Genomic DNA, 57,671 nt, shown 5'->3' with positions numbered 1-57,671 from the left:
CACGATGAATCCCACGCTGATGAGCGTCGCGATCGCGGTGCGCGGGGCTCGCCGAGCGGCAGAGAGCTTCACCCGGCGCGACACCGCCGTCGCGGCGGCAGCCTGACCATGAAACAGCCGAACGAGGAAAGAACAGGAAGACGATGCTCGAAGAACCGCTGATCCAGGCGGCCGGGTTCCGCAACGTGGGGCCGGAGGGTGCCCCCACCGGGTTCCAGTTGCGCGTACGTAGCCCGTATTACCGAGGGCTGTGGGGGAGTCTCATCGAGAAGCCCACGGTCACCGTCGACGGCGAGGAGTTCGCCGGAGACGACATCCGCTGGACATTGCCGACCGGCGAGTACTCGTTTGCGCAGCTGCAGGCATCCACCGACGCGCGCTGGCCGATGGATGAGCCCGCCGTGCTCACCGTGCCACGGCCCGGCGGCCTGGCGCGCGGCATCCACGACGTGACGCTCAAGCTTCGGCTGCGCATGTCGTACATCCCGGTCGAACTGCAGCCCGGGATCTGGACCGCGAACCGCAAGGTGGTGATTGTCAAGTGAGCACGAACGACCTGCCCTTCGGCCTCGGCGTCTCGCTCTACAGCTACACGGAAGACATCGGCGTCACGATGACCGTGGAGGACTGCATGGAGGATGTCGCCGACGTCGGTGCCACCGGGCTGGAGATCCTCGGCGAAGGCCACATCGCCGACTACCCGAACCCGTCGAGCGCGTGGATCGACGCGTGGTTCGCCCGCAACGAGCGGCTCGGGCTCACCCCGACGCTCTACGGTTCCTGGATCGACACCCGGCGGTTTCCGGGTAGGGGGATGACGGTGGCCGAGGGCGCTGCGCAGCTCGAGCTCGACCTGCGGCTCGCCGGTCGTCTCGGGTTCTCGTTCGTGCGTCCGAAGATCGGTGTGATCACCGAGGACCTTCAGGTCGATCCGATCTGGCAGGAGGCCGTCGAGCGCAATCTGGAGCTCGCCGCCGACCTGGGCATCGTGATCTGCCCGGAGATCCACTGGCCGACGGTGATCAAGTCGCCGGTCGTCGAGGAGTACCTGGAGTTCAAGCAGCGCACGGGCACCGACCACTTCGGCCTGCTCATCGACACCGGCGTCTTCGAGCTGCAGCCGTACCCGCGCCGGGGAGGCAGCGCATCCTTCCGCATGGGCGACGGCACGGCACGGCCGCCCGAGGTGCCGTTCGTGCCGGTGAGCGACCTCGCCGAGGTGATGGAGCACACCGTGTACTTCCAGGCGAAGTTCTACGAGGTGGACGAGAAACTCGAGGACCACTACATACCGTGGCGGGACGTCCTGAAGGTGGCACTCGACGCCGGCTACACCGGCTGGTTCTCCAGCGAGTACGAGGGCCACCACGAGCTGTACCGTGCGCCCGATCAGCTGCGCAGGCAGCACGCGCTCATCCGCACCGTCGCCGCCGACCTCGTGAACAGGAGCTGACCATGCCGAACGGACTCATCGACGACGCGAGCCTTCGCGTGCATCCGGAGGGCGCAGCCATCGCGCTCACCATCCCTTGGTACCGCAGCCTCTGGCTCTCGTCAGTCTCCACGATCCGGCTCACGATCGACGGTGCCGACGTGCCGGAGGATGCCCTCGCATTCGAGCTCGACGGCGTAAGGTACGCGCTCGCCGACCTGCCGCAGCAGAGCGATGTGCTCTGGTACCTGCAGTCGCATCCGCTGCTGATCGTGCGCCGCGATCCGCCGATCGCTCGTGGCGAGACGCACGAGGTGGTCATCCACGGCGAGCTTCGCCTGCCATACATGCAGATCGCGCCGGGGAGGGACGGCGGACCGGGCATGTACGTGCCGAACGTCGTGCATCAGGCGCTCACGCTGACGGCGACGGACACGGATGCCGCGCGGCCGGTTCTCGAGACCGGCATCGCCGCACCGCCGCCTGCCACCGACGCCGACCCGTTCCAGCTCGGCCTGACCCTGTACTCCGCGAGCGCCGAGTTCCGGGCCGGCTGGTTCGACTTCGACGGGCTGCTCGACCGCGTAGCGGAGCTCGGCATCGGGCCGGGCATCGAGATCGTTGCCTCCCAGATGGTGCCGACCTACCCGGTCGTCTCCGACGAGTTCGTGCGCACCTGGCGTGCGGCCTTCGACCGGCACGGATTCGACGAGAGCGCGTTCGGCGCGAACCTCGACATGGGCAAACGGCGAGACCGCGACATGACGCCCGACGAGGAGTTCGAGTTCAGCGAACTGATGTTCCAGGGCGCCAAGAAGCTCGGGTTCCCGCTGGTGCGCATCCAGTCCGCCAAGCCGGAGTTGCTGCGCCGTCTGCTCCCGGTCGCGGAGCGCCTCGAGCTGAAGCTGGCGTACGAGATCCACGCGCCGATGGGTCCGAACGCGGACCCGATCCTGAAGGTGCGCGAGACGTACGACGAGCTGGGTTCGCCGTTGCTCGGCTTCGTCGCCGACTTCTCGTCGACAATGCACGCGATGTCGCCGACCCTGCTGCGCGCCGTGCGAAGAAGCGGTCTCGACGATGCCGCGGTCGAACGACTGCAGCAGATCTGGGCCACGGATGCCTCCATGCGCGACCGGCAGGACGAGTTCATCGGTTACCTCCGCAGCCGCGACTTCGACCCCGGCCGGCTCGGATCGTTCGCGCATCTCGCGTTCAACATGCACGGGCACGTTGACCCGCATGAGTGGGCGGACATCATGCCGCAGATCCTGCACGTGCACGCCAAGTTCTACGACATCGACGAGAACGGGCAGGAACCGGCGATCGACTACCCCGAGCTCGTGAAGGTGTTCGTCGAGGGCGGCTACCGCGGATACTGGTCGAGCGAGTGGGAGGGACACGCGTTCGCCGAACTCGGCGAGGTCGACCCGCTCGTGCTGGTGCGCAAGCAGCACGACCTGATCCGCCGCTCGATGCGAGCCCTCGCACCTGTGCGGTGAGCCTCCCGCAGATGAGGACGAGGAGTCATCATGACCGACACCGCACCTGATCTTCGAAGCATGCCGCTTGCGGACGCGCTCCGCTGGCTGCGCGAGCACGGTGAACCCGCCGACCCGCGCCCGGATGTCGACACCGAGTCGCTGCGCCGCAGGTTTCCGCGTCTGGCCCGAGTACGGATGACCGACCTGAAGATCCAGACTCCGACCGGCTCCCAGCCGGTCCGCGTCTATCGCGACGACACCGCGACGCCCACGGGACGCGCGCTCGTCTGGGTGCACGGCGGTGCGTTCATCGGCGGTCACCTGGGCATGCCGGAATCGAACTGGGTCGCTCTCGAACTCGCCGCGCGGGGCATCCCGGTGCTGACCGCGGACTACACGAAGTGCCTAGGCGACGTGCACTTCCCTGTGCCCTCCGACGATGTGCTGGCAGCGTGGCGGTATGCGCGTGAGCACGCGGCGGAGCTGTTCGGTTCAGAGCCGGACGCACTTCTGCTCGGCGGCGCCAGCGCCGGCGGAACGCTGACGGCCGGCGTGACGGCGCGGCTTCGAGATGCGGGCGAGCCGCTGCCCGCGGGCCTCGTGCTGGTGTATCCCGTGCTGCATCCGGGCGGCGCGCTCCCCGAGTGGGTGCCGGGTGCGGACGACCCGCACGCGCAGCTCTCCCTGAACTACGTCGGCTCGCCCGAGGCGCTGACCGACCCGTTGGCATTCCCGGGCCTCGGCTCGGGGCACGGCTACCCTCCGACGCTGATCGTCGTGTGCGAGCGAGACGACCGGCGTCCATCGGGCGAAGCGTTCGCCGACCTGTTGACGCGAGTCGGGGTCGACGTGTCGCTGCGCGTCGAGGCCGGCGCGGGCCATGGTCACCTCAACGAGCCCGCCGATCGCACGGCGCTGCCGACGATCGAGGCGATCGCAGGGTGGGCCGGCGCGCGATGACCGGAAACGCGTCGGTAGTAGACGGACCAGCGAACGAGCAGGCAGGGCATAACCGTTCGTCACTCGAACGGCTTCGGGTCTCCGGGGACCGGCGGCGCTTGGAAACGGCATCCGGTCGACCGTTCTTCTACCTCGCCGACACGGCCTGGACGCTGCCGCAGCGCTTGAAGTGGGACGACGCGCTGTATTACATGCAGCGGCGAAAGGCGCAGGGCTTCACCGTGCTGCAACTCGTCGCGCTCGACCCCGAACGCGACGTCGAGATGCGAAATCCGGTCGGTGATCCGGCGCTGGTCGACGGCGACCTCAGTCATCCGAATGAGGCGTACTTCACGTGGCTGGACCGCATCCTCGACCTGGCCGAGAGCCTCGGCTTCTACGTGCTCCTGCTACCCGTCTGGGCTCAGCTCGTCGTGGGTGACAACTGGGCAGGCGAGACGTTGCCGAAGACCGTGACGGAGGAGAACGCGTACGGCTTCGGCGACTGGATCGGCGCGCGCTACCGCGACCGCTCCAACCTCATCTGGTGCCTGGGCGGCGACCGCCATCCTGTGCACAAGGGAGTCGACTACCGCGGCGTGTGGCGGCGGCTCGCGGAGGGGATCGCGCACGGCGTCACGGGGGAGAACCCGCGCTGGAACACCTCTTCACCGGTATGGGATCGCCTTCTCATCACATATCACACGTGCTTCGAGCAGGAGACCGGTGAGTTCTCCACGATGTCGTACTGGAGTGATGAGGATGCCTGGATCAGCTTCATCGCGCTGCAATCGGGACACGGCCGCAACGTGCCCAGCTACGCGACGGTCCGCCGGGAGCGTGAACGTGAACGCGTGCTCCCGGTGCTGGACGCCGAACCGGCGTACGAGCGCATGCCGATGTCGTGGCCGGGCCCGTCGCCGCTGCACGGTGACTGGATCGTGCGGATGCGCGCGTACTGGGACCTCCTCGCCGGCGCGTTCGGGCACACGTACGGCCACGCATCCGTGTGGTGCATGATCTCGGAGAAGGAGCGCGACGACGTGCTCGGTGCGACCTGGTTCGAGGCGCTCTCGAGCCCCGGGGCGGCCCAGATGTCGATCCTGCGCGACTTCGTCGCGACGATGGACTTCGAACGCTGGGTTCCTGCTCAACACGCACTCACACACGCGTGCGCCGAGGACTGCATCGATCATCACCGCCAAGCGGCCGTGGACCGCGACGGCGAGTTCGTGATCGTCTATCTCACCGACGGCGGAACCGAGGAGATCGATCTCGGCGAGCTCGCCCATGGTGCGTACCTGGGCGCATGGTTCGACCCGCGCACGGGCGCCGTCGCGGGGGAGACGTTCGAGGTCGCGCTCACCCCGTCGCGTCAGGTCTTCACGGCGCCGTCATCAGGGCTGGAGTGCGACTGGGTCCTCGTGGTGACCTCGCGGGTCGACCAGTTGGCGCGGCTCGATCGAATCTGCAACGTGCCCGGAAAGGCGCAGGCTTAAGCTCTGCCGTTGGCACATCGCAGGCGTGTCCGCGACGTTCGTAGCCACCCCGACGGCGAAGCAGCGCGAGGTACGAGGAAGGCAGCCGACATCAGCGGGCAGGAACGCGAGGGTTCGTCGTCATCGCGTTGACATGGCTACCTGATCATCAACTAAGCTACACGAGTAGATTTCGTCAGCGCAGGCACGAAGGAGTGACCAGGATGAAGACCACGAGAGATAAGTACGTTGTGATGGGCGCGGATTTCGCCGGCTTTCGACTGAAGGAACTCGTCAAGGAGCATCTGGAAGCGCGGGGCTGGGCAGTTGAGGACGTCACCCCGGTGAAGGACGAAGCACCGATGTATCACCGCGTGGGATTTCTGGTCGGCTCGAAGATCTCCGAGCGAGAGTATGAAAAGGCGCTCTTGTTCTGCGGCACCGGCATGGGCATCCACATCGGTGCGAGCAAGTGTCCGCACGTGCACGCCGCCGTCGCGGAGAGTCTTCCCGCAGCCCGCCGCGCAGCGACCGGCAACGGAGCCAATGTGCTCGCCATCGGCGCGTTCTTCACGGGGCCTGCGCTCGCGCGAGGGATGGCCGATGCCTTCCTCGAAAGCTCGATGGGCGACGGTTACGAGGACTGGGAAGGATTCTTGGAGTATCACCAGATCGGCTTTGAGGAGTGCGACACGTTCGACTATGAGGCATACAAGGCGAACGGCTACCGAGTCGCGAACGCGCGTGAAGTCGAGCTCGGCGCTCAGCCGCTCGGTCTGGCCTTTTAGCTGCATCCATGCCCGCGTCGATGACGCCAACCTGGACCATGAGGAGAAACGGCTTCTTTGCCGCCGAACGTGGCCACTGACTTTCGTATTGAAGAAGGGATGAAACGTGTCGAACAACACCGTCGAGCTTCTACTCGGACGCTCCAACCGGTTGGGTGCCGACGCGCGCGTGACCAACTACGGCGGCGGCAACACCTCTTCGAAAGGAACTGTCGAAGACCCGGCGTCGGGCAAGCCCGTCGATGTGGTCTGGGTCAAGGGATCAGGCGGTGACCTGGCGACTCTCACAGCCGAGGGCCTGTGTGTTCTCCGTCTCGATCGGTTCCGTGAACTCGAGGCCGTGTACCGCGGCGTCGAGCACGAGGACGACATGGTCGCCAAGTTCCCGTACGTAGCCCACGGCACCGGTGGTGCATCGCCCTCCATCGACACCAGCATGCACGCGCTCATGGACGCGGCGCACGTCGACCATCTCCATCCCGACGCCGGCATCGCGATCGCGACCGCGGCAGATGGTGAGAAGCTCACCGCGAAGATCTTCGGAGGGCGCGTCGCTTGGATCGGCTGGAAGCGACCGGGATTCCAGCTCGGTCTCGACATGCGTCGAATCAAAGAGGAGAACCCCGGCGTGATCGGGGCGATCTTGGGCGGCCACGGCATCACTGCGTGGGGTGACACCAGCGACGAGGCTGAGGCCAACAGCCTGTGGATCATCAACACCGCCGAGGCCTATATCGCTGCTCATGGCAAAGCCGAGCCTTTCGGCACCATGATTCGCGAGTACGCACCCTTGCCAGAGGACGAACGGCATGCACGTGCCGCCGCCTTGATCCCCCACATTCGCGCCCTCGCGTCCTGCGATCAGGCCAAGGTCGGACACTACAACGACAGCATGGAGGTGCTCGACTTTCTCGCTCATGCCGAACACTCGAGGCTCGCGGACTTGGGCACGTCTTGCCCAGACCACTTCCTGCGCACAAAGGTCCGCCCCCTGGTCGTCGATCTCCCGCCCACGGCTCCGCTGGACGATGTGATCGCGTGCCTTCGAGACCTGCACACTGCCTACCGAGAGGGTTACCAGGCCTATTACGATGCGTATGCGACGCCAGACTCCCCAGGGATCCGCGGCGCGGACCCTGCGATCTTCCTCGTTCCCGGCATCGGCATGTTCAGCTGGGGCACTGACAAGCTGACTGCGCGCGTAGCAGGCGAGTACTTCGTGAACGCGATCAACGCCATGCGCGGCGCCGAGGCGCTGTCGACATACTCACCCATTCCCGACTCAGAGAAGTTCGCGGTCGAGTACTGGGCGCTGGAGGAAGCGAAGCTCGCGCGGCGCCCGGAGCCGAAGTCGCTCGCGACCCGCATCGCATTGGTGACCGGTGCTGCATCGGGCATCGGCAAGGCAACAGCAAAGCGGCTCGCGGCGGAGGGCGCGTGCGTGGTCATCGCCGATCTCGATCTCACGAAGGCGCAGGCGGCGGCCGCGGAGATTGGCACCGCGGACGTGGCGATTGGAGTGCGAGCGGACGTGACCAGTGAGTCTGAGGTCCAAGCGGCGGTCGATGCGACTCTTCTCGCGTTCGGGGGTGTTGACCTCGTCGTCAACAACGCGGGGCTCGTGATCGCCCGTTCGCTCTTCGATACAACCGAGGCCGAGTGGGACCTTCAGCACGACGTGATGTCGAAGGGCTCGTTCTTCGTCTCTAAAGCCGCCGCCCGGGCCATGATCGACCAGAAGCTCGGCGGCGATCTCGTCTACATCTCGTCAAAGAACTCCGTGTTCGCGGGTCCAGAGAATCTCGCGTACTCAGCCACAAAGGCAGACCAGGCGCACCAGGTTCGCCTCCTTGCCGCAGAACTCGGACCTCACGGCATCCGTGTCAATGGGATCAATCCGGATGGGGTGGTGCGCACCGGCATGTTTGCCGGCGGATGGGGGGCAAAGCGCGCAGCGGTCTACGGAGTCGCCGAGGACGAGCTCGGCGCCTTCTATGCGCAGCGCACGCTGCTCAAACGCGAGGTCCTTCCCGAGGACGTCGCGAGTGCAGTCTTCGTCCTCGTGGCGGACGGCCTGCGCCTCACGACCGGGCACCATATTCCGGTGGACGCGGGTGTCGCCGCCGCATTCCTGCGGTGATCGTTGACGAGAGCCGACGCAGTCTTTCTATTGGGCGGTGTGGCCGTCCCGAGCGACGTCGTGAGCACCGCACGACGCGCGGAGGATGAGCTCGAACGGCACGACATGATGAACCGCCTCTGCACGCGAATGTGACGTCAGCACGAGATCCACTGCGGTCTCAGCGGTAGCGGAGAGCCGGTGCTGCACGACGGTCAATGGTGGCGTGGTGAACTCGGAATCGGCCGTTCCATCGAATGCCACCACGGCGATGTCTTCCGGGACGCGCAATTGGAGTTCCCAGCAGGCGCGCAGCACCCCGCCCGCCTGAACGCCGGAAAGAGCGAGGATCGCCTCGGGGTGAACCGCTCCGCCAAGAAGGCGCAACGTGGCTCGATAGGCCTGGTCCTTCGTGAATCCGGACCGGGTGACCTCACCGAGTGCTCCCGGGGTCGTCTCGAGCGCTTCGCGCCAACCCGCCTCGCGTTCGAGCGCGAAAACGGCGTCCTCGGGACCGCTCAAACAGGCGATTCGGCGGAGGCCGTGATCGATGAGCAGGTGCTGGGTCGCTGCGAAGGCTCCCTTTCGGTCGTCCATTCCCACAGAATCCGCCCCAGGACGGTTCGATGCTCTGTCGATCAGTACGGTCGGCACATCGAGCCCCGCCGGGTCGAGGAACTCCGCGCGGTCATTGATCGAAGCCAGTATCAAGCCGTCGACATGACGATCGCGAAGCGCGGCGTACTGAACACGCTCCCGCTTCGCATCGTTGCTCGAGCTCGCGAGTATCAATGCGAATCCGCGCCGGAATGCAGCTTCTTCGACAGCTTCAGCGAGCTCGGCGAAGTACGAGTTGTTGACGTCGGGAAGGAGCAGAGCCAACGTCGCAGTCCGGCCCAGCTTCAGCGCACGTGCCACAGGATTGGGACGATATCCCAGCCTCTCAATAGCCGCCTCGACCTTGCGGCGCGTCGCGTCGGCGACGTTGCGGGGTCCGCCGTTGACCACGTAGCTCACGACCGCGGTGCTCACACCGGCGTCGCGTGCCACATCCGTCCGCGTGACGCGCCTGCTGTGCTGTACGGGACTGCTGTCCACCGGACCTCCTCACCGTCGCATCAATCGATGATCAGCCTAGGTGTCGCCGGCATAAGCTACTCGTGTAGACGATGACTGCGGTCGTCAGGCGGCAGTTCCTGTCGATGTCTGATGATGTCCGGGAGGCGGAGGTACCAATGAGCTTTGACGTCATGCTCACCAGCCAGTTGCGCAGTCCAACTCGAGCGGTGGCTGCAGTGGACCTCGGCGCCAGCAGTGGCCGCGTGGTGCTTGGACTCGATTCGGTCGAGGGCGTTTCGCTCGAAATCGTCGCGCGATTCGCTCACGCGCTCGGGAGGAATGCCGCCGGGCAGCTCGTGTGGGACATCGATGGCATTTGGCGGGAGGTGCTGCGCGGCCTCCGAGCCGCGAATGATCGCGCTCGTGCTATGGGACTGGCCGGTATCGAAAGTGTCGGCGTTGACGCGTGGGGACACGATTACGCGGTGATCGACAGTGACGGTCGCCGCACCGGGGATGTCGTGAGTTATCGCGATCCCCGGACGAGAACAGCCGTGACTCGGGTGGAATCGATGATGTCTTCCGAACGATTGTTCCGCGCAACCGGAGCCGGTCGATACAGCTTCAACACGATCTTCCAACTCGCGTCGGATGACCGCATACAGCGCAGGGACGCGCGGGTGCTCTTGGTTGCGGATTACCTGACATTCCTGCTGACAGGCAAACCGGTCACCGAAGTCTCCAATGCTGCAACGACCGGCCTGCTTGACGTCGCTACACGTTCATGGGCTTCAACCGTTTTCGACGCGGTCTCGCTCCGGACCGAGTTGTTCGCGCCACTGACCAGGCCGGGCGATCGGGTCGGCGAGATCAGGGCCGACGTCGCTTCTCTGCTCGGGCTACGTCACAGCGTCGAGGTGGTGGCAGTCGGCTCGCACGACACAGCGTCGGCACTGTCAGTAACGCCCGGCACAACGCCGACCTCGGCCTACGTGTCGGCCGGGACATGGTCGGTGATCGGTGTCAGACCCGACGAGCCGGTGTTCGATTACGACGCCCTCGCCGAGGGGTTCACGAATCAATTGGACGGGGAGCTGGAGGCCTGCTTCCATCGCACTGAACCCGGCGCCTGGCTTGTGAACGAGACACTTCGCTCGCTCCATGGACGATCTGATCCGGATGAGGTGATCACGCTGCACGAGAAGGCGGCCGCGCTGCCGGCGGATCGCGTCGTCTTCGACGTCACGGACTCCAGCCTGCGCGAGCCTGGAGACATGGCGGAACGCATCCGCACCCTGTGCGCCGGTGCGGGGGGCGCACTCGCTGACGATGTCGGACTCATCCGAGCTATCACGGACTCGTTGGCGCATCGCTACGCGGACACGATCCGTCGCGCGCACTCGCTCGCGGGCCTGCCCCCGACAACGAACATCGATGTGTCGGGAGGTGCATCGCGAAACAGACTGCTGTGGGACCGTGTCGGGGAGTTGACCGGAACGACGATCTCACCGGCAGCCGTGGAAGCCACGGCATTCGGCAACGTCCGAACTCAGTTGAGGGCGTCACGAGTGCGGCGCTCGGTTGCGTGAGCGCGTCCAGTTCGGTGCGGAACCCCCAGGGGCCTACCAGATGAGCCGGATTTGATTCGGGATGAGTGTATTCCGCATGTACCCGGATCTCGGGACGCCAATTGCGTCAGGGGATGCCGAGCTCAGCCGAATTCGGGACGATATAGCGCTCGCCGGTGGCTCGAAGCCCACGCGTATCACTCTGAGCATTGGCGGGTATCAACGTTTCGAATGATCGTTACCTGCCATTTCATGAAATGCTTGGAACGGTCGGGTTCCGGCGGTTTGGATCCGCGTCGACGATGAGGTTGGTTCAAAGTCGCAGGCTACGAGAGCGGTCGAGATTGACCGCGCTTCAATTCGTGATTCGTTTCGGTACGGTCACCCGTCGCCCGATAGCGCGAGAAAGGGGTTTCCTATGAGTAAGCCGCTGAAGATTCTGGTGGTCGGAGCGGGAATCGGCGGGTTGAGCTCCGCGATCGCCCTGGCGGAGATAGGAGCGGAGGTCGACGTCATCGAAATTTCGGACGACAACAGCGCTCCCGGTGTTGGATTCGGTCTGAGAAAGAACGGCCTGCGTGCCATCCAGGAGATCGGCCTACTGGACCAGTGTATGGCGATCGGCATCGAAAGCCGCGGGCTGACTTATTACGATGTGCACGGCCGACACCTGTGCGACATGAGCTATGGCGCTCCGGACGACGAGGGTCCAAGCAACCTGATCATGCCGAGGCTCGATTACCTGCGTACGGTAACTGATCGGGCGCGGCATGTCGGCTGCAATATTCGCATGAGTACCACTGTCGCGAACATCGTGGAGAAATCCGATGCGGTGACGGTTACTTTCAACAGTGGCGACGACGCGGACTACGACCTCGTCATCGGGTTCGACGGGATAAACTCGCAGATCCGCAGAGAGTATTTCGGTGCCCAGTACGCCCCCACGCCAGTTGGAGGAGTGGCATGGCGTACTGCTATGCCGCTCGCCCCCGGCATGACAGAAACCATCTTCTGCCAGGGATATGGCGGGAAAGCGAATTTCTCACCACTGGCAGGCGGCATGATGTATTTGGTGCTGACTGTGGCTGAGGAGGGGCGCCCGCGCTATGACCCCGCAGACATGCCGAGGATCATGTACGACCGGGCTCGCGCGGTCATGGGGGACTCTGAGTTCATGTCTGACTCGGTCGAGCACATTCGAGAGTCGACGAGCGTTGCATACACCCCGTTCTCGACGGTGTGGGTACCGTACCCGTGGTTCCGGGGCCGCATCATGATCATGGGGGATGCCGCGCACGCCATGACGCCGTACCTCGGTTCCGGCGCTGCGATGAGCATCGAGGATGGCGTGGTCCTCGCACAGGAACTCGCCAAGGATCAGTCCTTGCTTGATGCGCAGTTGGCATTCATGACTCGGCGCCTCCCGCGGGTCAGAGCTGTACACGATCGTTCGATGGAAGCGATGAAAGAGGAGTTCGATTCGGTTACGCCGGAGACGTACCAGCGTCGAGTCGAATTCCTGATCAACGACGAACCAATTGCGAACGAATACTCAAACCAGCTTCTCGCGCGACCGTACTGAAGCCACAGCTCCCGGCAGATGTGCTTGAGAACAGTGACGATTCGGAATGCGGAAGCAGCCTAGGGTCGCCTACGCGTAATCCGATTTCGGTGGCCGAGTCGACCATGAACCAGGAGAAAAGAATTGCGGGATTTGTCGAACGATCTCGGTCTCCAGAGCGAGCCGAGTACAAATGGCGAGGGAACAGCACCGGTCTCTCGCACACTGGAGATCGACGCAGGCGACATCTCTGAATGGAAGGTGCAAAGGGGCGCCGGCGGAATCCCGTGCTCGGCGCCTACCTACCCGGGCTTCCCTGATATGACACCGCTATGGCGTGAAGCCGGCATGCAGTTGATCCGCTCCTACGACTGGGTGTCTCGACTTGACACCCGGGACAACCCCGAGAGCCTGTTCCCCGACTGGAATGCCGACCCGAGTGACCCGAACAGCTACAATTTCGCGGCAACTGATCATTGGGTGAATGCCGTGCATTCTATTGGTGCTGACGTGTTGTTCAACTTCGCCAGTGCGATCCCTTCCAACAAACTCCCCGCAATGGACGTGGAGAAGTACGGTCGGGTTGTCGAGCATATCGTCCGGCACTACGCTGACGGTTGGGCGAACGGCCCCGAGAAGCCGATACGCATGTACGAGTTCGGCGACCAGCCGGACTTTGGGCCGCTTCACTTTACCGGGACGGCAACCGAATTCTTCAGCATGTACGAGGCGTTCTGCGCGGCCGTCAAGCGAGTAGACCCAGCCCTCATCGTCGGAGGACCTTCGCTTGGCTTCCCGCTTAACGCGGGGACATCGTTCCGCGAGAGTTTTCTTGCATTTGTGCGAGATAACGGCCTGCCTTTGGACTTCTTCTCTTTCCTGTGGTTCGCGGACGCCACGCGCGATCCCATGGATTTCCGGTTTGTGGCTGCGGAGATGCGCCGCCTGCTGAACTCCTATGGCTTCACAAAAACCGAACTGATGCTGTCGTATTGGAATTATCTCGGTATTCCGAACAGCGAGGCTCCGTTGAACGAGAAGGCCGCATTTCAGGCGGTGTCCGAGATCTACTTGCAGGACACGGCAGTTGACTACGCCCTGTTCTTCCGGGCGGACAGTGGTGCGGACCCTCATTACGGATTCACTGACCCGGCAGCAGTTTGTGGCCCGGACGGCTCGCCGGATGCGCGGACCGTGACATTCGGATGGATGGGGCGCGTGTTCTCGGGTCACCGCCTGGCGGTCGATGGGGGGGATGAGGCTGGCTTCGCCTGCGCCGCAAGTATCGACGGCGATCGTATACGTATTCTCATCGCGAACTTCGTGGCGCCGGAGATTGCTCTTGCACCCCGGGAGAGTGATGAATGCAAGTTCCGCGTTCCGCTCGGGGCGGAGCGAATAGAGCTTGGCTTCAGGCTCCCGCCGCAGCGAACGGGGCTGGCATCGCGATGCGTCACATCGGCGCGCGTCCATCTGACAAATCTCCCGTGGGCAGGCCGAGTGGTGTCGATCGCCGAGCAATCGCTCAACCGTGAGCAGCGTGCAGCCTATCGGGAGGGAGTATCGGATTCTGGTTCTATCGATCTGGATGTTCAGATTGACCTGCAATCCGTTGTGCTCATCGAACTCAGCGTTTCGTAGCACGGCGAGAGAGCAAGGCGAAGCACTGGGTGAAGTCGGGCGTGCTTGGCCTCGCGGGCCTCATGCGTGCGCGCCGGCCGCGACCAGCTGCCCGGCCTCCCCGAACAGCGAACGCATCCAGGAGTGCTCGGGGTCGTGCGTGTGCACGGGGTGCCACCATAGCGCGTTCACGATAGGCGTCGGCGAGAATGGCAGCCCGACGGGACGTACCCCGGCAGCGCGCGTGGCCAGTGGCAGGAGCGCGGAATGGATGATGCCTACCCTCCGCGTACCGGTGATGAAGTGCGGAATGGCGAGGAAGCTTTCCACGACGACCTCGACGTTCGGCTCGACGCCCAGCTGCTGTACCTGCCGCTCGGCGGAGGTGAAAGCGGAGCGGGTCTGGTAGTTCATCACCCAGGGCAGCCGGGAGAGATCGTCCATCGTAAGTTCCTCGCCTACCTCGTGGTTGGAGTCGGCGACGATGGCGACCCAGTCGTCCTGCCAGAGGTCCACATAGCGCAGGTCGGTCAGGAAGCCGTGCGGGATGATCATGCCGTCGGTAGCTCGCAGCCGGTTGGGTGCATCCTCCACGACGATCGGGTTGTGCAGCAGGAATCGGAAGTGCACTCCCGGGGCACGCTGGGCAGCCAGTTCGGAGACGACACGTCCGATCGTCGTGAAGGCGTGGTCGGAGCCGTAGATGGAGAACTCCCGGATCGACTCCGCCGGATCCCAGGTCGCCTGGCTCTCGAACACGCGCCGGGCGGCCTCCAGCGCCGTCGTCGTGTGGTCAGCGAGCCGCAACGCGAGAGGCGTCAGCTCATAGGTGTTACCCCGGCGGGCAAGGATCGGGTCGCCGAAGTGGGTGCGCAGGCGGGCCAGCGACGCGCTCAACGCCGGTTGGCTGAGGTGCAGTCGCTCGGCGGCCCGCGTCACGCTGCGCTCGGTGAGCAGGGCGTCGAGCGACACGAGCAGGTTCAGGTCGAGTCGGGAGAGCAGCAGGTGATCGGCCACGTCCTCGTGTCCTTCAGGGTGGGCGGCTGGTCTACAGACTCTATCAACCGGAGTGATGCATGAGCCGGGAAATATAGCCGGCTCGGATGCCGCAATCAGGCTGATTGCGGTGGCTCGACGCGCACCCCGCTCCGGGTTATGTCTGGCATCCAAACTACTTATGTGTGTTTTCAACGCAGCGTTGCGACACTGATGGTACAGCGCGGCTAACCCCTCAGCGGAGCCGCCGACAACGAAGTCAGAAAGGCCCGAAATGACACAGCATCGTCGCTCACGCGGGCGGATGGGCGCAGTGGTCGCCACGCTCGCCGCCGGCGCACTCGTCCTCACCGGCTGCTCCGCCACCGGTTCCTCGGACGCGAAGAAGGAACCACAGACCATCACTATGGCCTTCGGGGCCACGAACGATCAGGACAAGGCGGCGTATACGGCGCTTATCACCGGTTTCGAGAAGGCGAACAAGGGCGTCACTGTCAAGCCCCTGAACCTTCCCACCGAGAGCTACCCGAGCACGCTCGCTACACGAGTCCAGGGCGGCAACGCACCAGACACGTTCTACGCGGAGGGCGGCACCGGTCAGGCGGACTCGATCATTCCGTGGGCGAAATCGGGACTGTTGCTCGGCATCAGCGACAAGTCGGTCATAGACGCACTTCCTTCGTCACAGAAGGAGCTGTGGATGTACAACGGCAAGGCCTACGGAGTCCCGCTGGGCACCCAGGCGTACGGCGTCATCTACAACGACGACCTGGCGAAGTCGATCGGCATCAACCTCGGCGCGTCATCCACCATCCAAGACGTCATCTCGGCGTGCTCCGTCGCACGAGCGCACGGGAAGTCCGTCTATGGGCTCGCAGGCAGCGTGCCGGCAAACAACGCGTTCCTGGCGCTCACGCTCGCTGCTTCCACCGTCTACGGGCCAGACAAGGACTGGGACGCACAGCGGGCCAAGAACAAGGTCACCTTCGCCGGAAGCAAGGGCTGGACGGCAGCTCTCACGGAGATCAAGAAGCTGTACGACTCCGGATGCTTCCAGGACGGTGCCACGAGCGCCGGCTTCGACGCTCTCACGAACGGTTCGTCGTCCGGACAGATCCTCGGCTTCTTCGCACCCAGTGGTGCTGCGAAGGAGATCATGGATGCCGCGGGCGGCCACGTGAAGCTCGTCATCCTGCCGATTCCGGCACCGAGCGGCACCAAGACCTACCTGGCCGTCAGCGCAGACCAAAGTATTGCGGCGAGCGCGAAGACGAAGAGTCCGACCGTGGCGACGAACTTCCTGAAGTACATCCTTTCGACGAAGGGACAGGAGAACTTCGCGAACTCGACGGGCGCCATCCCGGTGGAGCAGGACGCATCCAAGAACCTGCTCCCGCAATATGAGCCGGTCAAGGACCTCATCGCTTCGAACGACGTGCGGGGCTACCCCTCGCTCGACTGGCCGAACGCGAAGATCTACAACGATCTCGGCAGCGGGGTGCAGGGCATCCTCACCGGTCAGATGACCGTGAAGCAGGTTCTTCAGCAGATGGACTCCGACTGGAGCTGACGTGAAGCCGGTGGCCGGTCCGCACGGGCCGGCCACCGATCGCGGATGACGGGAAATGTCGACGATGACACAGATGATGACTCAGACCGAGGCGATCACGACCGGAGGTCGCGGCCGCAGCGCTCGCGGACGTTCACGGCGCGGAGCCCACCACGTCAAGCTCGGCTCGTGGTGGTGGGCGCTGCCTGCCGTGGTGCTGATGGCGTTCGTCATCTACGTGACGACCGTTGCCGGCGGATTCTTCGCCTTCACGAACTGGTCGGGCGTCGGAGCGTTCCAGTTCACGGGCATCCAGAACTTCGTGAAGATCTTCCAGACGCCCGAGCTCATCGGATCCCTCTGGAACACGTTGTTCCTGGCGATCGGCTTCCTGATCTTCACGAACGTCTTCGGACTGCTGTTCGCGCTCGCCCTGAACCGAGGGCTGAAGACCCGCTACCTGCTGCGCACCCTCGTGTTCATGCCGGTGGTGGTGAGCCCGATCGCCGTCTCGTACATCTGGAAGTTCATCTTCGACTACAACGGCCCGCTCAACCAGATCCTTGTCGCGGTAGGCCTGCAGAAGCAGAACTGGCTGGCGAGTCCCACGCTCGCGATCTGGTGCGTGCTGATCGTGATGGTGTGGCAGAACATCGGCTTCATCATGGTGACCTACCTCGCCGGGCTTGCCACGGTGCCGGTGGAGATGGAGGAGGCCGCGGCGATCGACGGAGCGGGCCCGTGGCGGAGGTTCCGATCCGTCGTGCTGCCGCTGATCCAGCCATCCGTCGCCATCGCCACGACACTCACCCTGATCCAGGGCCTACGGGTCTTCGACCAGGTCGTCGCTCTCACGAACGGCGGCCCCGCCGGAGCGACCCAGACGCTCGCGCTGGAGGTCTACCAGCAGGCGTTCACCTACCAGCAGTTCGGGTTCGGTGCGGCGCTGGCGCTCGTGCTCTTCGTGCTCATCCTGATCTTCTCCTTAGCGCAGCAGTGGGCGACCCGCGATCGCTCCGAGAAGGGAGCCTGACCGTGTTCCGCTACACCAAGAAGACCCTCGTGATCGAGATCGTCACGATCCTCGGCACGGCCATCCTGCTGCTCCCGTTCTGGATCCTGCTGATGGGATCGCTGAAGACCCTGCCGGCCATCCTCGCCACGCCCGCGGTCGCGCCGCCGACGCAGCCGACGATCGAGAACTTCATCCAGCTGCTCTCGCCGGCGTCGGCATCCTCGGGCAACATCTGGACCGGACTGGCGTCCAGCGCGGTGATCACCGCGGGCAGCATCATCCTGCTGATCGTGCTGGGGTCGCTCGCCGCGTACGCCATCTCACGGTCGACCAGCCGGTGGAGCCGCCGTGCGTACTACCTGTTCCTGGTGGCGATCGTGCTTCCTACGCAGCTGGGCACCCTGCCGCTGTACATCGGCGCCCGCAATCTCGGCCTGGTCGGCAATCCGTGGGGCATGATCCTCATCTACACCGGCATGCTTCTGCCGCTGTCGGTGTTCCTCTACGCCAACTTCTTCCGCAATCTCGGCCCGGAGTACGAGGAGGCCGCGGTCATCGACGGCGCCAACCGCTACCAGGTCTTCTGGCGCATCGTGTTCCCGCTGATGTCGCCCGCGACCGGCACCGTGGCCATCCTCGCCGGACTCATCGTGTGGAACGACTTCTTCACCGCGTTGATCTTCCTGAACGGCACGCCGTACCAGACGCTGCCGGTCGTGATGTACAGCTACGTGGGCTCACTCGTCTCGCAGTGGAACCTGATCTTCTCGGTCGTCATCATCTCGATGATCCCGATCCTCGCGTTCTACGCGTTCGCGCAGAAGAAGTTCATCCAGGGTTACGCGGGCGGGCTCAAGGGCTGACCCATGACACAATCCACCCGGCCCGCCTCCGACCTCGGGGACGGAACGTTCCTCAACCCCGTGCTGCCCGGCGACCGGCCGGACCCGAGCGTGCTCCGGGTGGGAGACGACTACTACCTGACCTGCTCCTCGTTCGACGCGGCCCCGGGCCTGGCGATCTGGCGCTCGCCCGATCTCGTGAATTGGACGTTCGTCGCCTCTGCGTTGGAGAGGCCGGCGAGCACGGTGTTCGCTCCCGACCTCGTCGAACACGCCGGACGGTACTACATCTACTTCCCCTACGTCCCGAGCAAGTGGTCGGAGACGATCACGGAGCCACAGGTGTGGGTCGTCCACGCCGACCACCCGGAAGGGCCATGGAGCGAACCGGTCTTCACGGGCGTCTCCGGGGCGATCGATCCCGGGCACATTGCGGGTGAGGACGGCGAGCGCTATCTCTTCGTCAACGGCATCCGTCGATGCAGGCTGAGCGCCGACGGGCTGCACGCGGTCAGCGGGCTCGAGCACGTGTACGACGGATGGCGCTACCCCGACGAGTGGATCACCGAGGCGTATGCGCTGGAGGGCCCGAAGCTGTTCCGTCGAGGCGAGTGGTTCTATCTCGTGAGCGCGGTCGGCGGCACGGGAGGTCCGGCGACCGGACACATGGTCATCGTGGCCCGTTCGCGGTCCGTCGACGGGCCGTGGCAGAACGCTCCGGGAAACCCGGTCTCGCGCACGTGGTCGGCCGATGACGCGTGGTGGTCTCGCGGTCACGCGACGATGCTTCAGGCGGCGGACGGCTCCTGGTGGATGCTGTCGCACGGCTACGCGAACGGGTACCGCACGCTGGGCAGGCAGGTGCTGCTCGAACCGATCGAATGGACCGAGGATGGATGGCCGGTCGGGGTCGGGCGCGACCTCGGCGCGCCGCTGCGGATGCCGTGCCGATCGGCCGCCACCGCCGGCACTCCGGTCGGCGTGCCGGCGCCCTCCGATGATTTCGCCGCGCCCGCGTGGGGCGAGCGCTGGGTGTTCGACAATCCCGGCCAGGACGAGACCGGCCGCGCCCGATTCGACGACGGGCTCGTGCTGAGCGGCAAGGGATGCGGTCCGTCGGACTCCTCACCGGTGACGACGTGGGCGATGGACCGGGCGTACCAGGTGGAGGTAGAACTCGAGCTTCGCGGCGACGCGAGCGGGGGGTTGTTGTTGTACTTCAACGACCGCATGTTCTTCGGCATGGGCTGGGACGGCGGATCGATGCAGAGCTACGCCGGCGGCATCCGCACGCACTGGCGGGAACCGGCGGAGCCGGGAACGATCATCCGGTTGCGGCTGACGAACGACCACCACATCGTCACCGGATGGCACTCGGCTCCTGGGCGTGCCGGGCAGCGGCACGAGGTGCGCTACGACACGTCGGGCGCGCACTCGGCGACGATGAACGACCTGAAGAGCCTGCGACCGGCGTTGTTCGCCGCCGGTGACGGCGAGGTCGTGTTCCGTCGCTTCCGGTACGGGGTGCTCACCGAGGAGATCGCCGCATGAGCGTCGACATCGAACAGCTCCTGGCCCGCATGAACTGGCAGCAGAAGCTGTTGCAGTTGCAGATCCTCTGGGTGAAGGATGCCGCCGAGCGTGACGACCTCGTGCGTCGCGGCCTCGGTTCCACGTTCTGGCCGCCGAGCGCCGCAGAGACGAATGCGCTGCAGCGCATCGCGGTCGACGAGACCGAGCTGGGCATCCCGCTCCTGATCGCGCTCGATGTGCTGCACGGACAGTTCACGATCTTCCCGACACCGCTGGCACAGGCCGCGAGCTTCGACGCCGAGGTCGCAGCAGACGACGCCCGGGTGTCCGCGGCGGAGGCTCGGTCGAACGGCGTCACCTGGACGTACTCGCCGATGGTCGACCTCGTGCGCGATCCGCGATGGGGACGCGTCGTGGAGAGCTTCGGCGAGGATGTCTTTCTCGCCTCGAGCTTCACCGCGGCGAAGGTGGCCGCGTACCAGGGCGACGACCTCGCAGCGAGCGATCGTGTCGCATCGTGCCTCAAGCACTTCGTGGCGTACGGCGCCGCGGAGGCCGGTCGCGACTACAACACGACGGATGTCTCCGCGAGGCGCCTGCGGGAGACGTACCTCGAGACGTTCCGGGTGGGGGTCGCATCGGGTGCGGCATCCGTGATGGCGTCGTTCAATTCGCTGAACGGGCATCCGATGCACGCGAACACGGCGCTGCTCACCGGTGTGCTGAAGGAAGAGTGGGGCTTCGACGGTGTCGTCGTCGGCGATGCGGAAGGCGTCGCGCAGCTCGTCGACCACGGGGTCGCGGAAGACGAGCGGGAGGCGATCGCGCTGGCACTGACGGCGGGCGTCGACGTCGTGATGGGCGGTACGCCGCTGGTGGCAGTCGACGGCAGCCCGCTCCTCACCCCGGACGAGGTGCCGGTGGAACGTGTCGACGACGCGGTGCTCCGGGTGCTGAGGCTGAAGCAGCGGCTTGGCCTGTTCGAGAACCCATACGTCGACGAGACGCGAGCCGTCACTGTGGCCACCTCGGAGCATCGCGCCCGCGCACGGGAAGCGGCCGAACGGTGCACGGTGCTGCTGACGAACGGCGGTGCGCTGCCGCTGCCGGTGACAGGGCGCATCCTGCTCGCCGGTCCGTATGCGCGCAGCCTCGATCACCTGGGTGCCTGGGTGCAGCCCTTCGCCACGCCGGCGGGCGAAAGCCTCGTCGATGCGCTGGCCGCCGAACTTCCCGGTGTCGAGTGGGACGTCACCGGCGGAGCGGACTTCTTCGAGACGACGGATGCCGGCATCGCCGACATGGTCGAGCGTGCGGCGGCCGCAGACCTGGTCGTGCTCGCGGTCGGTGAGCCGAGCCGGATCTCGGGCGAGGCCGCATCCCGCGCCGACATCACGCTGCCGACGGCGCAGCGCCGGCTCATCCATGCGCTCGCGGATGCCGGGGCGCGGGTCGTCGTCGTGCTCGCGACAGGTCGCCCCCTCGCGGTCGAGGACTGGGTCGACCGGGTCGACGCGCTGCTGTGTGTCTGGCACCTCGGCGTGGAGGCTCCGGCCGCGATCGCCGCGACACTCTCCGGGCGGGTGAACCCCGGCGGCCGGGTGCCCATGACGTTCCCACGCGCCGTCGGACAGGTGCCGATCTACCACGACCACGAGCGCACCGGTCGCCCGCCGCGCACCGGCGGCGCGCTGCTGCCGGAGACCGCGGCCGAGTTCACCGGGCCGAACAACACCGACGATCACTACACGTCGAAGTTCCTCGACCTGCCGCTCGGTCCGCAGTTCGACTTCGGGCACGGACTCAGCTACACCACCTTCGAGCTCGAAGCATTCGCACTGTCGCACGAGGCGGTGAGCGCAGGCGCGCTCGACGGGCCCGGTGTCGAGGCATCCGTGAGCGTCCGCAACACCGGCGACCGCGACGGAGACGACGTCGTGATGCTGTTCATCACCGACGAGGTCGCCTCGCTCACGCAGCCCGTGCGCAGACTCCGCGGGTTCCGCCGAACCTGTCTCGGTTCAGGAGAGTCGGCTCGGGTCGAGTTCCGCCTCACCGCCGACGACCTGAGCTTCTGGGCCGACGGGGACACGCGCATCCTCGAACCGGGCACGTTCACCATCGCCGTGAGCGACGGCACGTCCCGGCTGTCCACTCGTCTGACGGTGGAGCGGTCATGACTCTGCAACGACTCCGGGAAGCGATGAGCGGCGATGTGCCGAACGCGATCATGCCGCTGTTCTGGCAGAAGGGCGGCCCGGTCGAGGTCGTGCGGGAGGAGATGGAACGCATCGCGGATGCCGGCATCGGCGCGGTCATCCTCGAGGCACGCCCGCATCCCGAGTTCCTCGGTGAAGGCTGGTGGCGCGATGTCGACGCGGTGCTGGAGATCGCGCGCCGGCGCGGCATGAAGGTGTGGTTCTTCGACGACGACACGTTCCCGACCGGGCATGCGGCAGGTGCGATCGAGTCTGCGCCGGCGGAACTCCGCCGTCGCTTCCTCGTCGAACGGCACACGGATGTCGTCGGCCCGGCGCGCGGCGCCTCCCTCATCGTGGACCGCACGCCGTTCTTCGGACCGGCGGCGTCCGTCGATCCCGGCGCGCTGTTGCGCGTGGTCGCCTATCCACGTGCCGAAGACTCGGCCGAGCTGACCGGCGATCCGATCGACCTGACGGATCGGATCGTCGACGGCATGCTCTACTGGGACGTCCCGGACGGCTGGTGGCGCGTGTTCTTCCTCTCCGTCACAACGGACGGCGGAAGCGTGCGACATGCCGACCACATCGACTACCTGAACCCGGCGTCGGTGCGCCTGCTGGTCGACACCGTGTACGAGCGCATCCACGAGCGCTACGCGGGCGACTTCGGCTCCACGATCGCCGGATTCTTCAGCGACGAACCCGGCCTGTACAACGATCCCGACACGTTCGACTTCGGCTCCGCGCCCGGCAAGGCCGTACCGCTGCCGTGGAACGACGAACTTGCGGCTCGCCTGACCGCGACGCTCGGGCCCGACCTGCACGGTGTTCTGCCACTGCTGTGGGCACCGGCAGGCGGAGCGGAGCGCCGGGTGCGCTACGCCTTCATGGATGCCGTCAGCCGGCTCTACTCCGACAGCTTCGGCCGGCAGCTCGGTGACTGGTGCCGTGCCCACGGCGTCGAGCACATCGGGCACGTCATCGAGGACAACGGAGCGCACGCCCGCCTGGGCCCGGGCGCCGGGCACTACTTCCGGGCGATGGCGGGCCAGGACATGGCCGGCGTCGACATCATCGGCGGCCAGGTGGTCCCGGGCTTCTCGCGCGGTCCGTTCGCCAACTTCTCCGGCGCTGCCGGCGGCGAGTTCTTCCACTTCGGACTCGCGAAGCTGGCCTCCTCCGCGGCGCACCTCGATCCGCTCAAGCGCGGCCGTTCGATGTGCGAGACGATCGGCGCCTCCGGTTGGTACGCGGGCCTGCGCCTCTTCACGTGGCTCAGCAACCACCTGCTGGTGCGCGGAGTCACCCACGTCGTGCCGCATGCGTTCTCGCCTGCGCCGTTCCCGGACCCGGACTGCCCGCCGCACTTCTACGCGCACGGGCACAACCCGCAGTACCGGCACCACCGGCTGCTGAGCGACTACACGAACCGCCTGAGCTATCTGCTGAGCGGCGGAACGCATGTGGCACCATTCGCCGTGCTCTATCACGCGGATGCCGAGTGGCTCGGACCAGCGCAACCGTGCGAGCGCCCGCTCCGCCCGCTCATGGAGGCGCAGCTGGATTCCGACATCGTGCCCGCGGACGCGCTCACCGGTGCGCGGGCCGCGGGCACGGGTCTGGCACTGGGCGATGAGGTGTACGACGCTCTCATCGTGCCGGGCAGCGCCTATCTCCCCGAGCAGGTGGCGGCCCAGTTGCTGCGACTCGACGAGGCGGGCGTTCCCGTCGTCTTCGTCGACGAAGTGCCCGAGGTCGCCGGGGGAGAGCCGGCGGCCCTGCGCGACAGGTTCCGCGCGGTGCCGCTCGGCGAGCTGGCTGAAGTGGGCGCATCCCTCACCGCCCGTGCAGTGCGGGTTTCGACGCCGTCGCCGTCGCTGCGCGTGTACCGGCGCGACCTGGGCGCCACGGATGTGGTGATGCTCGTCAACGAGTCCACGCGCGACGCCGTGCGTACCCGGATGACGATTCCACGGTCAGGGGAGGCTGTCGCCTTCGATGCCTTCACGACGACCCTGACGACGGTGCCGAGCACGCCGGCGCCGTCGGGCGAGACCACGGTGCCGAGCCTGTCGTCGCCACCCACGTCAACCCAGGGCACCACCGTCTCCCTCGAGCTGCGCGCCGGGGAGGCCGTCGTGCTGATCGTCGGCAACCCCGATACTTGGCAGGGCCTCCCGGTCACCCCCGCCGCACGCGACGATCGTGTCGCGGTGCTCGCACCGGCCTGGAGCGTCGAGACCGCGACGTCGGAGGAGTACCCGGCCTTCACACCATGGCGCGAGCTCGACGAGCTCACGCCGTTGGATGCGCCGGGCCTGCTGCCGCGTTTCAGCGGCACCGCACGCTATACGGCATCCTTCGCGCAGGAGCACACCGACGGATGCTTCCGCCTCGACCTGGGCGAGGTCGGTGAGATCGCTCAGGTGACGCTCAACGGCACGGACCTCGGCACGCGTATCGCGCCTCCGTACCGGTTCGAGGTGCCGAACGGCGTGCTGCGGCAGCGCAACACCCTCGTCGTGGAGGTGACCAACACTCTGGTGAAGGCGCAGCCCGACTTCTTCTCCGCGTTCGCGCAGCAGGAGCCGTCAGGGCTGCTCGGTCCCGTGAGACTGACGCGCAGGGAGCCCGCATGACCGGCAACCGTGCAGCGTTCGAGCGCTTCTGCGACCTCTTCTACACGCAGAAGCGGGTGGCGGATGCGTTCGCCTACCTCGTCGCCGACGGCTACCGGCAGCACAATCCTGGGATTCCCGATGGGCCGGCGGCTGCGGTCGAGGCGCTCACTCCGAAGTTCGACGGCTCCCCGGATGCGCGGTTCGAGATCCAGCGCATCCTCGTCGACGGTGACACGGCGATGGTGCATGTGAAGGCTTCGCGTCCAGGCGTCCCCGACGCCGCGGTCGCGGACATCTACCGATTCGAGGACGGCCGGATCGTCGAGCACTGGGACGTGCTGCAGCAGGTTCCCGTGCATGCCGCCCACGACCATCCGATGTTCTGAGAAGGAGAGACACGTGTATCAGCTCGCACCCAATATCGAACTGCTCTTCACGGAGGCGGGGGACTACCACGACCGCGTGCGCGCCGCCGCCGCAGCCGGGTTCGACGCCGTCGAGATGTGGGGCCCGACCGGCGTCGACGCCCCTGCCAAACCCAAGGACGTGCCGGCGCTGAAGGCCGCGCTCGAGGAGACCGGCACGGTCCTGACGGCCCAGCTGGCCGAACCGCGCACCCAGTTCATGATCCCGCCGCGGGACCACTCCGAGTTCTACCGCAAGCTCGACGAAGGCGTCGCCATCGCGCATCAGCTCGGATGCCCGCGCATCGTCGTCGGCAGCGGCACCGGGTTCGGCGGCAGCAAACGACAGACCCAGCTCGACGACCTGATCGAGATCTACCGCAAGGCGATGGCCCAGATCGACGGCTCCGGTATCACCCTCGCACTGGAGGCGGTCAACATCCGAGTCGACCACCCGGGATCGCTGCTGGATCGCACCACGGAGGCGGCGTACGTCGCGCGTGGCGTCGACTCGCCGTTCTTCGGCATCCTCTACGACCTCTACCACTCCACCGTCGAGCGTGAGGATGTCGCCGCCGAGCTAGCCAGCGCAGGCGACCTGGTGAAGTATGTGCAGATCGCCGACGCGCCGGGCCGTGGCGAGCCCGGCAGCGGGGCGATCGACTGGCCGGACGCGCTGCGCACTCTTCGGCGGTCGGGGTACGACGGTCCGATCGGCCTGGAGTACTACCCGACGAAGGAGTCCGTGGCATCCACGATGTTCATCCGCGACCTGGCGGCAGCAGCATGAGCAGGCGCTATCCGGATGTCGTCGACGTCGCCATCGTGGGAAGCGGGCCGACCGGTGCCGCCTACGCGCGCATCCTCAGCGAACGAGCACCTCGAGCATCTGTTGCGATGTTCGAGGTGGGGCCAACCGTCTCGGAACCGCCCGGGTCGCACGTGAACAACATCGAGGATGCCGCCGCCCGCGCGGCTGCTCAGCACGCCTCGCAGGGCCCCGCCGTCGACGCCGAGACCGTCGCCTCGCCCGGCGCGGTGAAGGCCGGAAGCAGGATGGCTCGTCCCGGCACGTACGTGCTGGAGAAGGGGTACGCATTCCCGGGCGAGGACGGAATGCCGGTCGCTGCGTTCTCCAGCAACGTCGGCGGTATGGGCGCGCACTGGACCGGCGCCTGCCCGCGGCCCGGCGACAGCGAGCGCATCGGATTCCTCCCCGATCTCGACGAACTGCTCGACGAAGCGGACCGGTTGCTCGGCGTGACCACGCACGCGTTCGACGGTGCGCCCTTCACCGACCTGGTTCGTGAGCGGCTGGCCGCGGCGGTGGATGACGGACGACCGCCCGAGCGTCGGGTACAGCGGATGCCTTTGGCCGTGCACCGGCGCGAGGACGGCAGGCTGGTGTGGTCGGGTTCGGACGTCGTGTTCGGCGACATCACCCGGCAGAACCCGAACTTCGCGCTCCACGATGAATCGCTCGTCACCCGCGTGCTGCTGGAGAACGGCCGCGCCGCAGGCGTGGCGGTACTGGACCGCCGCACCGGTGAAACCCACGACGTGCGAGCGCGTTTCGTCGTGGTCGCCGCCGACGCGCTGCGTACGCCGCAGGTGCTGTGGGCGTCGGGCATCCGTCCCGCCGCACTCGGTCGCATGCTGAACGACCAGTCGCAGGTTGTCTTCGCCTCCCGCATCCGCGATGCGGCAGCGCCGGCCACCCCGAACGGACCCGCCGGCCAGTCCGACGAGCACGATATCGTGGCCGGCACCCTGAGCGAGCAGAGCGGGGTCAGCTGGGTTCCGTATACCGATGCGGAGCCGTTCCACGGCCAGATCATGCAGCTGGACGCCTCGCCCGTTCCGCTGGCCGAGGACGATCCGGCGGTGCCTGGGTCGATCGTCGGCCTAGGACTGTTCACCGCAAAGGACCTGCAGTGGGACGACCGCGTCGAGTTCGCCGGCGACGAGATGGACGCCTACGGGATGCCGGCCATGCGCATCCACTACCGGCTCACCGATCGCGACCACGAGGTGCTCGACCGGGCGCGAACCGAGATCGTGCGCCTCGGGCGGGCGGTGGGGGAGCCACTCGACGAGCATCCGTTCACCATGCCGCTCGGTGCGTCGCTGCACTACCAGGGCACCGTGCGGATGGGCCAGACCGACGACGGGTGCAGCGTCTGCGGCCCGGACAGCGAGGTCTGGTCTGCGTCAGGCGTGTACGTGGCAGGCAACGGTGTGATCCCCACGGCGACAGCGTGCAACCCGACGCTCACCAGTGTGGCCCTTGCCGTGCGCGGCGCTCGCCGCATAGCGGCCGAACTCGAACGGGAGAAGCAATGAATCCCCTGACCACACAGAAGAAGGACGACAACGTGTCAGAACAAGCACCACGCAATTCAAGGAGGTCGCGATGATTCCCGATCGCATCATCGAGCAGGGCACGCTCACCACCGACGGAGCCCGCAGCAGCGTCGAAGTGCGCATTCCGTGGTACCGGGCGCTTCCCGGCTCGTGCATCTCCGAGGTGTCGCTCGCGGTCGACGGCGTTCCGGCGCCGGCGCAGTCGCTGCGCTGGGGGATGAACGGCAAGACGTTCCGCATCGACGAGCTCGCGGACAAGATCGACGAATGGTGGTTTCCGCTGGACTCGGCGGTGGTCTCCGGTGACATCCCCATCCGCGCGGATGCCGGTGAGCACCGGGTGGACGTGGAGCTGAAGCTCTACATCCCGTACATCATCATCGGCGACGACGAGGTGCTGCGCATCGAGGAGCACGACACGAAGACGATGTCCGCACGATCGACGGGGGAGGCGGCAGCATGACCGAGTCAGACACAAAGATGGGCACAGGCGCGACGAAGGGCAGCCCGATCCAGGGAGTCACGCTCTACAGCTTCACCCGAGCGTTCCACGGCCGTGAGTACGACCTCGAACAGCTGATCCGCAAGGTCGCGGCCGACGGATACGGCCCTGGTCTGGAAATCATCGGCTTCTCCAGCTTCCGCGGGTTCCCCACAATCGACGAGGAATACGCCGGCTGGTTCCGGGATCTCGTCGACGAGGTCGGGCTGGTGCCGACGTCACTGGCGATCAACGCCGACATCGGCATCCACCGGGACCGGCTGCTGAACCAGGACGAGCTCATCGAGTACATGCGCCGCCAGATCGAGGCCGCCGCGAAGCTCGGCTTCCCGATCGCGCGTGTGCAGATCTCGATCACTCCGGACTCGATGGAGGCCCTGGCCCCCGTCGCCGAGCGCTACGGTGTGACCCTTGCCCTGGAGGTGCACGCCGACCAGTACGCGTCGCATCCGCGCATCCTGGCGCTGCGCGACCGCTACGAGAAGGTCGGCTCGCCGTACCTCGGCTTCACCGCGGACTGGGGCGCGACGACGGTCGGCTTCGCGCCCTCGCTCGTGGAGGCGTACCGACGCCGAGGCGCGTCGGAGGAACTGCTCGCCAAGGTGGTGGCTCTGTGGGACGAGTTCTACCGGGCCGGCCCGCCTGCCGACCAGGCCGAGCACGGGCAGCGGTTCGGACGGTTCATCGCGCTCGGCGCGGAGAACGGCCGCCCCGACCTCGGTGTCGACTTCGGCATCAACGGCACCGGACTGTTCGGACCTGCGCGCGTGGATGACTGGCTGCAGATCATGCCGTGGATCAAGCACGTGCACGGCAAGTTCTTCGGCATCGACGAGAACGGCGAGGAGCCCTCGGTTCCGGTGCGCGACCTCATCCGTCTGCTGGTCGACAACGGCTACAACGGCGCGATCTCCAGTGAGTACGAGGGCTGGCACTGGAACCACTGGCAGTCGCCGTTCGAGATCATCGCCGGTGAACAGGCCGTGCAGCGATCTGCGGCGCAGGATGCCGGCTCCGCCATGGTGACCGATGCTGCGGATGCCCGCACCCGATTGGCGGCATGGCTGCCACGAACCGAAGGAGTGAACGCATGACCACCGATTCCATCGCAGGCACCGGCATCCGTCTGGGCACCACGCTGTACTCGATGACGAGCGAGTTCGCGGCCGGGCTGTACACACCAGAGACCCTCATCGCAGCCGTCGCGGAGAACGGCATCGGGCCCGGTGTGGAGTTCAACATCGCGCAACTGCTGCGCACGTACCCCGACGTCGACGCCGACTTCGTGAAGCTGTGGTTCGACACGCTCGAGAGGTACGAGCTCGAACCCAGCGCGGTGGGCACGAATCTCGACATGGGGCGGCGCAAGGACCGTGACATGACACCGGACGAGGAGCATGACTTTCTCGCGCGGCAGCTGAAGACCGCCCACGAGCTCGGTTTCAAGCGGGTCGTCATCCGCTCGGCAGGCAAGGAGCTGTTGCGTAGCCTGCTGCCCCTGGCGGAGAAGTACGACCAGCGGCTCGGCTACGAGATCCACGCACCACAGGGACCGAACGACGAGAAGGTGCTCGGCATCCGGGAGATGTACGACGAGCTGGGCAGCGACCGGCTCGGGTTCACTGCGGACTTCTCCTCGACCATGCACAGCCTCTCGCCGACGCTGCTGTCGCAGCTGGCCAAGATGGGCCTGGACGAGCGGCACTTCCCGGTCATGAATGAGATCTGGCACGAGCCGACGCCGATGCACGTGCGCAATCAGAAGTTCGAGGATTATCTGCGCGGCGAGGGCGTCGACCCGGTGCGGTTCGGACCGTTCACGCGCCTCGCGTTCAACATGCATGGGCTCGTGCCGCCGGAGGAGTGGCTCGACATCATGCCGCGGATCTTCCACGTGCACGCCAAGTTCTTCGACATCGATGCCAACGGCGACGAGCCGGCCATGGACATCCCGCGCATCGTGCGTCAGTTCGTGAGCGGCGGATACGAAGGCTACCTCTCCAGCGAGTGGGAGGGCCATGCGTTCTCCGACCTCGGAGAGGCCGACCCGATCGACCTGGTGAAGAAGCAGCACGCGCTGATGCGGCGCGCGATCGAAGAGAGCGTGGTGGCCGTATGACCGGCATCGAGCAGTTGAAGGCCGAGGTGGAACACCTGCGCGAACAGGTCGCTGCGGCGCAGGCGCTGGCACATAGCGCCGTAGATCGCGGACAGATCGAGAACCTGTTCAGCAGGTACATGTATCTGCACAACGCCTTCCAGGACGAGCAGATCATCCCGCTATGGGTGAAGCGGGGCACACCCGGCATTCGTGCCCGCTACACCAATGCCGGACAGTACACGGATTACGACAGCGTGATCCGCTATCACCAAGGTCGCCCTGCCCCGGTCGGCAAGCTGATCCTTCACGCCACCACCACGCCGGTGATCGAGGTCGCCGGCGACGGGGAGACCGCCAAAGGCGTCTGGCTGATGGCAGGCACCGAGTCGGGCCTGACCGATCCGAAGGTCGCCGAGGAGTTCCCCGACATGTATTCGCACGGTGAGGTGCTGGGCAAGAAAGTGTGGGCCCACTGGGTCTGGTGCAAGTACGCGATCGACTTCTTGCGCCAGGACGGCGAGTGGAAGATCTGGAAGTTCCGCTGCTATGAGCTCGCCCGCGCCCCGTTCGACGAGAACTGGGTCAGCTTCGGGCTGAAGAACCAGGGTGCGTTCGACCTCGACCTCATGTACTTCGGCGACGACGGCAAGCCCGTCTTCATGCCGCCGGCCGACGAACCAGTACCGAGCACGAACCACCCGTACAGTCCATCCACCGTTCAGAAACTGGATCCGGTGCCACCGGTTCCGCACGAGACATTCACCGACACCTTCGCGTAAGGAGCGCTCATGGCAACCCACAACTCCCTCTTTCAGGACAAGGATGTCCGGCGCCTGCCCGATGGGATCGCAGTCTCGGTCCAGATTCCCTGGTACCGCAGTCTCTGGCTCTCGGCGGTGGACAACGTCGAGGCGACCGTCGACGGCGTCGCGATCCCCAAGGAGGTGCTGCGCTTCGTGCTGAACGATCGCAGCTACACCGTCGAGGAGCTGCCCGAGCAGTGGGACACGCTCTGGTTCGTCGCGGACCGGCCGGATGTCGTCATCCCGCTCGAGCACGTGCCGGCACCGGGTGACCGGGTCACCGTCGAGATCGTGCTCACCATGCGGCTGCTGTACATGCAGATCATGCCCGGTGTCGACGGCGGTCCGGGTCGTTACGTGACGAACCGGGTGCCCGTGCAACGTGAGCTGGTTCTCGCCTGACGACTGTGTTCACGCTCACTTCCAACCTCGAACTCAACTACCCCGGGATCGACTCGGTGACGGAGCGGATCGACGCCGCTCGGGCCGCGGGTTTCGACGAGATCGAGATCTGGTCCACGTTCGACAAGGACATTCCGGAGCTCAAGGCGGCGCTCGACTCGACGGGCATGCGGCTGGTGTCACTCGTTGCCGAGCCCAGGATGGACACCGCGTGGCCAACCGCCGACCTCGATGCATTCCGCTCCGGCCTGATGCGCTCGGTCGACAACGCGCGGGAACTGAACTGCCCCTTCGTCATCCTCGACCCCGGCCTCGGCTTTCCGGGGGAGAAGAGGCGGAGCCAGCTCGACCGTCTCGTGGATGTCTACGGCGAGGCGGCGACATCGGTCCGTGGCTCGGGGGTGACCCTCGTGATGGAGGCCGTGAACACTCGTGTCGATCACCCGGGCTTGCTCATCGACAGCAACGCGGATGTCTCGGCCATCGTGCGTGCCATCGATGAGCCCTCGCTCCGCATGCTCTACGACGTCTATCACTCCGTCGCTCAGGGCGAGGGCTTCGCGGCGCAGTACGCCGCGGTCGCCGACCTCGTCCGCTACGTCCACATCGCCGACTTCCCTGGCCGAGGACAGCCGGGAACGGGTGACATCGACTGGGCCGTGGTGTTCCATGCACTCGAGGAGGGCGCCTACTCAGGATCCATTTCGCTCGAGTTCGTCCCCTCGACGGACCTGACGACGGCGGTCGCGTACATCCGCTCAGCCATGGGAGAGCACTGAGGCATGGGGTGCACTGGGGTCAGGCGGCCTTGACGCCCTCGATGGTGGGGCGCCCGGTCGCGAACCAGCGCGGGAAAGTGGACTCGAAAAGCTCCTCGATGGCCAGCTCCGCACCTCCTCGGAGGGGCTCGTTCGCATCGTTGACCGACGAGACGACGGCGAGGTCACGGGTGGCGAGGGGGAGTGAAAGCTCGTAGACGCGTTGGCGCACCTCGGCGAGGAAGATCTCGCCCGCGCCGGACATCGCGCCTCCGATCACGATCACGGCCGGGTTGAACATGTTGACCAGCGCCGCAATCGACTCGCCGACGAGCCGTGCGGATCGTTGCACGAGAGAGATGGCGAGCGCATCGCCATCGGTGGCCGCGATCGAGATCGCCTCGGGAGTGATCGGGTCGCCTCGCTTGTGCAGCGTTGCCAGCGCGCCGCTGTTCCCGTCCTCGATCGCCTGCTCTGCGTCGCGCACCATGGCCCAGCCACCGGCTTCGGCCTCCAGGCAACCGACCTTGCCGCATCGGCAGAGCACCTCGGAGTCTCGTACGCGCACGTGCCCGATGTCTCCTGCCGCGCCATTGGAGCCACGATGCAGTCGTCCGCGTGAGAGCAGACCGGCGCCGATTCCGCTGCCGACCTTGCAGTAGATGAGATCGACGGCGTCGTCCCTGCGGTGCACACGCTCGGTGAGAGCGAGCAGATTCACGTCGTTGTCCACCCAGACCGGTGCATCGAACCGCTGCTCGAAGCGACGGCGCACATTGAACCCGTTCCAGCCCGGCATGATCGGCGGCGCCACGAGGGCCCCGGTCTCGAAGTCGACAGGCCCTGGCACGCCGACGGCGACCGCCCAGACCGGGCGGCCATCGCCCGCATCCAGCAGAGTGTCGATCATCTCGATCGCGGCGTCGAGCGTCTCTGCCGGTCCGCGGGCGATCTCCCAGTCGCGATGATCTTGAGCCAGGACTTCGCCATCGAGCGAAGCGAGTCCGACGCGGATGTGCAGCGCCCCGAGCGCGCAGACGACGATGTACGCCTGGTCGGATCGGAACCGCAGGGTGCGTGGGGCGCGACCGCCCGAGGAGGGGCCGAACTCGCCGTCTTCGAGGAATCCCATCTCTATCGCGGCCTCGACCCGCTGGGTGACGACCCCGCGTCCGAGACCCGTGAGGCGCCCGATCTCCGGGCGCGTCGACGCTTCTCCGGTTCGCACCATGTTGACGATCCGAAGCAGGCTCGTCACTTCGTCGGTCTGGGCGCCGAATCGCAATGCTGACTTTCTGGCCACGCTCGATTCTGACACAAGCGCGGACTTCATCGGCATCGTTACGGCGAGACTATGGATGGAACTCGGGTTACTTAGGTCGGTTCCACGCCTATTCGCGACCTTGGTGGTTTTCGCGGCGCGTCGGTCTTCCGCGTGCGGTGGCGGTGGGTCGCCAGGTTCCGTTGGGGTCGATCCATGCGGGTGCTCGGACGTGAGGTGCCCCGTTGACCATCTTGATGGCCCATCCGCCGGTGTCGACGTGGTGATGGTGGTACCAGCAGAGCGCAACCCCGTTGCCGGTCTCCGTGGGACCGCCCTTGGAGTGTTCTTGCACGTGGTGGATTTCGCACCAGCTGCCCGGGATGCGGCACCCGGGGATCACGCACCCACGGTCGCGGGCGGCGATCGCGCGGCGTTGCTGTGGGGTGAAGCACCGTTCGGCTGACCACAACGACACGACCCGCCCATCCCGCATCAGGAGTTTTTGGATGCCGCCGGCGCAGGCGAACTGGGTGACCGCTGCCATCGGGATCGGCTCGTCCACCCCGTCTATCCACCCGGCACCACGCCCCTCCCGGAGGTCGTGTTCGTCCACGGTGACCAGGACCGTGGGGGCGGCACCACCCATCGACGCAACCTCCGCACTGCGGGCGGCCGCGTCGATCAACGACGCGAACGCGTCATGCCGCCTTTGCGGTGACGACCGGTCATCCAGATCCCCGTCACCGGGCTGATCCCCGTGAAGGAACGCTGGTTTCGACTTCGGTGACACCACCGCGGCGAGGGCTTGTTCGAGTTTCCCGGAGATCTCCGGCATCAACTCCATCCGATACCTGACAAGCCCGCCCCGGGTACCCAACCGGGTCAGGGCACGCTGCCGCATCGCCTCCTCCGCATCCGCCTCGACACCGTCCGGGTCGAGGGCGACCTTCCACACGGTGGCCTGCACCCGGGTTTGGTCTGCGGTGAATCCTTCGTGCACGGCGGAGGCGACGAGGTCGGCCTCCGCGGCGGCCCAGTCCACGGGATCGGCACGGTGCTCAATGCTGCTGAGGGTGGAGACGATGATCCGGGCAGCGTCCTCACCGAGGTCCCCGGCAGCGACGGCTTCCGCGACGGCCGGGAACTTCGGCGGCAACAACCCACCAGTAAGAGACCCGCGCACTGTGACGGCTTGCCCGAGCGCAGCACGTCGGGTCGCGGTCGCCTCGGACACCCCGGTGAGCCGTGCGGTCAACTCTGCGGGGGTGCGGCACCCGTTACGTGCGGAGAGTCGTTCCGCGCCGAGACCCTTCGGGGAGCGTTCCAGGATCTCCCCGGCACAGTGCGCACGCAATGCGTCGACCTTCCGACCGACCACCTCCACCGCCCGGGTCGCGGTCAACAACACCTCGTCGCCGAGACCGTGCACGTCCGTCGCGGGCAGCACGTCATCCAGTGCCGCGGTGAGCGCGTCGAACGCATCCGACAGTGCCGCCGTGGAGGCGGCGACCGGTGCGTTCGGGGTGTTCATGCAACCAAGTCAAGCAGCACCCACCGACATTCCGAACTGTCTCCTGACCAGGACATTCACCTGTGGACAACACCACAGAACGAGCACCTGTGGACGGAAAGAATCCGGGGCAAGAGGGCAAGAACCCAGGGCAAGAGCACGGTAGGGCGAGGCCGCCGAAGGAAAGGTGACGCGAGACGACGTTCCGTGCTGCAGTCGAGCGCGGCTATAAACGAACCCGATCCGCGGGATAGACAATATGCGGTTCCCTGATAGCGGCAGCCCGCCGATAGTGGATGCCGAGGGCAACGAATGCGCCCCGTCGGAAAGGGTCAAGGATGATCAAGCTTCTCTCCCACCTCTCGTACGTGACCATCACGACTCCGGATGTCGAGGCATCCGTCGACTTCTATGTGAACCGTGTGGGACTCACCGTCGTCGATCGCGTCGACGGTGCCGTCTACCTGCGCTGCTGGGGTGACTACTACGCTTACTCGGTCGTGGTCATTCCCGGCGACGAGCCGTCGCTCCAAACGATGGCGTGGCGTACCTCCAGTGCCGAGGCGCTCGAAGAGGCCGTACGACGCGTCGAGGCGGCCGGCATCCACGGTGAGTGGGTGGAGCCGCATAAGATCGGCCGCGCCTACCGCTTCACCGGCCCCTGGGGGCACTCGATGACGTTGCACTGGGATGTCACGAGACACGTCGCCGCGCCGGTGGAGGCATCCATCTATCCGGACCGCCCGGAGAAGCGCAGCACCGTCGCAGGAGCTCCCAGGCAACTCGACCATGTGACGATCGCGTGCAGCGACGTCGACGCCTTCGCGCAGTGGTACAACGAGGTGCTCGGCTTCCGCATCATGGCGCGCACCCTGCTCGATGAGGCGCCCCTCTCCGTCTTCTCGGTGCTCACCACGAACGAGAAATCACACGACCTCGGGGTCGTTCTCGACGGTTCCACTCGCGCTGGGCGCGTCAACCATTACGCGTTCTGGGTCGACACGCGTGAGGAGCTGCTGATGGCTGCGGACACGCTCATGGAGCACGATGTGCCGATCGAGTACGGTCCCTCGATCCACGGCATCGGCGAGCAGAACTTCCTCTATTACCGCGAGCCGTCCAGCCTGCGCATCGAGCTGAACACGGGCGGATACCGCAACTACGTCCCCGACTGGCAGCCGAACACCTGGCGTCCGTCGCAGGGATCGAACAACTTCTACCGCAACGGTGCGATGCCGATGTCGATGACCGAGTCGTTCCCACCCGCCGATGGCCCGAGCGCAACGGAAGAGGGCGTGCCCGAGGAGATCAAGGATGCCCTGCTCAATCCGTACGCGAAGCAGGGTCGCGGCTGACGGCATCCGCCATTCGCGCGACGATGAGCAGGAGGACTCCCATGAGTACGGAACGCTTGGACGCTACGTTCGCACTCGCCCGCTATCGAGAGGGCGACCGGGCGAGCCTCGGGCTCGTCGCCGGTGACCGGATCCGCCCCGTCGGACCCGCCGAGCTGGGCGCGCCAGACCTGAACGCATTCCTGACAGCGCCGGACTGGGAGCGGCTGGCGACGCTCGCTGATCGACAGGACGACGACTGGTCGGCCCTGTCGGAGAAGACGCTCACCGCACCGGTCGAGCCACGGCAGGTGCTGCAGACCGGCGCGAACTATCGGCAGCACGTGATCGAGCTGGTCGCGGCAGGACTGACACAGAACACGGAGCGCACCCCCGAGGAATCCCACGAGTTCGCGGCACGGATGATGGACGAGCGGGCAGCGCACGGCGAGCCGTACTTCTTCATCGGGCTGCCGGCATGTGTCGTTGGCGACGACGTGCCGCTCGTGCTTCCCGCGTACAGCGAGGTGCACGACTGGGAGCTCGAGCTCGCTGTCGTGATCGGTTCACCCGCGTTCCGCGTCTCGCGCGAGGAAGCGCTCGAACACGTCGCCGGGTACACCATCTGCAATGACATCACCACCCGCGACCTCGTGTTCCGCAAGGACATGAAGGAGATCGGCACCGACTGGTACCGCGCCAAGAACGCGCCCGGTTTCCTGCCGACCGGGCCGTTCCTCGTTCCGGCTCCGTTCGTCGACGCGTCCGATCTCAACGTGCGACTCGAGCTGAACGGCCAGGTGATGCAGGATGCCTCGACCAGCGACCTGCTCTTCGACATCCCCGCGCTCATCTCGGGCGCGTCGCAGACGATGCCGCTTCTGCCCGGCGACCTGCTGCTCACCGGTAGCCCCGCCGGGAACGGACAACACTGGAAGCGATTCCTGCGCGACGGGGATGTCATGACCGGCAGCATCCAAGGCCTGGGCACGCAGGTGGTGCGCTGTGTCGCCGAAGGAGCACGATGACCGAGCCGAGCGAGGACCCGGGTGACCTGGATCGCGCCGACCCGGAAACCGAGATCGCCACTCGGGCCGCCGCGTACCGCAACTGGGGTCGCTGGGGCGACGACGACCGGATCGGCACCCTGAACTTCATCGATGACGCCAAGCGCGTGCAGGCGGCGGGCCTTGTGAGGTCCGGCCGCGTCGTCTCGCTGGCGCAGTCGTTCGATATGAACGGCCCGCAGAAGGGCTGGCGGCGTCGCACGAACCCGGTGCACACCATGCTCGACACCGGGACGGATGCCGAGCGCGGATCCCAGGGGTTCCCGCACGGCATCGGCGGCGCCGACGACGTGGTCGCCATGCCTCTGCAGTGCTCGACGCAGTGGGATGGGCTCGGCCACATCTTCGACCATGGCTCGGCGTGGAACGGCCGGCGCGCGGGCGACGTCGTCACCAGCGACGGCGACCTGGTCACGGGGATGGAACACGCGGCATCCGTCGTGGTCTCCAGGGGAGTGCTTCTCGACGTCGGCCGCGTTCTCGGGCCCGAAACCGGTGAACTCGCGGACGCATACGCGATCACCGCCGCCGACCTCGACGCCACAGCGGATGCCCACGGCGTCGCGATCGAACGCGGCGACATCGTGCTGGTGCGCACCGGGCAGCTGGCCAGAGTGAGACGCGACGGCTGGGGCGACTACGCGGGAGGCGCCGCGCCGGGACTGTCGCTGACGACCGCGGGGTGGATCCATCGCTCCGAGGTCGCGGCGATCGCCACCGACACCTGGGGATTCGAGGTGCGTCCGAACGAGTTCGACGTGCCAGCGTTCCAGCCGCTGCACCAGGTGAGCATCCCGAACATCGGCCTGACGATCGGTGAGATGTGGGACTTGGAGGAGCTCGCCGATGCGTGCGCTTCCTCAGGGCGCTACGAGTTCCTTCTTTCGGCACCGCCGCTCCCGGTGACGGGCGCCGTCGGCTCGCCGATCAACCCGGTCGCTATCCTGTAGCGCCCGGGCGATACCAGACCCACGAGAACAGAGAGGTTCCGTTCATGACAGCAGTGCAGAAGGTCGCGGTCGCCGGTGCCGGCATCTCCGGCCTGGCGGCCGCGATCCGGCTCGCGAAGGCGGGCGTGCACGTCGACGTGTTCGAGTCCAAGCCCGAGCTCAGCGCGCTCGGCTCCGGCATCACGCTGCAGGGAAACGCGCTCCGGGTCTTCGATGCGCTCGGCGTCTGGGACGAGGTGCGTGCCGCAGGCTACGCGTTCGAGGGGCTCAACCTGCGCGCTCCGGGACCGGACGCGCCGATCGTCGCGCAGCTGCCCGACGTGAAGACCGGCGGCCCGGACTACCCGGCGGGTATGGGCATGTACCGGCCCGACCTGGCACGAATCCTGCTCGCCGCCGCCGAGGATGCGGGTTCCGTGCTGCACTGGGGATCGGAGGTCACCGGAGTTGCGACACCGAATGAGGATGCCGTCGCGGTGCTCGTGAACGGCGAATCCGCCGGCCAGTTCGACCTGCTCATCGGTGCCGACGGCCTGAACTCCGCCGTGCGGCGGCTCATCGGGATCGACACCACTCCGCAGCCGACGGGAATGGGCATCTGGCGCTCGTTCGTCTCACGGCCGGCGGAGGTGGAGCGCAGCGAGCTCTATTACGGCGGGCCGGTGTACATCGCCGGCTACACACCGACCGGCGAGGACACGATGTACGCGTTCCTGGTGGAACGTGCTCAGGACCGCTTCGCGGTCGACGACGAGGATGCCGTGCGCATCATGCTCGAGGAGTCGCTCGCATATCACGGACCGTGGGAGGCGATCCGCAACGACCTGGCCAAGGGGGCGCACGTCAACTACACCTGGTTCACTCAGCACCTCGTCGCCGAACCGTGGAACAGGGGCCGTGCGGTGATCATCGGCGACGCAGCGCACTCCTGCCCTCCGACCATCGCCCAGGGCGCGGCGCAGGGTCTCGAGGACGCGCTTGTGCTCACCGAGCTCCTGCAGGAACGAGAGGCCGTCGACAAGCGGCTCTGGGATGACTTTCACGCCCGACGGGTACCGCGCGCGAAGGCGGTGGTGGAGGCATCCGTGCAGCTGGGCCAGTGGCAGATCAACGGCGATCGGGACGCCGACGCCGGCGGGCTCATCTTCGGCATCGCGCAGAAGATGGCGGAACCGGCATGAGCGGGCAGCGGATGAATGGAGTCACGGATGTGCACGCGCACGTGCTGCTCCCGTCGCTTCAGGCGGAGGTGGAGCGGCGTGACCCGGACGGCGCACGTGAGGCGGCGGCGCTGGAGCTGAAGCGCAACGGTGCGGCGAGCCTGGCGGTGTCAGGTCCGATGGTGGGCGCGCGTATCCCGCGCCTCACCGACGTGAACGTGCGGCTGGAGTCGATGGACGCGCAGGGTGTGGACCGTCAGTGGGTCAGCCCGTCGCCGAGCCATTTCTACCCGTGGGCCGGCGAGCAGCTCGCGGTCTGGGTCGCGGCGGAGGCGAACCGTCTCGTCGCCGAGCACGTCTCGCAGGCATCCGACCGCCTCATCGGACTCGGCCTGGTGCCGTTGCAGCATCCGTCGCGCATCGTCGAGTGCGTGGACGACGCGGTGCTCGGCCGTGGACTCGCCGGCATCGAGCTCTCGTCTTTCGCCGCTGACGTCGAGCTCTCCGACGAGCGGCTCGAGCCGCTCTGGTCGCGAGTGGAGGAGCTGGGGGCCGTCGTCTTCCTGCACCCGTTCGGCTGCAGTCTCGACGCCCGGCTCGATCGCTACTACCTCTCCAACACGGTCGGTCAGCCCGTGGAGAACGCCGTCGCGTTGTCGCACCTGATCTTCTCGGGCGTGCTCGACCGGCATCCTGGACTCAAGATCGTGGCTGCACACGGCGGCGGATACCTGCCCACCTCGATCGGGCGCAGCGACCACGCGTGGCGCAAGCGGCCTGACGCGCACGTGTGCCAGCATGAGCCGTCGAGCTATCTGCGTCGCCTCTGGTTCGACACGGTGGTGCACGATCCGGACGTTCTCCGACACCTCGTGGAGGTCGCCGGGGCGTCGCAGGTGGTGCTGGGCAGCGACTTCCCGTTCGACATGGGGACGGAGGACCCGGTCGGGTTCGTGCGGAGCGCGTCGCTGCCGGCGGAGACCGAGCGGCGCATCCTCGCGAGCAATGCGCCAGAGCTCGTCGGCCTGCCGGTGGGCGCATGAAGATCGCGCGCTGGCAGGATGCCTCGGGTACAGCCGACGAAGGGTTCGTGATCGTTGGGAAGGCGGTGCCGTTCCCCGATGGGCTGACCGTTGCCGATGTGCTCGAACGAGGTCTCGGATTCGCCGTCGAGTTGTACGACAGTGTGGCGGATGCGCGTGGCTCGGACCTCGGATCGGTGCGGCTGCTCGCGCCGCTGAGGCCGGCCGCGATCCGCGACTTCGTCGCGTTCGAGGAGCACGTGGAGGGCGTCAGCGCATCTGTGGACGGCAAGAGCGAGGTCGTGCCGGAGTGGTATCAGGCGCCTACCTTCTACTTCACCAATCCACACACGGTGCTCGGACCAGACCAGCCGGTGACGCCGCCTATGACAGAGCGGCTCGACTTCGAGCTCGAGGTCGCCGCCGTCATCGGCGGGGTAGACGGCTCGGATGGTGCAAACCTCGACGCCGGCGCCGCGGCCCGGCAGATTTTCGGGTACACGATCATGAACGACTGGTCGGCGCGCGACTTGCAGTCCAGGGAGATGAAGGTGCGGCTCGGCCCCGCCAAGGGCAAGGACTTCGCCACGAGCCTGGGGCCGTGGATCGTCACGTCCGACGAGCTCGCGACGTATCTCGATGCTGACGGCTTCCTCGCGGTCCGCGCCGAGGCGTGGGTCAACGGCGAACTCCTCGGTGAGGACCTCGTCTCCAACATGGGGTGGCCGTTCGCCGAGCTCGTCTCGTACGCCTCGCGCAATTCGCGGGTCGTGCCCGGCGATGTTCTTGGCTCCGGAACGGTCGGCAACGGGGGATGCCTCGCCGAGCTCTGGGGGCGCGGCGGCGAACTCCTGCCGCCGCCGCTCCACGAGGGTGACGAGGTGCGCATGGTTGTGGAGGGCATCGGGGAGCTGACGTCGGTGGTCGGGCCGACGGTGCCGGCGCCCGTCGTGCAGCGGGCACGCATCCGTTCCCGCGCTCGTGAACGGGACTTCTAGCGGCTCTGCTGCATTCGAGCCCGATCCCGCGGTTGTCAATCCGCTCCGGCGCGCCTCCGTCTCGCTCTATCGTGTGCAGACCGCGACCGGTCGGCCGCGTTCAGCAGGCGAGGAGTGAGCAATGGACAGCGACGAGGGCATCCACATCGAGCCGGACGACGTCGGGGGAGTGGCGATTCCTGCCGCTGACACCGAGCCGAGGGATCCGGAAGACATCGGTGAGCCCGACCCTGTTCCCGAGGAAGACATCGAGGCCGAGGAGGACGAAGAGCTCGAGGCGGCCGGGTTCGGCATTCCCGAGGAGGCCCAGCCGGAGTCGCAGGGCGAGGACCCGTTCGAGGCCGAACTCGGCGACGAGGGGCAGGGAGACCTCGCACCCGAAGATCTCTGAATGAGGCTGGCCGGAGCCTCATCGCCTACCGTCGTGCCGCCGCGGCGGTCTCGAGATCGCCGACGAAGCGGTCGAACGCCTCGTCGAAGCCGTCCTTCCCGCGCAGCCGGAGCACGGCGGAGGGGTGCGTCGTGACGAACACGGCGGCATCCGGTGCGGCATCCGGCCCCTCGAAGCGCTGCCCGCGAGACCGGGTGATCGGGATCGGGCGGCCCATAACGGCGCGCGCCGCCGTCGCGCCGAGACAGACCACGACCTGAGGGCGCACCACCTCGAACTCGGCCTCCAGCCACGGGTGGCACGCGATGACGTTGCCGACTTCCGGCTTGTCGTGGATGCGCCGCTTACCCGACACGTGGTGTCTGAAGTGCTTGACCGCGTTCGTCAAATATGTGGTCTCCCGATCGATGTCTGCTGCCTCGAGCGCGTCATCCAGCAACTTCCCGGCCGGTCCGACGAAGGGCTCACCGGTCGTGTCCTCGTGGTCGCCGGGCTGCTCGCCGATCAGCATCATGGCGGCGGATGCCCGCCCCTGCGAGAACACGACGTGTCGCGCGTCCCGCCACAGCTCGCATCCACGGCAATCGGGTGCGGCGCGACGCAGAGCCGCGAGCGTGTGTCGCTCGGGCACCCAGCGGTCGGCGCCCGGACGCTCCGGATCGCCGGTCTGCGCGTGCACCGCGGTGTGGGGCATACGGCCACTCCAGCAGGTGTTGCGCCGCTCACGGGAGTGCTTGCGCCGCGCGGGTACTGACGCTAGCGGTGTCAGTTCTCGTCGTCGGGATGCGCCGCGAGGTACCGCTCGATGCGACGGTCCGGGATCAGCCAGATCACGGCGACCGCGACGTACGGCACGAGGCCGAGCCACGGGACGGCGAAGCTCAGCCCGATCCCTACGGCGTACAGCACGGGCGATAGCCAGCCCTTGGTATCGCGCCCGATCGCTTCCCGCAATCGGTCGCCGCCCGGCCGCCGGGCGATGACAGACTGCAGGATGCTGTACGCCACTGCCGCAGCCAGCAGATTGACGCCGTACACCACGGTCGGCGCGGTGGCGACCTCCGTCTTCGTCAGCCAGCCCGTCGTGAACGGGAACAGCGACAGCCAGAAGAGCAGATGCAGGTTGGCCCACAGCACCCTGCCGTCCACCCGTGGCTGCAGCTGGAACAAATGATGGTGGTTGTTCCAGTAGATGCCGATGTAGATGAAGCTCAGCAGGTAGGTGAGGAGCCCCAGGCCGGAGGTGCTGACCAGCGACCAGAACGAGTCCCCGGACGGCGCCGCGAGGCCCAGCACCATCACGGTGATGATGATCGCGAGCACGCCGTCGCTGAACGCTTCCAGTCGTGACGACCTCATCGGATGCCTCCCCGCAGCACGCCGCGCCATAGCGCGCATCGCACCCTCGACGACTCGTTCACCTCGAAAGCCTATTGTCCCTTCCGGGCCCAAGCGGGCGGGGCGACTCCCAGCTCTTCGTTGCCGTATCGTCGGCACCGTGCCCGCCCATGCAGTGGGAGCACACCAGAGGGAAGGGGAACCGATGCGTCTGGCCGACCTGCTCGTCACTCCGCTCGGCTGGATGCTGCGCGGCAAGCGTTCGAAACCGGAGCGCAGCGTGCAGTTCGCGCCCGAGCTCACCGCCCCAGGCATCCTCACGGTGATGTCTCCATCGTTCGAGAACGGCGCACGCATCCCTCGGCGGCACTCCGGCATCGGACAGGGGCCGAACGTCTCCCCGGAGCTCTCGTGGAGCACGCCGCCGGAAGGCACGAAGCAACTGCTGCTCATCCTCGAGGACACGGATGTTCCGTTCGACGCCCCGATCGTCCATCTGATCGCCCTGCTCGAGCCGGGTACCGGCGTCGCAGAGGGCGCGCTCACACCGGGGAATCTCGTAGTGCACTACGTGCCCGCGTTCCGCGGCTGGGTGGCCTACCAGGGACCCCGTCCGCTTCCCGGTCACGGCGTGCACCATTACGGCTTCCACCTCTACGCTCTCGACATCGAGTTGGATGCCCGCGATTTCGCCGGTCTCGCCGACCTGCTTCCCGCGGTGGCAGGCACGTGCTCGCCTCCGGCGTTCTCACTGGGGAACAGCGAGCCTGAACCGCGCCTGACCAAAGCGCGTCGCCACCCCGCACGCGGGGACACCGTGCGTATCGTGGAGCATGACGCCTTCGCACGAGTCGTACCCCCTTTCCCCGAACCTTCCGGCCGGTGCTCCGGCGGCCTCCGAGGCGCCACGGATCAGCACGCTGGGCGAGCTGAAGGCATCCGGCCACGTGCAGAAACCACTGCGGGCGGAGGTGCGAGACAACCTCCTGGCGAAGCTGCGCGCAGGCGAGGATCCGTGGCCGGGCGTGCACGGGTTCGAGAGCACCGTCATCCCGCAGTTGGAGCGTGCGCTCATCGCGGGACACGACATCGTGCTGCTCGGCGAGCGCGGACAGGGCAAGACGCGCGTGCTGCGCACCATCGGCGGACTCCTCGACGAATGGACGCCCGTCATCGCGGGGTCGGAGCTGGGCGAGCATCCGTATCAGCCGATCACCCACGCCTCGATCCGCCGAGCCGCCGAGCTCGGCGACGACCTGCCTGTGGCGTGGCGGCACCGCAGCGAACGGTACGTGGAGAAGCTCGCGACGCCCGACACGTCGGTGGCCGACCTGATCGGAGACGTCGACCCGATGAAGGTCGCGGAGGGACGCTCACTGGGAGACCCCGAGACCATCCATTTCGGGCTGATCCCGCGCAGCCATCGCGGCATCGTCGCGATCAACGAGCTGCCAGATCTGGCCGAGCGCATCCAGGTGTCGATGCTGAACGTGATGGAGGAGCGCGACATCCAGATCCGCGGCTATGTGCTGCGATTGCCGCTGGACGTGCTCGTCGTCGCCAGCGCCAACCCGGAGGATTACACGAACCGGGGCCGCATCATCACGCCGCTGAAGGACCGGTTCGGCGCCGAGATCCGCACCCACTATCCGCGGCAGCTCGAGGCGGAGATCGCCGTGATCCGGCAGGAGGCCGAACTGGTGGCGGATGTTCCCGACCACCTGATCGAGATCCTCGCCAGGTTCACCCGCAACCTGCGGGAATCCAGCTCGATCGACCAGCGCAGCGGCGTCAGCGCCCGGTTCGCGATTGCGGGCGCCGAGACCATAGCGGCCGCGGCGCTGCATCGCTCGACGGCACGCGGGGAGGACGACGCCGTCGCCCGCACGGTCGACCTCACGACGGCCGTCGACGTGCTGGGCGGCAAGATCGAGTTCGAGACGGGGGAGCAGGGCCGGGAGTCCGAGGTGCTTACGCACCTGCTGCGCACCGCCACCGCCGACGCGGTGAGAGCCCATTTCCGCGGCATCGACTTCGGCCCCCTCGTCGCCGCGATCGAGGGCGGGGCCATGGTCGCCACCGGCGAGCGGGTCACTGCTGCCGAGTTCCTCGCCGGGCTGCCGATGCTGGGCGAGTCCCCGGTGTACGACGAGATCGTCGAACGACTGGATGCCCGCACCGACGGCGAGCGGGCCGCCGCCATCGAGCTGGCACTGGAGGGCCTGTATCTGGCGCGCAAGATCGGCAAGGACACCGACGGGAACGAGACGATCTATGGCTGAGCATCCACACGGCGCGCCACGCTCCCCGGTCAGCCGGTTCCACCGCTACGAGGGCGGGGACCCGCTCGCGCCGCCGGTCGACCTCGCCGAAGCGCTCGACGCGATCGGCGAGGACGTCATGGCAGGGTACTCGCCCGAGCGCGCGCTGAGCGAGTTCCTGCGAAGGGGCGGGCGCGACCTGACCGGCCTCGACGACCTGTCGCGCCGGGTGGCCGAACGACGCAGGGACCTGCTGCGGCGGCACAATCTCGGCGGCACGCTGCAAGACATCCAGAAGCTCCTCGATCACGCCGTGCTGGAAGAGCGCAAGCAGCTGGCCCGCGACGTCGACATGGACGACACGGACCGCTCTTTCGCCGAGATGCGGCTGGAGAGCCTGCCGCAGTCGACCTCGGCCGCGGTGAACGAGCTGAGCGACTACGACTGGCGGTCGTCGCAGGCGCGAGCCGATTACCAGAAGATCAAGGACATGCTCGGTCAGGAGCTGCTCGGGCAGCGGTTCTCGGGACTCAAGCAGACGCTGCAGAACGTCACCGACGAGGACCGCGCATCGGTGAACAAGATGCTCACCGACCTCAACCGGCTGCTCGACAAGCACCGGCGGGGCGAGGACACGCCCGAGGACTTCGCCGAGTTCATGGCCGAACACGGGCAGTACTTTCCGGAGAACCCGCAGAACGTCGACGAGCTGATCGATGCGCTTGCCTCGCGTTCGGCGGCGGCACAGCGGATGCTCAACTCGATGACCGAGGAGCAGCGGCAGGAGCTGATGCAGCTCTCCGCCCAGGCGTTCGGGTCGCCCCAGCTCATGGAGCAGCTCGCCGACCTCGATGCGAACCTGCAGGCGCTGCGCCCCGGGGAGGACTGGAGCGGATCGGAACGCTTCGACGGAGACCAGCCGCTCGGGCTTGCGGAGGGCACCCAGGTGCTGTCGGATCTCGCAGACCTGGACGAGCTGTCCGAGCAGCTCTCGCAGGGCTACGACGGCGCGCGCCTCGATGACGTCGACCTCGACAAGCTGGCCAGGCAGCTCGGCGATGACGCGGCGGTCGACGCACGAACGCTGCGCGACCTCGAACAGGCGCTCCGTCGCAGCAACACGTTCCGCCGCGATTCGCATGGCAACCTGCAGCTGACCCCGAAGGCCATGCGGCAGCTCGGCCAGACCCTGCTGCGCGACATCGCGAACCGGATGTCCAAACGCAGGGGAGAGCGCGACGTGCGGCTCGCAGGCGCCGCAGGGGAGACATCCGGAGCCACGAAACCGTGGGAGTTCGGCAGCACGGAGCCGTGGGACATCCCGCGCACCATGCTGAACGGGGTGCTCCGCCGTGCATCCGGCGGTGCGGCGGCCGGCCGTCGCATCGCGCTGGACGACATCGAGGTGGAGGAGACCGAGTCGCGCACACAGGCGACCGTCGCCCTGCTCGTCGACACCTCGTTCTCGATGGCGATGGACGGCCGCTGGGTGCCCATGAAGCGCACCGCGCTTGCGCTGCACACGCTCATCCGCACCCGGTTCCGCGACGACCGGCTCGAACTCATCGGGTTCTCCCGGCACGCGCAGGTGATGGAGATCGAGGAGCTGACCGGGCTCGACGCCATGTGGGACAAGGGCACCAACCTGCACCATGCGCTGCTGCTGGCGAACCGGCATTTCCGCAAGCATCCCGACGCTCAGCCCGTGCTGCTCATCGTCACCGACGGGGAGCCGACCTCGCACCTGGAGGCAGACGGCTCCGTGCGGTTCGCGTACCCGCCGCATCCGATCACCATTGCGCACACCGTGGACGAGTTGGATGTCTCGATGCGGCTGGGTGCACAGATCACGATCTTCCGCCTCGGCTCCGACCCGGGTCTGGCCCGCTTCGTCGACGGACTCGCGCGCCGTGTGGGCGGACGCGTCGTCGCACCCGAGCTGGACGACCTCGGAGTCGCGGTGGTCGACAGTTATCTGGGATCGCGCGGGTCTCGCCGCGGACGCGGCGAGGGCGCCTTCGATGCCGGAGCTGACCTCTTCGGCGGTTCGGGCAACGGGCTGGGCGGCGGGCTCGGCGGTCACGACGGCTACGGCGGCGGATGGTTCGGTGGCCGTGGCTTCTGGGTCGACCAGTAGCCTCACCTCGCTTTCATCTGCCTGAAGTGGTCTGAAGGCGGAGGTCTGTTCGCGACCGCGAGAGAAGGGGCAGAGTTCGCATGCTGGATCCGCTGCACTGGTTGCTGACGCTGCGGATCGACAAGAGTAGTTTTCTGATCCCTCTGGATGTCGTTGTCGCGCTGCTCGGCGTGTATCTGCTGTTGAAGTCGCCGCGACCCAGGCCACTGCTGCGTTCCTTCGGCGCGACGGCCCTGGGAGCGGCGGTAGGTCTTCTGCTGGCGTGGCTGGTCAGCGACGTCTGGAACGTCTTCGGGCTTCCTCTGACCGCAGTCACGCGCATGTGGGTGGCGATCGCCTTCGCCGGTGTGTTCCTCGCGATCGTCAATCTGTGGGGGACCAGGTGGTGGCGAAAGGTGATCGCCGTCGCCATGATCCCCGGTGTTCTTCTGGTCGCGGCAGCTGGCATCAACGTGGACGAGGGGGCGTACCGCGACTTGAACGACGCGCTCGGCATCGTCCCGTACTCGGCTCTGCCCGCATCGGACCTTGCCGCGCACACCGGTGCCATGGACCCGAATCTGGGGAAGGACTGGCGGCCGCCTGCCGGCATGCCGAAGCGCGGCCGCGTCGGGACCGTGAACATTGCGCCGACCGCCTCGCACTTCGACGCGCGGGAGACTGTGGTTTATCTCCCGCCGGCGGCCTTGGTGCCGAATCCGCCTGTGCTTCCGGTGGTGATGCTGTTCAGTGGTCAGCCGGGAACGCCGGCGGATGTGTTCACCTCCGGCCGGGCAGCGGCGACCTACGACGCGTTCGCTGCGAAGCACAAGGGTCTCGCGCCCATCGTGGTGTCCGCCGACCAGCTGGGATCCCCTGGGCAGAACCCGATGTGCGTCGACTCCCCGCTCGGAAACTCCGCCACCTATCTGACCATCGACGTGCCGACCTGGATCCGAACCCATCTGCCCGTGGCCGAAAGCAGCAGGTACTGGGCGGTTGCCGGGTACTCGCAAGGCGGAACCTGCGCCATCCAGTTCGGGGCCGGCCATCCCGAGCTGTTCGGTTCCATCGTCGACGTGCTCGGGGAGCTCGCACCCACCATCGGCTCGAAGACGGTCGCGGAGGGCTTCGGCGGCTCCGCGGCCGCATACCACGCGGCGAAACCCCTGACGCTGCTGGCCAAGCACGCACCGTATCGGGACAGCTTTGCGATCTTCGGATCCGGAGCGCGGGATGTGAAGTACACGCGTTACGCGACAGAGCTGAATGCGGCGGCGCAACGAGCGGGGATGAGGACGGAGCTCGTGATCTCCCGCGGCTCGGGACACGACTGGAACACCGTCCGCTACGTGTGGGCGAGGGCCTTGCCGCAAATCGCAGACCGCATGGGTCTGGCGAACTGACACTCGCCCGTCGCGGCTGATTCCGCGCTCTCGGGGAACTCTCGGGGTATTCACATGTCCGTCGCCGGCTGCTGTGCCGGTTCTTGGTATCGAGCCGCGACGGTGGAAGAAGGGACAGATCGCGAGCTCGAAAGGCATCAGATGATTCTTCACACCGCCATTCCGCTGTTGGATGCCTCGAGCTGGCTGCACGCCTTCGGGCCCTGGGTGCTGCTGGGTATTGCGGTGCTGGTGTTCGTGGAGTCCGGTTTGCTGTTCCCGTTCCTGCCAGGTGACTCACTTCTGATCACCGCCGCAATTCTTGCTCCTCAGCTGGGCATCCAGGCATGGATGGTCGCGCTCGTGGGGATCGTCGCTGCCATCGCCGGCGACCAGGCCGGGTACTGGCTCGGCAAACGCTTCGGCAGGCGACTGTTCAAGCCGGGCGCACGCATCCTGAAACCGCAGCACCTCGAGCGTGCGGAGGAGTTCTTCGGCCGATACGGAGCTCCATCGCTGCTGCTGGGCCGGTTCGTGCCGATCGTGCGCACCTATGTGCCGCTGGCTGCCGGCGTCGCGAGGATGCCGTACCGCAGATTTGTGCTCTGGAACGTTCTCGGCGCCGCATCGTGGTGCATCGTCATGGTGATCCTGGGGTTGCTGCTCGGCGGGATTCCGTTCGTCGTCAGCAACATCGATGTGCTCATGGTGCTGGTCGTGGTGGTCTCCGTTCTGCCGATCGTCGTGACCGCTCTGCTCAGAAGGCTGAAGAGCCGGCGGGAACGCGCCGGGTCGGAACCTGCTCGCACGGAATCCGTGAGCATTCGGCGGTAGGCCGTGTGGATTCCGTAAGGGGTGCGTTCCTGCTCGCACGGCACGAGTTCGATGGTGCCTTGGCCGCACAGCGCGGCCCGCCGTGACCGCGGCGCGACAGGGATCGGAGCATCCTCGTGCTGGACCTCGCCTGCATCCTCGGCATCGCAGCGCTCGGCGTCGTCGTGGCGCTCGTCGCACGGGCGGTGGAGAAGCTGTGACCTTCTTCGTCGTGCTGTCGGCCGTGCTGGCCGCGGCGTCGCTCGTGTACCTCGTGTGCGCCCTCGTGAAGCCGGAGAAGTTCTAGGTGCTCACGTTCTGGTTGTTCCTCGCTCAGCTCGCCACCGTCGCGTTGATGCTGGCTATCTGCTACCGCCCGCTCGGCGACCACATCGCCCGCACGTTCGCCTCGCGCAGTGATCTGAGGATCGAGCGTGGCGTGTACCGCCTGATCGGCGTCGACTCGTCGTTAGAACAGAGCTGGCCCGTCTACCTGCGCAGCGTGCTCGCCTTCTCCATCGTCGGCGTGTTCCTCGTCTACCTGATGCAGCGGCTGCAGGCCTGGCTGCCCTACTCGCTCGGCCTTCCCGCCGTGCCCGAAGGGCTCTCGTTCAACACGGCGATCTCGTTCGTGACCAACACGAACTGGCAGTCGTACTCGCCGGAGGCGACCCTCGGCTACACCGTGCAGATGGCCGGCCTCACCGTGCAGAACTTCGTCTCCGCCGCCGTGGGTCTCGCCGTCGCGATCGCCCTCGTGCGCGGGTTCACGGCGCGCCGGTCGGGCACGATCGGCAACTTCTGGGTCGACCTGATGCGCGGCATCCTGCGCATCCTGCTGCCGCTCTCGGTGATCTTCACGATCATCCTGATCGCCGGCGGAGCGATCGAGAACCTGAATGCGGTGCAGACCGTGCACACGCTGACCGGAGGAACGCAGAGCATCCCCGGCGGTCCCGTCGCCTCCCAGGAGGCGATCAAGCTGCTCGGCAACAACGGCGGTGGATTCTTCAACGCGAACTCGGCGCATCCGTTCGAGAACCCGGCTGCGTGGACCAACCTCGTCGAGGTGTTCCTCATGCTGCTCGTGCCGTTCAGCCTGCCTCGCGCATTCGGCACGATGGTCGGCGACCGGCGGCAGGGCTACGCCATCCTCGCCGCGATGGGCGTGATCTTCGTGGCGTCCGTCTCGCTCTTCACCTGGATCGAGTCGACCACCGGGGGAGCGGCGACCGCCGCGGCGGGCGGCGCGATGGAGGGCAAGGAGCAGCGTTTCGGCATCGTCGGGTCAACTCTTTTCGGCACGACGAGCACTTTGACCTCCACGGGTGCGGTGGATGCCGCGCACGACAGTCTCACCCCGCTCGGCGGGATGATGACGATGATCAACATGATGACGGGCGAGGTCGCCCCCGGCGGCATCGGCGCCGGGCTCTACGGGATGCTCGTCATGGCCATCGTCGCGGTATTCCTCGCCGGCCTCATGGTCGGTCGCACGCCCGAATATCTGGGCAAGAAGATCGGCTCGCGCGAGGTGAAGCTCGCCAGCCTGTACTTTCTGACGACGCCGGCCATCGTGCTGGCAGGCACCGCGCTGAGCTTCGCGATACCAGGAGTGGTGCAAAGTGTCGAGAAGTCCACGATCTTCAACCCGGGACAGCACGGGTTCTCGGAGATCCTCTACGCGTTCACGTCCGCCGGGAACAACAACGGGTCGGCATTCGGCGGAATCGGGGCGAACACGCCATGGATGAATGCAGCGCTCGGCGCTGCGATGTTCCTCGCCAGGTTCATCCCGATCGTGTTCGTGCTGGCGCTGGCCGGCTCGCTCGCCGTCCGGGAGCGCATCCCCTCCACGGCAGGCACGATGCCGACGCACCGGCCTCAGTTCGTCGGTCTGCTCGTCGGAACCATCCTCATCATCACCGCGCTGACCTACTTCCCCGTACTCGCCCTCGGGCCGCTCGCCGAAGGACTGCACTGACACATGAGTGACGAAACGACCATCCTCGAACCCGAGACCGCTGCGCCACGGCATCCTGACGAACGCAAGACGCGCGGCGGCGCATTCAACGCCCGTCAGCTTCTCACCAGCCTTCCGGATGCCCTCCGCAAGCTGAATCCGCGCGAGCTGTGGCACAACCCGGTGATGTTCATCGTGGAGGTGGGCGCCGCGCTGACCACCGTGCTGGCCATCGCGCAACCGTTCCTCGGCCAGCAGATCTCGGGTGGTACGACGACGTCGGTGGCATTCACGTGGTGGATCGCGGTATGGCTCTGGCTGACGGTCGTGTTCGCCACCCTCGCCGAAGCGGTCGCCGAGGGGCGGGGCAAGGCGCAGGCGGCCAGCCTGCGCGCAACTCGCACGACGACCAGTGCGTATCGGGTCGTCGATTACAGCGAGGACGATCCGGGTGCTCTGCATGCCGCGACCGCCCGGGTCGCGTCGGCGGAGCTGAAGCTCGGTGACATCGTCGTCGTGAGTGCCGGTGACCTGATCCCCGGCGACGGCGACATCGTGTGGGGCATCGCCTCGGTCGACGAATCGGCGATCACCGGAGAATCAGCGCCCGTCGTGCGCGAGTCGGGCGGCGATCGGAGCGCGGTCACAGGAGGCACACGTGTGCTGTCCGACCGCGTAGTGGTGCGCATCACCTCCAAGCCTGGCGAGACGTTCGTCGACCGGATGATCCACCTCGTCGAGGGCGCGAGCCGGCAGAAGACGCCGAACGAGATCGCACTCGACATTCTGCTTGCCAGCCTGACCATCGCCTTCCTGGTCGTGGTACTCATCCTGGGACCGGTGGCCGGGTTCGCGCACGCGACACCGGCCGTACCGGTTCTCATCGCGCTCCTCGTCTGCCTCATCCCCACGACCATCGGGGCGCTCCTGTCCGCCATCGGTATCGCCGGCATGGACCGGCTGGTGCAGCGCAACGTGCTCGCCATGTCGGGTCGAGCCGTTGAGGCGGCCGGGGACGTGACCACGCTGCTGCTCGACAAGACCGGAACCATCACGTACGGAAACCGGCAGGCGAGCGAATTCGTCCCGGTCGCAGGCACAGCCGTCGATGATCTCGTGGATGCGGCCGCACTGGCCTCGCTCAGCGACCCGACCCCGGAGGGATCCTCGGTGGTCGCCCTGGCGACATCGGTCGGACGCACACCGCCGGCGTCGGTGGCGGGCGACGTCGTACCGTTCACAGCCCAGACCCGCATGAGCGGGGTCGACCTGACCGACGGACTGCTGATCCGCAAGGGCGCTGTGAGCGCCGTGATCGGCTGGGCGAGGCAGGCGTCTCCCGTCGGCTCCGCCGTGGTCGCCGAGCTCGACCAGGTGGTGGAGCGGATCTCGCAGTCCGGCGGCACACCGCTCGCCGTCGCGACGCGCACCGCAGACGGCACGACGAGCATCCTCGGCGTCATCCACCTCAAAGACGTCGTCAAGACGGGACTGGTCGAGCGGTTCGCCGACATGCGGCGCATGGGCATCCGCACCGTGATGGTGACGGGCGACAACCCGCTCACGGCGAAGGCGATCGCGCACGAAGCGGGTGTCGACGACTTTCTCGCGGAAGCCACGCCCGAGGACAAGCTGGCCCTGATCAGGAGGGAGCAGGAGGGCGGCAAGCTCGTTGCGATGACGGGAGACGGCACGAACGACGCGCCTGCGCTCGCCCAGGCCGATGTCGGCGTGGCCATGAACACCGGAACGTCGGCGGCGAAGGAGGCGGGCAACATGGTCGACCTCGACTCCGACCCGACCAAGCTCATCGACATCGTCTCGATCGGCAAGCAGCTGCTCATCACCCGCGGCGCCCTGACGACGTTCTCGATCGCGAACGACGTGGCGAAGTACTTCGCCATCATCCCGGCCATGTTCGTCGGAGTGTTTCCCGGACTTCAGGTGCTCAACGTCATGCGGTTGCACTCGCCGTCGTCCGCGATCCTCTCGGCCGTGATCTTCAACGCGATCATCATCGTCGCCCTCATACCGCTCGCCCTTCGGGGCGTGCGGTACCGGCCGGCGGCTGCCTCGCAGCTGCTCGGACGGAACCTGCTGGTGTATGGACTGGGTGGCATCGTCGCGCCGTTCATCGGGATCAAACTGATCGACCTGGCTGTCTCGCTCATCCCCGGGTTCTGACGCGGATGCCGATGTCGATACGTGCAACGAATCAACCCGCGTACCAAGGAGAACCGCAATGAGCCCCACCCTTCGCGGCACCGGAAGGCAGTACTGGGTCGCCGTCCGAGCCATGATCGTGCTCACCGTGGCGCTAGGCGTCGTCTACCCCCTCGTCCTGACCGGCGTCGGGCAGCTGACCATGTCGTGGCAGGCGAACGGGTCGCTCGTGCGGGTCGGCGCCGAGACGGTCGGATCGAACCTCATCGGCCAGTCGTTCACAGACGCTAAGGGCCGGGCACTGCCCCAGTGGTTCCAGTCCCGGCCCTCCGCAGCACTCAGCTCCGCGGGCGCGGGCTACGACGGCAACGCGTCGAGCGCCAGCAACCTCGGACCGAACAATCCGGAACTGACCAACGAGATCGAGCAGCGCAGGGCCTCCATCGAGAAGCTGGACGGTGCGGATGCCACGAGCATCCCGCCCGACGCGCTGACGGCATCCGCCTCGGGTCTCGATCCGCACATCAGCCCTGCCTACGCGCTGCTTCAGGTTCCCGCCGTGGCCAAAGCTCGAGGCATCCCGGAATCCGAGGTGGAAGCGCTGGTGAAGTCTAGGATTCAGGGGCGGGATCTCGGTTACCTCGGTCAGCCGACGGTGAACGTGCTGCAGCTCAACCTGGCGCTGTCGAAGATGGATCCGGCGGGGGACAAGGCCTTCAGATGATCGGGTCGGCATGACGACAGGCAGACTGCGTGTGCTGCTCGGTGCGGCGCCGGGCGTCGGCAAGACGTACGCCATGCTCGAGGAGGGCAGGCGCCTTGCGGAGGCCGGCAAAGACGTCGTGGTGGCGGTCGTGGAGACGCACGGCCGCGCGGCGACCGCGGCCATGCTCGAGGGACTCGACGTTGTTCGCCGCCGCAGCGTGGGGTATCGCGGCGTGACGCTCACCGACCTCGACCTTGACGCCGTGCTGGCCAGGCGTCCTGAGGTAGCGCTCGTCGACGAACTCGCCCACACGAACGCCCCCGGGGGCAGGCACGACAAGCGCTGGGAAGACGTGCAGGAGCTTCTGGATGCCGGTATCACCGTCATCTCGACGGTGAACATCCAGCACATCGAGTCGCTGAACGACGTTGTGGAGCAGATCACGGGGATCGGCCAGCAGGAGACGATTCCGGATGCCGTGCTGCGCGCCGCCGATCAGGTCGAGGTGGTCGACCTCGCGCCGCAGGCGCTGCGCGACCGCCTCGCCGAGGGGCTCGTGTATCCGGCGGCGCGGGTGGATGCCGCGCTCTCGAACTACTTCCGGCTCGGCAACCTCACGGCGCTGCGCGAGCTCGCCCTGCTCTGGCTCGCAGACGAGGTGGACAGCGCCCTGCAGACCTACCGCCGCGAGCACGGCATCGAGGGCAAATGGGAGGCGCGCGAGCGGGTCGTCGTCGCGCTCACCGGCGGTCCGGAGGGCGAGACCCTGCTGCGCAGGGGCGCGCGCATCGCGGCGCGTTCGAGCGGTGGCGAACTCCTCGCCGTGCACGTGGTGAGCGACGACGGACTACGGGAGCGGCATCCGCGAGCCCTCGCCGAGCAGCGGGCGCTCGTGGAGAAGCTGGGCGGCGCGTACCACGAGATCGTCGGGTCGGACATCCCGGCAGCTCTCGTCGAGTTCGCGAAAGCGGTCAACGCCACGCAGCTCGTGATCGGGGTCTCCCGGCGGTCGCGGCTGCTCGCGTTCCTCACCGGTCCCGGCATCGGGTCGACGGTGATCAGGGCATCCGGTGACATCGACGTGCACATCGTCTCGCACGCTGCGGCGGGCAGCCGTCAGCTCGTGCTCCCGCGGGCACGCGGCGCGCTCAGCGTGCGGCGACGGGTGTACGGATTCGTGCTCGCGCTGGCCGGAGGCCCGTTGCTGAGCTGGCTCCTCTGGCTGTTCCGCAGCCCGGATGCCCTGGCCAGCGACGTTCTGGCGTTTCAGCTGCTCGTCGTCGTGGTCGCGCTCGTCGGAGGCATCTGGCCGGCACTGTTCGCCGCCGTGCTCTCCGGCCTCACGCTGGACTACCTCTTCGTGGCACCGATCTACACCATCACGATCGCGCAGCCCGTGCACCTGCTCGCGTTGCTGCTCTATGTCGTCGGCGCAGCCCTCGTGAGCTTCGTCGTCGATCAGGCCGCGAGGCGCACGAGGGCGGCACAGCGCTCGGCGGCGGAGTCCGACGTGCTCGCGACGGTCGCCGGCGGCGTCATCCGCGGCGAGGACGCCGTGCATGCCCTCGTGCAACGAGCCCGCGAGGCGTTCGGGCTCAGTCGCGTGCGACTGCTCGACGACGACGGCACGGTTCTTTCGGAGGAGGCGGGGAATTCGGAAGGCACGGAGCCGGAGGAGGCGCTGCCGCACCAGGCCGATTCGACCGAGGTGCACCAGGCGCGCACTGTCGAGCGCGTAGGGGAGCGCGGAACGCTGGAGCTCTACGGAGCGGAACTCACGGCATCCGACCGCCGCGTGCTCTCCGTGATCGTGACGCAGCTGGATGCCGCGCTCGAGCATCGCGAACTCAGCGAGACCGCGAGCGAACTGAAGCCGTTGGCCGAAACGGACCGCGTGCGGTCGGCGCTTCTGGCGGCCGTCGGCCATGATCTGCGCCGGCCGCTCGCCGCAGCGACTGCTGCCGTGACGAGTCTGCGCTCTCCGCAGGTCGAGTTGAGCGCACTCGACAGGGATGCCCTGCTCGAGACCGCGAAGGACAGCCTCGTGAACCTCGACGCGCTCGTCACGAACCTGCTCGACGTCTCACGGGTGCAGGCCGGCGTGCTCGGCGTCTCGTTGCGCAGGGTGGATGTCGAGGACCTGCTGCCGCCTGTGCTCGAGGAGCTTTCGGCGCCACCTGGCAGCGTGGAGCTCGATGTGCCGGAGGGAACGCCTGCGGTGATGGCCGATCCGGTGCTTCTGCAGCGCGTGCTGGTCAACCTGCTGGCCAACGCGCTGCGCTACTCTCCGCACGGGAGCCCGCCGCGGATGAGCGTCAGCGTCTTCGGCGACGAGGTGCAGGTACGCATCGCCGACAGCGGCACCGGTGTGCCCGACGAACGCAAAGACGCCATCTTCCAGCCGTTCCAGCGCGAGGGCGATACAGACAACACGACCGGAATCGGTCTGGGACTCGCGCTCTCCAGAGGCTTCGTCGAGGGAATGGGCGGTACGCTCACGCCCGAAGACACACCGGGCGGCGGGCTCACCATGGTGGTCGCGCTGCCCCTCTTCACGCGCGCCGGGGAGCCGGCTGGCCAGCACTCTGCGGAAGGACCCCGATGAAGATCGTCGTCGCCGACGATGACCGGCAGATCCTCGGTGCGCTGCGCATCATCCTCTCCGCACGCGGATACGACGTGACCGTCGCCGCGGACGGCAAGCAGGCGCTCGACCGGGTGATCGACGACCACCCGGAGCTGGTCATCCTCGACCTCGGCATGCCGGGTCTCGACGGACTGGCCGTGATCGAGGCGATCCGCGGCTGGAGCACCGTGCCGATCCTGGTGATCTCCGGCCGCACCGATTCGGCCGAGAAGGTGGAGGCGCTCGACCGGGGTGCCGACGACTACGTGACGAAGCCGTTCGCGACCGACGAGCTGCTGGCGCGCATCCGTGCTCTGGTGCGACGGATGCCGGCAGCCGACGAGCAGCCTCGCGTGGAGTTCGCCGACGTGCTCGTCGATCTCGCCGGGCGCAGGGTCACCAGGGGCGGCCATCCGGTGCGGCTCACACCAACCGAGTGGCAGATCCTGGCGTTGCTGGTGCGCA

At 66.8% G+C, this 57,671-nt stretch carries 49 protein-coding genes and 1 pseudogene (2 of these 50 only partly in view); 44 read left to right on the top strand and 6 right to left on the bottom strand.

Annotated features, from left to right (window positions below; genetic code table 11):
- From ACYVI5_RS06330 to ACYVI5_RS06295, 8 genes are all read left to right on the top strand, one after another.
- Window positions 1–106, top strand: partial view of a GMC family oxidoreductase gene (locus ACYVI5_RS06330; protein WP_460579448.1) — the 3' end only. 1,493 nt of this gene lie to the left of the window's left edge; 106 of the gene's 1,599 nt are visible here — the last part of the coding sequence; the start codon falls outside the window, past its left edge; it ends in the stop codon at window positions 104–106.
- A 37-nt stretch (window positions 107–143) separates the two neighbouring features.
- Window positions 144–545, top strand: a complete 402-nt coding sequence (locus tag ACYVI5_RS06325) for a C-glycoside deglycosidase beta subunit domain-containing protein (RefSeq protein WP_460579447.1) — start codon at window positions 144–146, stop codon at window positions 543–545.
- On the top strand, window positions 542–1,453 hold the full coding sequence (locus ACYVI5_RS06320; RefSeq protein ID WP_460579446.1) for a sugar phosphate isomerase/epimerase family protein: 912 nt from the start codon (window positions 542–544) through the stop codon (window positions 1,451–1,453). The genes ACYVI5_RS06325 and ACYVI5_RS06320 overlap by 4 nt, the downstream gene beginning before the upstream one ends.
- 2 nt (window positions 1,454–1,455) lie before the next feature.
- Complete coding sequence (locus tag ACYVI5_RS06315; RefSeq protein ID WP_460579445.1) at window positions 1,456–2,934, top strand: C-glycoside deglycosidase beta subunit domain-containing protein; 1,479 nt, start codon at window positions 1,456–1,458, stop codon at window positions 2,932–2,934.
- Window positions 2,935–2,964: 30 nt separating this feature from the next.
- Window positions 2,965–3,876 carry an alpha/beta hydrolase gene (locus ACYVI5_RS06310; RefSeq protein WP_460579444.1) on the top strand — a complete coding sequence of 304 codons (912 nt, stop codon included), beginning with the start codon at window positions 2,965–2,967 and terminating at the stop codon, window positions 3,874–3,876.
- Between the two features lie 98 nt (window positions 3,877–3,974).
- Window positions 3,975–5,354 (top strand): apiosidase-like domain-containing protein, encoded by a 1,380-nt coding sequence (locus ACYVI5_RS06305; protein ID WP_460579443.1) that lies wholly within the window; start codon window positions 3,975–3,977, stop codon window positions 5,352–5,354.
- A gap of 203 nt (window positions 5,355–5,557) precedes the next feature.
- Window positions 5,558–6,121, top strand: a complete 564-nt coding sequence (locus ACYVI5_RS06300; protein WP_460579442.1) for an RpiB/LacA/LacB family sugar-phosphate isomerase — start codon at window positions 5,558–5,560, stop codon at window positions 6,119–6,121.
- Window positions 6,122–6,227: 106 nt separating this feature from the next.
- Window positions 6,228–8,261, top strand: coding sequence for a bifunctional aldolase/short-chain dehydrogenase (locus ACYVI5_RS06295; RefSeq protein ID WP_460579441.1), 2,034 nt, complete (start codon window positions 6,228–6,230; stop codon window positions 8,259–8,261).
- Between the two features lie 27 nt (window positions 8,262–8,288).
- Here the strand turns inward: ACYVI5_RS06295 and ACYVI5_RS06290 are convergent, their stop codons facing one another.
- Window positions 8,289–9,338 (bottom strand): LacI family DNA-binding transcriptional regulator, encoded by a 1,050-nt coding sequence (locus tag ACYVI5_RS06290; protein WP_460579440.1) that lies wholly within the window; start codon window positions 9,336–9,338, stop codon window positions 8,289–8,291.
- A gap of 71 nt (window positions 9,339–9,409) precedes the next feature.
- Between ACYVI5_RS06290 and ACYVI5_RS06285 the strand changes: the two genes are divergently transcribed.
- The 3 genes from ACYVI5_RS06285 to ACYVI5_RS06275 all read left to right on the top strand — a co-directional run bounded on the left by ACYVI5_RS06285 (window position 9,410) and on the right by ACYVI5_RS06275 (window position 14,069).
- A complete protein-coding gene (locus ACYVI5_RS06285; protein ID WP_460579439.1) occupies window positions 9,410–10,888 on the top strand; it encodes a rhamnulokinase in 1,479 nt (492 codons plus the stop codon).
- 397 nt (window positions 10,889–11,285) lie between these two features.
- Window positions 11,286–12,449, top strand: coding sequence for a Rossmann-fold NAD(P)-binding domain-containing protein (locus tag ACYVI5_RS06280; protein ID WP_460579438.1), 1,164 nt, complete (start codon window positions 11,286–11,288; stop codon window positions 12,447–12,449).
- Window positions 12,450–12,776: 327 nt separating this feature from the next.
- Window positions 12,777–14,069 carry a GH39 family glycosyl hydrolase gene (locus tag ACYVI5_RS06275; protein ID WP_460579437.1) on the top strand — a complete coding sequence of 431 codons (1,293 nt, stop codon included), beginning with the start codon at window positions 12,777–12,779 and terminating at the stop codon, window positions 14,067–14,069.
- A 60-nt stretch (window positions 14,070–14,129) separates the two neighbouring features.
- On the opposite strand, the gene ACYVI5_RS06270 is transcribed toward ACYVI5_RS06275, so the two are convergent.
- Window positions 14,130–15,065, bottom strand: coding sequence for a LysR family transcriptional regulator (locus tag ACYVI5_RS06270; RefSeq protein ID WP_460579436.1), 936 nt, complete (start codon window positions 15,063–15,065; stop codon window positions 14,130–14,132).
- Between the two features lie 253 nt (window positions 15,066–15,318).
- Here ACYVI5_RS06270 and ACYVI5_RS06265 point away from each other — a divergent pair, with 253 nt between their 5' ends.
- The 15 genes from ACYVI5_RS06265 (at window position 15,319) to ACYVI5_RS06195 (ending at window position 32,160) form a co-directional block, all read left to right on the top strand.
- Entirely contained in the window at window positions 15,319–16,614 is a 1,296-nt protein-coding gene (locus tag ACYVI5_RS06265; RefSeq protein WP_460579435.1) for an ABC transporter substrate-binding protein, read from the top strand.
- Window positions 16,615–16,687: 73 nt separating this feature from the next.
- Window positions 16,688–17,626, top strand: a complete 939-nt coding sequence (locus ACYVI5_RS06260; RefSeq protein ID WP_460579434.1) for a carbohydrate ABC transporter permease — start codon at window positions 16,688–16,690, stop codon at window positions 17,624–17,626.
- Between the two features lie 2 nt (window positions 17,627–17,628).
- The gene (locus ACYVI5_RS06255; protein ID WP_460579433.1) at window positions 17,629–18,471 is read left to right on the top strand and encodes a carbohydrate ABC transporter permease; all 843 of its coding nucleotides are present in this window, start codon (window positions 17,629–17,631) and stop codon (window positions 18,469–18,471) included.
- Window positions 18,472–18,474: 3 nt separating this feature from the next.
- Window positions 18,475–20,001 (top strand): glycoside hydrolase family protein, encoded by a 1,527-nt coding sequence (locus tag ACYVI5_RS06250; protein ID WP_460579432.1) that lies wholly within the window; start codon window positions 18,475–18,477, stop codon window positions 19,999–20,001.
- Window positions 19,998–22,163, top strand: coding sequence for a glycoside hydrolase family 3 protein (locus ACYVI5_RS06245; protein WP_460579431.1), 2,166 nt, complete (start codon window positions 19,998–20,000; stop codon window positions 22,161–22,163). The genes ACYVI5_RS06250 and ACYVI5_RS06245 overlap by 4 nt, the downstream gene beginning before the upstream one ends.
- Window positions 22,160–24,823 carry a glycosyl hydrolase family 2 protein gene (locus tag ACYVI5_RS06240; protein ID WP_460579430.1) on the top strand — a complete coding sequence of 888 codons (2,664 nt, stop codon included), beginning with the start codon at window positions 22,160–22,162 and terminating at the stop codon, window positions 24,821–24,823. The genes ACYVI5_RS06245 and ACYVI5_RS06240 overlap by 4 nt, the downstream gene beginning before the upstream one ends.
- The gene (locus ACYVI5_RS06235; RefSeq protein ID WP_460579429.1) at window positions 24,820–25,191 is read left to right on the top strand and encodes a nuclear transport factor 2 family protein; all 372 of its coding nucleotides are present in this window, start codon (window positions 24,820–24,822) and stop codon (window positions 25,189–25,191) included. The genes ACYVI5_RS06240 and ACYVI5_RS06235 overlap by 4 nt, the downstream gene beginning before the upstream one ends.
- Before the next feature lie 13 nt (window positions 25,192–25,204).
- On the top strand, window positions 25,205–25,999 hold the full coding sequence (locus tag ACYVI5_RS06230) for a TIM barrel protein (protein ID WP_460579428.1): 795 nt from the start codon (window positions 25,205–25,207) through the stop codon (window positions 25,997–25,999).
- Window positions 25,996–27,552, top strand: coding sequence for a GMC family oxidoreductase (locus tag ACYVI5_RS06225; RefSeq protein ID WP_460579427.1), 1,557 nt, complete (start codon window positions 25,996–25,998; stop codon window positions 27,550–27,552). Before ACYVI5_RS06230 ends, ACYVI5_RS06225 begins: the two co-directional genes overlap by 4 nt.
- Window positions 27,553–27,622: 70 nt before the next feature.
- The gene (locus ACYVI5_RS06220; RefSeq protein WP_460579426.1) at window positions 27,623–28,036 is read left to right on the top strand and encodes a C-glycoside deglycosidase beta subunit domain-containing protein; all 414 of its coding nucleotides are present in this window, start codon (window positions 27,623–27,625) and stop codon (window positions 28,034–28,036) included.
- The gene (locus ACYVI5_RS06215; protein WP_460579425.1) at window positions 28,033–29,169 is read left to right on the top strand and encodes a sugar phosphate isomerase/epimerase family protein; all 1,137 of its coding nucleotides are present in this window, start codon (window positions 28,033–28,035) and stop codon (window positions 29,167–29,169) included. The genes ACYVI5_RS06220 and ACYVI5_RS06215 overlap by 4 nt, the downstream gene beginning before the upstream one ends.
- Window positions 29,166–30,194 (top strand): sugar phosphate isomerase/epimerase family protein, encoded by a 1,029-nt coding sequence (locus ACYVI5_RS06210; protein ID WP_460579424.1) that lies wholly within the window; start codon window positions 29,166–29,168, stop codon window positions 30,192–30,194. Before ACYVI5_RS06215 ends, ACYVI5_RS06210 begins: the two co-directional genes overlap by 4 nt.
- Window positions 30,191–30,955: a nuclear transport factor 2 family protein gene (locus ACYVI5_RS06205; protein WP_460579423.1), complete on the top strand. Its 765-nt coding sequence runs from the start codon at window positions 30,191–30,193 to the stop codon at window positions 30,953–30,955. The genes ACYVI5_RS06210 and ACYVI5_RS06205 overlap by 4 nt, the downstream gene beginning before the upstream one ends.
- Before the next feature lie 9 nt (window positions 30,956–30,964).
- Window positions 30,965–31,381 carry a C-glycoside deglycosidase beta subunit domain-containing protein gene (locus ACYVI5_RS06200; RefSeq protein WP_460579422.1) on the top strand — a complete coding sequence of 139 codons (417 nt, stop codon included), beginning with the start codon at window positions 30,965–30,967 and terminating at the stop codon, window positions 31,379–31,381.
- A gap of 5 nt (window positions 31,382–31,386) precedes the next feature.
- Complete coding sequence (locus tag ACYVI5_RS06195; RefSeq protein WP_460579421.1) at window positions 31,387–32,160, top strand: TIM barrel protein; 774 nt, start codon at window positions 31,387–31,389, stop codon at window positions 32,158–32,160.
- A gap of 19 nt (window positions 32,161–32,179) precedes the next feature.
- On the opposite strand, the gene ACYVI5_RS06190 is transcribed toward ACYVI5_RS06195, so the two are convergent.
- On the bottom strand, window positions 32,180–33,442 hold the full coding sequence (locus ACYVI5_RS06190) for an ROK family protein (protein ID WP_460579420.1): 1,263 nt from the start codon (window positions 33,440–33,442) through the stop codon (window positions 32,180–32,182).
- Window positions 33,443–33,530: 88 nt separating this feature from the next.
- A complete protein-coding gene (locus tag ACYVI5_RS06185) occupies window positions 33,531–34,934 on the bottom strand; it encodes an HNH endonuclease signature motif containing protein (protein WP_460579419.1) in 1,404 nt (467 codons plus the stop codon).
- Between the two features lie 317 nt (window positions 34,935–35,251).
- On the opposite strand from ACYVI5_RS06185, the gene ACYVI5_RS06180 reads away from it, so the two are divergent.
- The 7 genes from ACYVI5_RS06180 (at window position 35,252) to ACYVI5_RS06150 (ending at window position 41,835) form a co-directional block, all read left to right on the top strand.
- Window positions 35,252–36,268, top strand: coding sequence for a VOC family protein (locus tag ACYVI5_RS06180; RefSeq protein ID WP_460579418.1), 1,017 nt, complete (start codon window positions 35,252–35,254; stop codon window positions 36,266–36,268).
- 41 nt (window positions 36,269–36,309) lie between these two features.
- Complete coding sequence (locus tag ACYVI5_RS06175; RefSeq protein WP_460579417.1) at window positions 36,310–37,275, top strand: fumarylacetoacetate hydrolase family protein; 966 nt, start codon at window positions 36,310–36,312, stop codon at window positions 37,273–37,275.
- Window positions 37,272–38,264 carry a cyclase family protein gene (locus ACYVI5_RS06170; protein ID WP_460579416.1) on the top strand — a complete coding sequence of 331 codons (993 nt, stop codon included), beginning with the start codon at window positions 37,272–37,274 and terminating at the stop codon, window positions 38,262–38,264. Before ACYVI5_RS06175 ends, ACYVI5_RS06170 begins: the two co-directional genes overlap by 4 nt.
- Window positions 38,265–38,308: 44 nt before the next feature.
- Window positions 38,309–39,445: a Rossmann-fold NAD(P)-binding domain-containing protein gene (locus tag ACYVI5_RS06165; RefSeq protein WP_460579415.1), complete on the top strand. Its 1,137-nt coding sequence runs from the start codon at window positions 38,309–38,311 to the stop codon at window positions 39,443–39,445.
- Window positions 39,442–40,467 carry an amidohydrolase family protein gene (locus ACYVI5_RS06160; protein ID WP_460579414.1) on the top strand — a complete coding sequence of 342 codons (1,026 nt, stop codon included), beginning with the start codon at window positions 39,442–39,444 and terminating at the stop codon, window positions 40,465–40,467. Before ACYVI5_RS06165 ends, ACYVI5_RS06160 begins: the two co-directional genes overlap by 4 nt.
- On the top strand, window positions 40,464–41,444 hold the full coding sequence (locus ACYVI5_RS06155; protein WP_460579413.1) for a fumarylacetoacetate hydrolase family protein: 981 nt from the start codon (window positions 40,464–40,466) through the stop codon (window positions 41,442–41,444). Before ACYVI5_RS06160 ends, ACYVI5_RS06155 begins: the two co-directional genes overlap by 4 nt.
- A 121-nt stretch (window positions 41,445–41,565) precedes the next feature.
- Window positions 41,566–41,835 carry a hypothetical protein gene (locus tag ACYVI5_RS06150; RefSeq protein ID WP_460579412.1) on the top strand — a complete coding sequence of 90 codons (270 nt, stop codon included), beginning with the start codon at window positions 41,566–41,568 and terminating at the stop codon, window positions 41,833–41,835.
- 25 nt (window positions 41,836–41,860) lie between these two features.
- Here ACYVI5_RS06150 and ACYVI5_RS06145 read toward each other — a convergent pair whose 3' ends face one another.
- Together ACYVI5_RS06145 and ACYVI5_RS06140 are read right to left on the bottom strand one after the other, a co-directional pair.
- Entirely contained in the window at window positions 41,861–42,529 is a 669-nt protein-coding gene (locus tag ACYVI5_RS06145) for a uracil-DNA glycosylase family protein (RefSeq protein WP_460579411.1), read from the bottom strand.
- Window positions 42,530–42,600: 71 nt separating this feature from the next.
- A complete protein-coding gene (locus tag ACYVI5_RS06140; RefSeq protein ID WP_460579410.1) occupies window positions 42,601–43,194 on the bottom strand; it encodes a TMEM175 family protein in 594 nt (197 codons plus the stop codon).
- On the opposite strand from ACYVI5_RS06140, the pseudogene ACYVI5_RS06135 reads away from it, so the two are divergent.
- The 11 genes and pseudogenes from ACYVI5_RS06135 to ACYVI5_RS06085 all read left to right on the top strand — a co-directional run.
- Window positions 43,142–43,846: pseudogene (locus ACYVI5_RS06135) on the top strand (YbhB/YbcL family Raf kinase inhibitor-like protein); the annotation flags it as partial. The gene ACYVI5_RS06140 and the pseudogene ACYVI5_RS06135 sit on opposite strands and share 53 nt — an antisense overlap.
- A gap of 160 nt (window positions 43,847–44,006) precedes the next feature.
- Window positions 44,007–45,455 carry a magnesium chelatase gene (locus ACYVI5_RS06130; RefSeq protein ID WP_460579409.1) on the top strand — a complete coding sequence of 483 codons (1,449 nt, stop codon included), beginning with the start codon at window positions 44,007–44,009 and terminating at the stop codon, window positions 45,453–45,455.
- A complete protein-coding gene (locus ACYVI5_RS06125) occupies window positions 45,448–47,571 on the top strand; it encodes a vWA domain-containing protein (protein WP_460579408.1) in 2,124 nt (707 codons plus the stop codon). Before ACYVI5_RS06130 ends, ACYVI5_RS06125 begins: the two co-directional genes overlap by 8 nt.
- 80 nt (window positions 47,572–47,651) lie before the next feature.
- Window positions 47,652–48,956 (top strand): alpha/beta hydrolase, encoded by a 1,305-nt coding sequence (locus ACYVI5_RS06120; RefSeq protein ID WP_460579407.1) that lies wholly within the window; start codon window positions 47,652–47,654, stop codon window positions 48,954–48,956.
- Between the two features lie 141 nt (window positions 48,957–49,097).
- The gene (locus ACYVI5_RS06115; protein ID WP_460533692.1) at window positions 49,098–49,769 is read left to right on the top strand and encodes a DedA family protein; all 672 of its coding nucleotides are present in this window, start codon (window positions 49,098–49,100) and stop codon (window positions 49,767–49,769) included.
- A gap of 196 nt (window positions 49,770–49,965) precedes the next feature.
- Entirely contained in the window at window positions 49,966–50,055 is a 90-nt protein-coding gene (locus ACYVI5_RS06110) for a potassium-transporting ATPase subunit F (RefSeq protein WP_460579406.1), read from the top strand.
- A gap of 48 nt (window positions 50,056–50,103) precedes the next feature.
- Window positions 50,104–51,732: a potassium-transporting ATPase subunit KdpA gene (gene kdpA / locus ACYVI5_RS06105; RefSeq protein ID WP_460579503.1), complete on the top strand. Its 1,629-nt coding sequence runs from the start codon at window positions 50,104–50,106 to the stop codon at window positions 51,730–51,732.
- Window positions 51,733–51,735: 3 nt separating this feature from the next.
- Entirely contained in the window at window positions 51,736–53,895 is a 2,160-nt protein-coding gene (gene kdpB / locus ACYVI5_RS06100; RefSeq protein ID WP_460579405.1) for a potassium-transporting ATPase subunit KdpB, read from the top strand.
- Window positions 53,896–53,953: 58 nt separating this feature from the next.
- Window positions 53,954–54,598: a potassium-transporting ATPase subunit C gene (kdpC, locus tag ACYVI5_RS06095; protein WP_460579404.1), complete on the top strand. Its 645-nt coding sequence runs from the start codon at window positions 53,954–53,956 to the stop codon at window positions 54,596–54,598.
- Between the two features lie 10 nt (window positions 54,599–54,608).
- Entirely contained in the window at window positions 54,609–57,185 is a 2,577-nt protein-coding gene (locus tag ACYVI5_RS06090; protein ID WP_460579403.1) for an ATP-binding protein, read from the top strand.
- Window positions 57,182–57,671, top strand: the 5' portion of a protein-coding gene (locus ACYVI5_RS06085; RefSeq protein WP_460579402.1) for a response regulator transcription factor KdpE. Its footprint extends 197 nt past the window's final position; the window shows 490 of its 687 coding nt (coding positions 1–490); its start codon is at window positions 57,182–57,184; its stop codon lies beyond the right edge, outside the window. Before ACYVI5_RS06090 ends, ACYVI5_RS06085 begins: the two co-directional genes overlap by 4 nt.

This window comes from Humibacter ginsengisoli (assembly GCF_054780095.1).
Note: the sequence above shows the minus strand (reverse complement) of the source record. Positions and strands in the feature narration are given on the sequence as shown.

Bases quoted from the DNA above. Each gene is read 5' to 3' on its own strand.
- ACYVI5_RS06325 (WP_460579447.1), top strand. From the start codon at position 144: ATGCTCGAAGAACCGCTGATCCAGGCGGCCGGGTTCCGCAACGTGGGG.
- ACYVI5_RS06315 (WP_460579445.1), top strand. From the start codon at position 1,456: ATGCCGAACGGACTCATCGACGACGCGAGCCTTCGCGTGCATCCGGAG.
- ACYVI5_RS06310 (WP_460579444.1), top strand. From the start codon at position 2,965: ATGACCGACACCGCACCTGATCTTCGAAGCATGCCGCTTGCGGACGCG.
- ACYVI5_RS06300 (WP_460579442.1), top strand. From the start codon at position 5,558: ATGAAGACCACGAGAGATAAGTACGTTGTGATGGGCGCGGATTTCGCC.
- ACYVI5_RS06285 (WP_460579439.1), top strand. From the start codon at position 9,410: ATGACTGCGGTCGTCAGGCGGCAGTTCCTGTCGATGTCTGATGATGTC.
- ACYVI5_RS06280 (WP_460579438.1), top strand. From the start codon at position 11,286: ATGAGTAAGCCGCTGAAGATTCTGGTGGTCGGAGCGGGAATCGGCGGG.
- ACYVI5_RS06275 (WP_460579437.1), top strand. From the start codon at position 12,777: ATGCAGTTGATCCGCTCCTACGACTGGGTGTCTCGACTTGACACCCGG.
- ACYVI5_RS06265 (WP_460579435.1), top strand. From the start codon at position 15,319: ATGACACAGCATCGTCGCTCACGCGGGCGGATGGGCGCAGTGGTCGCC.
- ACYVI5_RS06260 (WP_460579434.1), top strand. From the start codon at position 16,688: ATGATGACTCAGACCGAGGCGATCACGACCGGAGGTCGCGGCCGCAGC.
- ACYVI5_RS06250 (WP_460579432.1), top strand. From the start codon at position 18,475: ATGACACAATCCACCCGGCCCGCCTCCGACCTCGGGGACGGAACGTTC.
- ACYVI5_RS06245 (WP_460579431.1), top strand. From the start codon at position 19,998: ATGAGCGTCGACATCGAACAGCTCCTGGCCCGCATGAACTGGCAGCAG.
- ACYVI5_RS06240 (WP_460579430.1), top strand. From the start codon at position 22,160: ATGACTCTGCAACGACTCCGGGAAGCGATGAGCGGCGATGTGCCGAAC.
- ACYVI5_RS06235 (WP_460579429.1), top strand. From the start codon at position 24,820: ATGACCGGCAACCGTGCAGCGTTCGAGCGCTTCTGCGACCTCTTCTAC.
- ACYVI5_RS06225 (WP_460579427.1), top strand. From the start codon at position 25,996: ATGAGCAGGCGCTATCCGGATGTCGTCGACGTCGCCATCGTGGGAAGC.
- ACYVI5_RS06220 (WP_460579426.1), top strand. From the start codon at position 27,623: ATGATTCCCGATCGCATCATCGAGCAGGGCACGCTCACCACCGACGGA.
- ACYVI5_RS06215 (WP_460579425.1), top strand. From the start codon at position 28,033: ATGACCGAGTCAGACACAAAGATGGGCACAGGCGCGACGAAGGGCAGC.
- ACYVI5_RS06210 (WP_460579424.1), top strand. From the start codon at position 29,166: ATGACCACCGATTCCATCGCAGGCACCGGCATCCGTCTGGGCACCACG.
- ACYVI5_RS06205 (WP_460579423.1), top strand. From the start codon at position 30,191: ATGACCGGCATCGAGCAGTTGAAGGCCGAGGTGGAACACCTGCGCGAA.
- ACYVI5_RS06200 (WP_460579422.1), top strand. From the start codon at position 30,965: ATGGCAACCCACAACTCCCTCTTTCAGGACAAGGATGTCCGGCGCCTG.
- ACYVI5_RS06185 (WP_460579419.1), bottom strand. From the start codon at position 34,934: ATGAACACCCCGAACGCACCGGTCGCCGCCTCCACGGCGGCACTGTCG.
- ACYVI5_RS06180 (WP_460579418.1), top strand. From the start codon at position 35,252: ATGATCAAGCTTCTCTCCCACCTCTCGTACGTGACCATCACGACTCCG.
- ACYVI5_RS06175 (WP_460579417.1), top strand. From the start codon at position 36,310: ATGAGTACGGAACGCTTGGACGCTACGTTCGCACTCGCCCGCTATCGA.
- ACYVI5_RS06170 (WP_460579416.1), top strand. From the start codon at position 37,272: ATGACCGAGCCGAGCGAGGACCCGGGTGACCTGGATCGCGCCGACCCG.
- ACYVI5_RS06165 (WP_460579415.1), top strand. From the start codon at position 38,309: ATGACAGCAGTGCAGAAGGTCGCGGTCGCCGGTGCCGGCATCTCCGGC.
- ACYVI5_RS06160 (WP_460579414.1), top strand. From the start codon at position 39,442: ATGAGCGGGCAGCGGATGAATGGAGTCACGGATGTGCACGCGCACGTG.
- ACYVI5_RS06155 (WP_460579413.1), top strand. From the start codon at position 40,464: ATGAAGATCGCGCGCTGGCAGGATGCCTCGGGTACAGCCGACGAAGGG.
- ACYVI5_RS06150 (WP_460579412.1), top strand. From the start codon at position 41,566: ATGGACAGCGACGAGGGCATCCACATCGAGCCGGACGACGTCGGGGGA.
- ACYVI5_RS06145 (WP_460579411.1), bottom strand. From the start codon at position 42,529: ATGCCCCACACCGCGGTGCACGCGCAGACCGGCGATCCGGAGCGTCCG.
- ACYVI5_RS06140 (WP_460579410.1), bottom strand. From the start codon at position 43,194: ATGAGGTCGTCACGACTGGAAGCGTTCAGCGACGGCGTGCTCGCGATC.
- ACYVI5_RS06130 (WP_460579409.1), top strand. From the start codon at position 44,007: ATGACGCCTTCGCACGAGTCGTACCCCCTTTCCCCGAACCTTCCGGCC.
- ACYVI5_RS06125 (WP_460579408.1), top strand. From the start codon at position 45,448: ATGGCTGAGCATCCACACGGCGCGCCACGCTCCCCGGTCAGCCGGTTC.
- ACYVI5_RS06120 (WP_460579407.1), top strand. From the start codon at position 47,652: ATGCTGGATCCGCTGCACTGGTTGCTGACGCTGCGGATCGACAAGAGT.
- ACYVI5_RS06115 (WP_460533692.1), top strand. From the start codon at position 49,098: ATGATTCTTCACACCGCCATTCCGCTGTTGGATGCCTCGAGCTGGCTG.
- kdpA (WP_460579503.1), top strand. From the start codon at position 50,104: ATGCTGGCTATCTGCTACCGCCCGCTCGGCGACCACATCGCCCGCACG.
- kdpB (WP_460579405.1), top strand. From the start codon at position 51,736: ATGAGTGACGAAACGACCATCCTCGAACCCGAGACCGCTGCGCCACGG.
- kdpC (WP_460579404.1), top strand. From the start codon at position 53,954: ATGAGCCCCACCCTTCGCGGCACCGGAAGGCAGTACTGGGTCGCCGTC.
- ACYVI5_RS06090 (WP_460579403.1), top strand. From the start codon at position 54,609: ATGACGACAGGCAGACTGCGTGTGCTGCTCGGTGCGGCGCCGGGCGTC.